52 protein-coding genes and 5 tRNA genes (1 of these 57 cut by a window edge) are annotated in these 56,989 nt (G+C 66.3%); 24 read left to right on the top strand and 33 right to left on the bottom strand.

Annotation, left to right across the window (positions count from 1 at the left end; all coding sequences use genetic code 11):
* Positions 1–37: 37 nt before the first annotated feature.
* Positions 38–111 (bottom strand) — tRNA-Asp (locus tag ACFWU5_RS24315).
* A gap of 168 nt (positions 112–279) precedes the next feature.
* Between ACFWU5_RS24315 and ACFWU5_RS24320 the strand changes: the two genes are divergently transcribed.
* The 5 genes from ACFWU5_RS24320 to ACFWU5_RS24340 are packed head-to-tail and all read left to right on the top strand — an operon-like array spanning position 280 to position 4,825.
* Positions 280–1,101, top strand: coding sequence for an SDR family oxidoreductase (locus ACFWU5_RS24320; protein WP_379269076.1), 822 nt, complete (start codon positions 280–282; stop codon positions 1,099–1,101).
* A gap of 26 nt (positions 1,102–1,127) precedes the next feature.
* Positions 1,128–2,333, top strand: a complete 1,206-nt coding sequence (locus ACFWU5_RS24325) for an acyl-CoA dehydrogenase family protein (protein WP_379269078.1) — start codon at positions 1,128–1,130, stop codon at positions 2,331–2,333.
* Position 2,334: 1 nt separating this feature from the next.
* A complete protein-coding gene (locus tag ACFWU5_RS24330) occupies positions 2,335–3,117 on the top strand; it encodes an SDR family oxidoreductase (protein ID WP_379269080.1) in 783 nt (260 codons plus the stop codon).
* Positions 3,110–4,123, top strand: a complete 1,014-nt coding sequence (locus ACFWU5_RS24335) for a phosphotransferase family protein (protein WP_379269081.1) — start codon at positions 3,110–3,112, stop codon at positions 4,121–4,123. Before ACFWU5_RS24330 ends, ACFWU5_RS24335 begins: the two co-directional genes overlap by 8 nt.
* A 21-nt stretch (positions 4,124–4,144) precedes the next feature.
* Positions 4,145–4,825 (top strand): TetR/AcrR family transcriptional regulator, encoded by a 681-nt coding sequence (locus ACFWU5_RS24340; RefSeq protein ID WP_379269082.1) that lies wholly within the window; start codon positions 4,145–4,147, stop codon positions 4,823–4,825.
* Positions 4,826–4,886: 61 nt separating this feature from the next.
* Here the strand turns inward: ACFWU5_RS24340 and ACFWU5_RS24345 are convergent.
* The 4 genes from ACFWU5_RS24345 to ACFWU5_RS24360 all read right to left on the bottom strand — a co-directional run bounded on the left by ACFWU5_RS24345 (position 4,887) and on the right by ACFWU5_RS24360 (position 5,934).
* Positions 4,887–4,960, bottom strand: a tRNA-Phe gene (locus ACFWU5_RS24345).
* A 31-nt stretch (positions 4,961–4,991) separates the two neighbouring features.
* Positions 4,992–5,065 (bottom strand) — tRNA-Asp (locus ACFWU5_RS24350).
* A 33-nt stretch (positions 5,066–5,098) separates the two neighbouring features.
* A tRNA-Glu gene (locus tag ACFWU5_RS24355) sits at positions 5,099–5,171 on the bottom strand.
* Positions 5,172–5,262: 91 nt separating this feature from the next.
* Entirely contained in the window at positions 5,263–5,934 is a 672-nt protein-coding gene (locus tag ACFWU5_RS24360; protein WP_379241250.1) for a TetR family transcriptional regulator, read from the bottom strand.
* Positions 5,935–6,567: 633 nt separating this feature from the next.
* Here ACFWU5_RS24360 and ACFWU5_RS24365 point away from each other — a divergent pair.
* A tRNA-Lys gene (locus ACFWU5_RS24365) sits at positions 6,568–6,643 on the top strand.
* A gap of 347 nt (positions 6,644–6,990) precedes the next feature.
* The gene (locus ACFWU5_RS24370; RefSeq protein ID WP_379269084.1) at positions 6,991–7,947 is read left to right on the top strand and encodes an acyl-ACP desaturase; all 957 of its coding nucleotides are present in this window, start codon (positions 6,991–6,993) and stop codon (positions 7,945–7,947) included.
* Positions 7,948–8,006: 59 nt separating this feature from the next.
* On the opposite strand, the gene ACFWU5_RS24375 is transcribed toward ACFWU5_RS24370, so the two are convergent.
* Positions 8,007–8,567, bottom strand: a complete 561-nt coding sequence (locus ACFWU5_RS24375; RefSeq protein ID WP_379269086.1) for a hypothetical protein — start codon at positions 8,565–8,567, stop codon at positions 8,007–8,009.
* Between the two features lie 192 nt (positions 8,568–8,759).
* On the opposite strand from ACFWU5_RS24375, the gene dusB reads away from it, so the two are divergent.
* The 3 genes from dusB to phoU all read left to right on the top strand — a co-directional run bounded on the left by dusB (position 8,760) and on the right by phoU (position 13,033).
* On the top strand, positions 8,760–9,923 hold the full coding sequence (dusB, locus tag ACFWU5_RS24380; protein ID WP_379269087.1) for a tRNA dihydrouridine synthase DusB: 1,164 nt from the start codon (positions 8,760–8,762) through the stop codon (positions 9,921–9,923).
* Positions 9,924–10,176: 253 nt separating this feature from the next.
* The gene (locus tag ACFWU5_RS24385; RefSeq protein ID WP_379269089.1) at positions 10,177–12,276 is read left to right on the top strand and encodes an LCP family protein; all 2,100 of its coding nucleotides are present in this window, start codon (positions 10,177–10,179) and stop codon (positions 12,274–12,276) included.
* A gap of 91 nt (positions 12,277–12,367) precedes the next feature.
* Positions 12,368–13,033 carry a phosphate signaling complex protein PhoU gene (phoU, locus tag ACFWU5_RS24390; protein ID WP_379241244.1) on the top strand — a complete coding sequence of 222 codons (666 nt, stop codon included), beginning with the start codon at positions 12,368–12,370 and terminating at the stop codon, positions 13,031–13,033.
* Between the two features lie 110 nt (positions 13,034–13,143).
* Here the strand turns inward: phoU and pstB are convergent, their stop codons facing one another.
* The 6 genes from pstB to ACFWU5_RS24420 form a co-directional block, all read right to left on the bottom strand.
* On the bottom strand, positions 13,144–13,920 hold the full coding sequence (gene pstB, locus ACFWU5_RS24395) for a phosphate ABC transporter ATP-binding protein PstB (RefSeq protein WP_056818713.1): 777 nt from the start codon (positions 13,918–13,920) through the stop codon (positions 13,144–13,146).
* Positions 13,921–13,940: 20 nt separating this feature from the next.
* The gene (gene pstA / locus ACFWU5_RS24400; RefSeq protein WP_379241243.1) at positions 13,941–14,846 is read right to left on the bottom strand and encodes a phosphate ABC transporter permease PstA; all 906 of its coding nucleotides are present in this window, start codon (positions 14,844–14,846) and stop codon (positions 13,941–13,943) included.
* Positions 14,846–15,817, bottom strand: a complete 972-nt coding sequence (pstC, locus tag ACFWU5_RS24405; protein ID WP_379269091.1) for a phosphate ABC transporter permease subunit PstC — start codon at positions 15,815–15,817, stop codon at positions 14,846–14,848. Before pstC ends, pstA begins: the two co-directional genes overlap by 1 nt.
* A gap of 92 nt (positions 15,818–15,909) precedes the next feature.
* A complete protein-coding gene (gene pstS / locus ACFWU5_RS24410; RefSeq protein WP_379269093.1) occupies positions 15,910–17,022 on the bottom strand; it encodes a phosphate ABC transporter substrate-binding protein PstS in 1,113 nt (370 codons plus the stop codon).
* Between the two features lie 317 nt (positions 17,023–17,339).
* Positions 17,340–18,248: a mycothiol synthase gene (gene mshD, locus ACFWU5_RS24415; RefSeq protein WP_379269094.1), complete on the bottom strand. Its 909-nt coding sequence runs from the start codon at positions 18,246–18,248 to the stop codon at positions 17,340–17,342.
* Between the two features lie 92 nt (positions 18,249–18,340).
* Entirely contained in the window at positions 18,341–19,102 is a 762-nt protein-coding gene (locus ACFWU5_RS24420) for a winged-helix domain-containing protein (protein WP_379241239.1), read from the bottom strand.
* 191 nt (positions 19,103–19,293) lie between these two features.
* Between ACFWU5_RS24420 and ACFWU5_RS24425 the strand changes: the two genes are divergently transcribed.
* From ACFWU5_RS24425 to ACFWU5_RS24450, 6 genes are all read left to right on the top strand, one after another.
* Positions 19,294–20,139: an LmeA family phospholipid-binding protein gene (locus ACFWU5_RS24425; protein ID WP_379269096.1), complete on the top strand. Its 846-nt coding sequence runs from the start codon at positions 19,294–19,296 to the stop codon at positions 20,137–20,139.
* Positions 20,136–20,570 carry a thioredoxin family protein gene (locus ACFWU5_RS24430; RefSeq protein ID WP_379269098.1) on the top strand — a complete coding sequence of 145 codons (435 nt, stop codon included), beginning with the start codon at positions 20,136–20,138 and terminating at the stop codon, positions 20,568–20,570. The genes ACFWU5_RS24425 and ACFWU5_RS24430 overlap by 4 nt, the downstream gene beginning before the upstream one ends.
* Before the next feature lie 275 nt (positions 20,571–20,845).
* A complete protein-coding gene (locus ACFWU5_RS24435) occupies positions 20,846–21,316 on the top strand; it encodes a DUF4395 domain-containing protein (protein WP_379269100.1) in 471 nt (156 codons plus the stop codon).
* Positions 21,317–21,346: 30 nt separating this feature from the next.
* The gene (locus tag ACFWU5_RS24440; RefSeq protein ID WP_379241235.1) at positions 21,347–22,180 is read left to right on the top strand and encodes a sulfurtransferase; all 834 of its coding nucleotides are present in this window, start codon (positions 21,347–21,349) and stop codon (positions 22,178–22,180) included.
* 5 nt (positions 22,181–22,185) lie between these two features.
* Positions 22,186–22,491 (top strand): DUF1416 domain-containing protein, encoded by a 306-nt coding sequence (locus ACFWU5_RS24445; protein WP_378910248.1) that lies wholly within the window; start codon positions 22,186–22,188, stop codon positions 22,489–22,491.
* Positions 22,492–22,671: 180 nt separating this feature from the next.
* Positions 22,672–23,364 (top strand): FABP family protein, encoded by a 693-nt coding sequence (locus tag ACFWU5_RS24450; RefSeq protein WP_379269102.1) that lies wholly within the window; start codon positions 22,672–22,674, stop codon positions 23,362–23,364.
* A 394-nt stretch (positions 23,365–23,758) separates the two neighbouring features.
* Here the strand turns inward: ACFWU5_RS24450 and ACFWU5_RS24455 are convergent, their stop codons facing one another.
* Positions 23,759–24,724, bottom strand: coding sequence for an Rpn family recombination-promoting nuclease/putative transposase (locus ACFWU5_RS24455; protein ID WP_379269104.1), 966 nt, complete (start codon positions 24,722–24,724; stop codon positions 23,759–23,761).
* 124 nt (positions 24,725–24,848) lie between these two features.
* On the opposite strand from ACFWU5_RS24455, the gene ACFWU5_RS24460 reads away from it, so the two are divergent.
* Positions 24,849–25,163: a type II toxin-antitoxin system Phd/YefM family antitoxin gene (locus tag ACFWU5_RS24460; protein ID WP_379269105.1), complete on the top strand. Its 315-nt coding sequence runs from the start codon at positions 24,849–24,851 to the stop codon at positions 25,161–25,163.
* A gap of 429 nt (positions 25,164–25,592) precedes the next feature.
* On the opposite strand, the gene ACFWU5_RS24465 is transcribed toward ACFWU5_RS24460, so the two are convergent.
* The 5 genes from ACFWU5_RS24465 to ACFWU5_RS24485 all read right to left on the bottom strand — a co-directional run bounded on the left by ACFWU5_RS24465 (position 25,593) and on the right by ACFWU5_RS24485 (position 32,690).
* Positions 25,593–27,146 carry an ATP-binding cassette domain-containing protein gene (locus ACFWU5_RS24465; RefSeq protein ID WP_379269131.1) on the bottom strand — a complete coding sequence of 518 codons (1,554 nt, stop codon included), beginning with the start codon at positions 27,144–27,146 and terminating at the stop codon, positions 25,593–25,595.
* 155 nt (positions 27,147–27,301) lie between these two features.
* On the bottom strand, positions 27,302–29,149 hold the full coding sequence (gene cydD, locus ACFWU5_RS24470; RefSeq protein ID WP_379269133.1) for a thiol reductant ABC exporter subunit CydD: 1,848 nt from the start codon (positions 29,147–29,149) through the stop codon (positions 27,302–27,304).
* A gap of 25 nt (positions 29,150–29,174) precedes the next feature.
* Positions 29,175–30,191, bottom strand: a complete 1,017-nt coding sequence (gene cydB, locus ACFWU5_RS24475) for a cytochrome d ubiquinol oxidase subunit II (protein ID WP_379269107.1) — start codon at positions 30,189–30,191, stop codon at positions 29,175–29,177.
* 9 nt (positions 30,192–30,200) lie between these two features.
* Complete coding sequence (locus ACFWU5_RS24480; protein ID WP_379269108.1) at positions 30,201–31,649, bottom strand: cytochrome ubiquinol oxidase subunit I; 1,449 nt, start codon at positions 31,647–31,649, stop codon at positions 30,201–30,203.
* 135 nt (positions 31,650–31,784) lie between these two features.
* Complete coding sequence (locus ACFWU5_RS24485; protein WP_379241226.1) at positions 31,785–32,690, bottom strand: aminodeoxychorismate lyase; 906 nt, start codon at positions 32,688–32,690, stop codon at positions 31,785–31,787.
* A 122-nt stretch (positions 32,691–32,812) separates the two neighbouring features.
* Here ACFWU5_RS24485 and ACFWU5_RS24490 point away from each other — a divergent pair, with 122 nt between their 5' ends.
* From ACFWU5_RS24490 to ACFWU5_RS24500, 3 genes are all read left to right on the top strand, one after another.
* Positions 32,813–33,919 (top strand): YgfZ/GcvT domain-containing protein, encoded by a 1,107-nt coding sequence (locus ACFWU5_RS24490; RefSeq protein WP_379269110.1) that lies wholly within the window; start codon positions 32,813–32,815, stop codon positions 33,917–33,919.
* A gap of 40 nt (positions 33,920–33,959) precedes the next feature.
* Entirely contained in the window at positions 33,960–34,910 is a 951-nt protein-coding gene (locus tag ACFWU5_RS24495) for an asparaginase (RefSeq protein WP_379241223.1), read from the top strand.
* 175 nt (positions 34,911–35,085) lie between these two features.
* Positions 35,086–35,307: a DUF3073 domain-containing protein gene (locus ACFWU5_RS24500; protein ID WP_379241222.1), complete on the top strand. Its 222-nt coding sequence runs from the start codon at positions 35,086–35,088 to the stop codon at positions 35,305–35,307.
* Positions 35,308–35,510: 203 nt separating this feature from the next.
* On the opposite strand, the gene purM is transcribed toward ACFWU5_RS24500, so the two are convergent.
* The 8 genes from purM to purF all read right to left on the bottom strand — a co-directional run bounded on the left by purM (position 35,511) and on the right by purF (position 44,490).
* The gene (purM, locus tag ACFWU5_RS24505) at positions 35,511–36,587 is read right to left on the bottom strand and encodes a phosphoribosylformylglycinamidine cyclo-ligase (protein WP_379241221.1); all 1,077 of its coding nucleotides are present in this window, start codon (positions 36,585–36,587) and stop codon (positions 35,511–35,513) included.
* Positions 36,588–36,795: 208 nt separating this feature from the next.
* Positions 36,796–37,050, bottom strand: a complete 255-nt coding sequence (locus tag ACFWU5_RS24510; protein WP_379241214.1) for a Txe/YoeB family addiction module toxin — start codon at positions 37,048–37,050, stop codon at positions 36,796–36,798.
* Positions 37,047–37,313 carry a type II toxin-antitoxin system Phd/YefM family antitoxin gene (locus tag ACFWU5_RS24515; protein WP_379241213.1) on the bottom strand — a complete coding sequence of 89 codons (267 nt, stop codon included), beginning with the start codon at positions 37,311–37,313 and terminating at the stop codon, positions 37,047–37,049. Before ACFWU5_RS24515 ends, ACFWU5_RS24510 begins: the two co-directional genes overlap by 4 nt.
* Before the next feature lie 100 nt (positions 37,314–37,413).
* Positions 37,414–39,060 (bottom strand): ABC transporter ATP-binding protein, encoded by a 1,647-nt coding sequence (locus ACFWU5_RS24520; RefSeq protein ID WP_379269111.1) that lies wholly within the window; start codon positions 39,058–39,060, stop codon positions 37,414–37,416.
* The gene (locus tag ACFWU5_RS24525) at positions 39,053–39,997 is read right to left on the bottom strand and encodes an ABC transporter permease (protein ID WP_379241211.1); all 945 of its coding nucleotides are present in this window, start codon (positions 39,995–39,997) and stop codon (positions 39,053–39,055) included. The genes ACFWU5_RS24520 and ACFWU5_RS24525 overlap by 8 nt, the downstream gene beginning before the upstream one ends.
* Complete coding sequence (locus ACFWU5_RS24530; protein ID WP_379241550.1) at positions 39,998–41,038, bottom strand: ABC transporter permease; 1,041 nt, start codon at positions 41,036–41,038, stop codon at positions 39,998–40,000. It abuts the gene before it with no gap.
* A 53-nt stretch (positions 41,039–41,091) separates the two neighbouring features.
* Positions 41,092–42,687 carry an ABC transporter substrate-binding protein gene (locus tag ACFWU5_RS24535; RefSeq protein ID WP_379269113.1) on the bottom strand — a complete coding sequence of 532 codons (1,596 nt, stop codon included), beginning with the start codon at positions 42,685–42,687 and terminating at the stop codon, positions 41,092–41,094.
* Between the two features lie 249 nt (positions 42,688–42,936).
* Positions 42,937–44,490, bottom strand: a complete 1,554-nt coding sequence (gene purF, locus ACFWU5_RS24540; RefSeq protein ID WP_379241209.1) for an amidophosphoribosyltransferase — start codon at positions 44,488–44,490, stop codon at positions 42,937–42,939.
* Positions 44,491–44,638: 148 nt separating this feature from the next.
* On the opposite strand from purF, the gene ACFWU5_RS24545 reads away from it, so the two are divergent.
* Positions 44,639–46,033: a YhgE/Pip domain-containing protein gene (locus tag ACFWU5_RS24545; RefSeq protein WP_379269115.1), complete on the top strand. Its 1,395-nt coding sequence runs from the start codon at positions 44,639–44,641 to the stop codon at positions 46,031–46,033.
* On the opposite strand, the gene ACFWU5_RS24550 is transcribed toward ACFWU5_RS24545, so the two are convergent.
* The 3 genes from ACFWU5_RS24550 to ACFWU5_RS24560 are packed head-to-tail and all read right to left on the bottom strand — an operon-like array spanning position 46,030 to position 48,790.
* The gene (locus tag ACFWU5_RS24550) at positions 46,030–46,425 is read right to left on the bottom strand and encodes a sterol carrier family protein (RefSeq protein WP_379269116.1); all 396 of its coding nucleotides are present in this window, start codon (positions 46,423–46,425) and stop codon (positions 46,030–46,032) included. The two genes, ACFWU5_RS24545 and ACFWU5_RS24550, sit on opposite strands and share 4 nt — an antisense overlap.
* A 17-nt stretch (positions 46,426–46,442) precedes the next feature.
* On the bottom strand, positions 46,443–47,066 hold the full coding sequence (locus ACFWU5_RS24555; RefSeq protein ID WP_379269118.1) for a CPBP family intramembrane glutamic endopeptidase: 624 nt from the start codon (positions 47,064–47,066) through the stop codon (positions 46,443–46,445).
* Complete coding sequence (locus ACFWU5_RS24560; RefSeq protein WP_379269119.1) at positions 47,063–48,790, bottom strand: alpha/beta hydrolase; 1,728 nt, start codon at positions 48,788–48,790, stop codon at positions 47,063–47,065. Before ACFWU5_RS24560 ends, ACFWU5_RS24555 begins: the two co-directional genes overlap by 4 nt.
* A 128-nt stretch (positions 48,791–48,918) precedes the next feature.
* On the opposite strand from ACFWU5_RS24560, the gene ACFWU5_RS24565 reads away from it, so the two are divergent.
* Positions 48,919–49,206: a YiaA/YiaB family inner membrane protein gene (locus tag ACFWU5_RS24565; protein ID WP_379241204.1), complete on the top strand. Its 288-nt coding sequence runs from the start codon at positions 48,919–48,921 to the stop codon at positions 49,204–49,206.
* 49 nt (positions 49,207–49,255) lie between these two features.
* On the opposite strand, the gene ACFWU5_RS24570 is transcribed toward ACFWU5_RS24565, so the two are convergent.
* Both ACFWU5_RS24570 and purL read right to left on the bottom strand, forming a co-directional pair.
* On the bottom strand, positions 49,256–51,040 hold the full coding sequence (locus ACFWU5_RS24570; protein WP_379269121.1) for an alpha/beta hydrolase: 1,785 nt from the start codon (positions 51,038–51,040) through the stop codon (positions 49,256–49,258).
* Between the two features lie 23 nt (positions 51,041–51,063).
* Complete coding sequence (gene purL / locus ACFWU5_RS24575) at positions 51,064–53,358, bottom strand: phosphoribosylformylglycinamidine synthase subunit PurL (protein ID WP_379269122.1); 2,295 nt, start codon at positions 53,356–53,358, stop codon at positions 51,064–51,066.
* A 107-nt stretch (positions 53,359–53,465) separates the two neighbouring features.
* Here purL and ACFWU5_RS24580 point away from each other — a divergent pair, with 107 nt between their 5' ends.
* Positions 53,466–54,755, top strand: a complete 1,290-nt coding sequence (locus ACFWU5_RS24580) for a glycosyltransferase 87 family protein (RefSeq protein WP_379269123.1) — start codon at positions 53,466–53,468, stop codon at positions 54,753–54,755.
* A gap of 85 nt (positions 54,756–54,840) precedes the next feature.
* On the opposite strand, the gene ACFWU5_RS24585 is transcribed toward ACFWU5_RS24580, so the two are convergent.
* Positions 54,841–56,127: a M18 family aminopeptidase gene (locus tag ACFWU5_RS24585; protein ID WP_379269125.1), complete on the bottom strand. Its 1,287-nt coding sequence runs from the start codon at positions 56,125–56,127 to the stop codon at positions 54,841–54,843.
* Between the two features lie 47 nt (positions 56,128–56,174).
* On the bottom strand, positions 56,175–56,612 hold the full coding sequence (locus tag ACFWU5_RS24590) for a MarR family winged helix-turn-helix transcriptional regulator (RefSeq protein WP_379241199.1): 438 nt from the start codon (positions 56,610–56,612) through the stop codon (positions 56,175–56,177).
* A 60-nt stretch (positions 56,613–56,672) separates the two neighbouring features.
* On the opposite strand from ACFWU5_RS24590, the gene ACFWU5_RS24595 reads away from it, so the two are divergent.
* A protein-coding gene (locus ACFWU5_RS24595) for a substrate-binding domain-containing protein (RefSeq protein ID WP_379269127.1) crosses the window boundary here: on the top strand, positions 56,673–56,989 show its 5' portion. The gene runs 757 nt beyond the window's last position; 317 of the gene's 1,074 nt are visible here — the first part of the coding sequence; it begins with the start codon at positions 56,673–56,675; the stop codon falls past the right edge of the window.

Consider the following 56,989-nt stretch of genomic DNA (forward strand, 5'->3'; position numbering starts at 1 on the left):
GATGTGTATAAGAGACAGGTGTGGGGGACTTGCGCAGCGACCCTGACGGGACTCGAACCCGCGACCTCCGCCGTGACAGGGCGGCGCGCTAACCAACTGCGCTACAGGGCCATGATTGCTTTCAGTACCGAGACTGTACATGGCACCTCGAGCGCCCGTCACGCCGGGTCTTCCCGACGGCGTGATTGACATTACGCCCCCTGTCACCCAAGCTGAGCAGACTTGAAGTTGACGTCAACTTCTGACAATCGCACCCTCGCGGATCGAAGGAATCACAGAGTGAATGTCGCTGGGAAGGTAGCCATCGTGACCGGTGGCGGCGCTGGAATCGGGGCCGCGTTGGCTACCGCCCTGGTCGCCGCCGGTGCGCGGGTGGTGGTGGCCGATATCGACGGCGCGGGCGCGCTGGGCGTGGCCGCGCGGATCAATGCGCAGCATCCCGACAGCGCGGTCGGAGTCGGCGCCGACGTCGCCGGGACCGCCGCGATCGAGGGTCTGATCGCCACGGCCGAGCAACACTTCGGACCGGTCGATCTGTACTTCGCCAACGCGGGCATCGTCGGCGCCCCCGGCCTCGACGTCAGCGACAGCGACTGGGACCAGGCCCTGGATGTGAACCTGCGTGCGCATATCCGCGCGGCGCAGCTGCTGGTGCCGCAGTGGGTCCAGCGCGGCGAGGGCTACTTCGTGAGCACCGCGTCAGCCGCTGGCCTGCTCACCCAAATCGGTTCCGCCACTTACTCGGTGAGCAAGCACGCCGCCGTCGGCTTCGCGGAATGGCTCAATGTCACCTACGGCGATCAGGGCGTGCGCGTGAGCTGCCTGTGCCCGATGGGTGTGAACACGAAATTGCTCTACGCCGGGCAGGAGTCCGGCGAAGCGCTGGGCGCCGCCGCCACCCGCGCGGTCACCTCCGCGGGCACTGTCCTGGAACCCGCCGAGGTCGCCGAGATCGTCCTGACAGCCGTCGAGCACGAGCAGTTCCTGATCCTGCCGCACCCGCAGGTGCTGGACATGTACCGCCACAAGGGCTCCGACTACGACCGCTGGCTCAAAGGCATGCGGCGCTACCAAGCCGCCCTGCTGGCCGACAACCACTGACAACACAGGAGTACACCGTGTTCGAAATGACCGACCGCGCGAAGAAATACCGCGAGGACCTGCTCGACTTCATGGACGAACACGTCTATCCGGCCGAGGCCGTCTACGAAGAGCAGATGCGGGAATCGGGCGACCCGCACTTCCAGCCGCCGATCATCGAAGACCTCAAAGCCGAAGCCAAGCGCCGCGGCCTGTGGAACCTTTTCCACCCGCACCCCGGCCGCGGACCCGGCCTGACCAACCTCGAGTACGCGCCGCTGGCCGAGATCATGGGCCGCAGCCACCTGGCCGCCGAAGCCTGCAACTGCAACGCCCCCGACACCGGCAACATGGAAGTGCTGGAACTGTTCGGCACCGACGAGCACAAAGAGAAGTACCTGAAGCCGCTGCTGGACGGCACCATGGCCTCGGCGTTCGCGATGACCGAACCGCGCGTGGCCAGCTCCGACGCCACCAATATCGAACTGTCGATGGTGCGCGACGGCGACGACTACATTCTCAACGGCCGAAAGTGGTTCGCCACCAACGCTTTGCACAAGAACTGTCGCGTGATGATCGTGATGGGCAAGACCGATCCCACCGCCGCGACGCACCGTCAGCAGTCGATGATGGTGGTCCCGATCGACGCGCCCGGCGTCACCATCCTGCGCGGGCTGCCGGTGTTCGGCTACCAGGAACGCGAAGGGCACGCCGAAATCGACTTCGCCGATGTGCGGGTGCCCGCCAAGGACGTGCTGTCGGGTGAGGGTGAGGGGTTCGCGATCAGTCAGGCGCGCCTCGGGCCCGGCCGGATCCACCACTGCATGCGCAGCATCGGGATGGCCGAGCGCGCACTGGAATTGATGTGCAAGCGCGCGCAGTCGCGGGTCACGTTCGGTAAGCCCGTGTCGGAGAACGCCAACATCCAGGACTGGATCGCGGAGTCGCGCATCGACATCGAAATGGTCCGGCTGCTCACCCTCAAGGCCGCGTACCTGATGGACACCGTGGGCAACAAGGCCGCGCGCACCGAGATCGCCGCGATCAAGGTGGCCGCGCCCAATATCGCGTTGAAGATCATCGACCGGGCCATCCAGGTGCACGGCGCGGGCGGCGTGACCGGTGATTTCCCGCTGGCCGAAGCCTGGGCCAAGCTGCGCACACTGCGCCTGGCCGACGGCCCCGACGAGGTGCACAAGCGCGCCATCGCCCGCCAGGAACTGAACAAGTACCGCATCAAGGAGAGCAACTGACATGACCGGACTGGATCTGACCGGCCGCACCGCCATCGTCACCGGCGCCTCGCGCGGGATCGGCCTCGCCGTCGCGCAGGCCATCGCGGCCGCGGGTGGCAACGTCGTCTTGACCTCGCGCACACAGGAATCCGCTGACGCCGCCGCCGCGCTGGTGGGTGGTACCGCCATCGGCGTCGCCGCGCACGCGGTGGACGAGGAAGCCGCACAGCGCTGCGTGGACCTGACTCTCGAGCGCTTCGGCAGCATCGACATCCTGGTCAACAACGCCGGCACCAACCCCGCCTTCGGGCCCGTGATCGACCAGGATCACGGCCGCTTCGCCAAGATCTTCGACGTGAACGTGTGGGCGCCGGTGCTGTGGACCTCGCTGGTGCACCGGGCGTGGATGGGCGAGCACGGCGGCTCGGTGGTCAACACCGCGTCGATCGGCGGACTCGGACACGAGGCCAATATCGGGCTGTACAACGCGTCCAAGGCGGCCATCATCCACCTCACCAAGCAGATGGCACTGGAGCTCTCGCCGAAGGTGCGCGTGAACGCGGTCGCGCCCGGTGTCGTGCGCACCAAACTGGCCGAGGCACTGTGGAAGAACCATGAGGCCGCCGTGGCCGGGGCCAACGCGCTGGGCCGGATCGGCGAACCCGACGACATCGCCGCCGCCGTAGCGTTTCTGGTGTCCGACGCGGCCAGCTGGGTCACGGGTGAAGTCATGGTGATCGACGGCGGGCAGCGACTGGGCTACGCGCCGATGTTCCAGCGGGGAGCAGCACTCGGTGTCTGACACGCTCGCCATCGACCCGACCGCGGTGACCGACTGGTTCGGCACCCTCGGCATCGAACACACCACGCCGCTGCGCTTCGACCGCATCGGCCTCGGTCAATCCAATCTTACGTACCTCGTGCGCGATGCCGACGACCGGCGCTGGGTGTTGCGCCGACCGCCGCTGGGCCACCTGTTGGCCTCGGCGCACGACGTGGTGCGCGAGGCCAGGATCATGGCCGCGTTGGCCGACACCGACGTGCCCGCGCCGGGCATCCTCGGGGTCAGCCACGAGCCGCCGATGGTGCTCATGGAGTTCATCGACGGGCAGGTGCTGGACACCATGCCGATCGCGGAATCGCTGACCCCGCAACGTCGTACGGCCATCGGCGAATCGTTGATCAGCACGTTGGCGAAGATTCACGCCGTGGATCTGGACGCGGTGGGCCTGACCGATCTGGCCAGTCACAAGCCGTATGCGCAACGTCAGCTCAAGCGCTGGGGCGGACAGTGGGAACTGTCCAAGACCCGCGAACTGCCGGCGCTGGACGACCTCACCCGCAGGCTCGTCGCGGCCATGCCGGAACAGCGCGAGCTGACCCTGGTGCACGGCGACTTCCACCTGCGCAACGTCATCACCTCGCACGACACCGGCGAAGTTGTCGGCGCGCTGGACTGGGAGCTGTCCACCCTGGGCGACCCGCTGGCCGATATGGGCAGCATGCTCGCCTACTGGGTCGAACCCGGCGAGGACATCGGCGGCGACTTCCCCGCCTCGGCACTGGACGGTTTCCCGCGTCGCGCGGAACTGGCGAAGCTGTATCTCGAGCAGACCGGACGTGACGCGCAGGCGCTGCGGTACTGGCATGTGCTGGGGCTGTGGAAGGTCGCGATCATCGCCGAGGGCGTGCTGCGCCGGGCCATGGACACCCCGGAGAACAAGGCCGCGGCGGGCACTCCGACCGTCGAGCGGATCGACTCCGTCGTGGCGCTTGCGGTGCGTATCGCCGACGACGCGGGTATCTGAGGCCGGTATATAACTACAGCTATGGAACGACACGCGGAAAACGACGGCGAGGGCGCGCCGCCTTCGATGGCGCGCACCTCGTTGCTGCGTGAACTGCCCGCCACCCAGCGCGGCCTGCGGACGCGGGCCGCGCTGATCGCGGCCGGGCGCACCGTGTTCGAACGGATGGGGTACCTCGACACCCGGCTGATCGACATCACCCAGGAAGCCAACTGCTCGTCGGGCACGTTCTACACGTACTTCGCGGGCAAGGAAGAGATCTTCGCGGCGATCCTCGAGCACGCCCAGGAAGACATGATGCACCCCGGGATGCCGCATGTGACCGGCGACGACGACCCCGCGGCGATCATCGAAGCGGCCAATCTCGCCTACTTCCAGGCGTACGCGCGCAACGCGAAACTGATGGCCTTGCTCGAGCAGGTGTCCCACATCGATCCCGAGTTCGGGAAGCTGCGGCAGAAGCGCGCCGACGCGTTCATCGGCCGCAACGCGCGCGGCATCGCGGACCTGCAGCGGCGTGGGCTGGCCGATGCCGATCTGGACCCGTTGCTGACCTCGCGGGCGCTGTCGGGGATGGTCAGCCGGATGGCGTTCAACTACTTCGTCGCCGATGACGGCCGGGTGGACGGCAAGGAATTGCCGATGGAAGAAGTTGTCCGCACCGTGTCACGCCTGTGGGCGAACGCGCTGCGCATGCCCTGAAACCGGATGCCGTGAAACACAAGAAACCCCTACACCAGAATCTGGTGCAGGGGTTGACGTGTGGCCAGAGCCGGGATCGAACCGGCGACCTACCGCTTTTCAGGCGGTCGCTCGTACCAACTGAGCTACCTGGCCGGGAAGTACCGGATTGCTCTGGTACCACTTGCGACCCTGACGGGACTCGAACCCGCGACCTCCGCCGTGACAGGGCGGCGCGCTAACCAACTGCGCTACAGGGCCATGCTTTTGTACCTCTGTACAGTCCGAAGACTGTACCCCCTACGGGATTCGAACCCGCGCTACCGCCTTGAAAGGGCGGCGTCCTAGGCCGCTAGACGAAGGGGGCTCGTTCCGAATTTCTTCGGGGCGGCTTCAACGTTTCCGTTGGGAGCTCGCATAGCTTATGACAGGTCCACACAGAGTTCCAAATCGGCTGGTCAAGCGCTCAAACCGAGGTCTTCCAGGCGTGCTTGTTCGCGCCAGCCCTCGGTCCGGAAGTTCTGGATCCACACCGGGGTGGCCATGGCCTCCACGATAACCTCCAGCACCTCGGCGAACCGGGCACGCAGATCGGCGGCGGAACCGTTGGCGATCGGGTCGACCAGGTAGCGCTGCCCCGCCAACGCCGCGGACAGCGTGCGGGTGAAGCGGTCGGGGTCGGCGTCGGGGCGCAGCTGGCCGTCGGTGATGGCCCGCACCGCGAGCACCCGGGTGGCCCGGCCGACGATGCGACCGCCGCCGTTGCCGGTGTCGCGATGGAAGTCGGGCTCGATCACCAGGCGGTACTCGGCCTGCACGATGGTGTCGTGCTCGAGGCGCAGCGCGATCTCGTCGACCATGCCGTGCAGCACGTCCAACGGGCCCAGGTCAGCGCGTGCGAGCCAGCGCTCGGCACAGACCCGGTAGCGGTCGACGGCGGTCTCCAACACCGCGCGCGCCAGATCTTCCTTCGAGTCGAAGTGGAAGTACATCGCCCCCTTGGTGGCCCGTGAACCCTCCAGAATGCGGTTCAGCGAGGCCGCGGCGTAGCCGCTCTTGCCGAACTCGACGGCCGCGGATTTGATGATCGCCGCGCGCGTGCGGCGCGCCCGCTCTTGCTGACGTGCCATGCTCGAAACGCCTCCGAACCTTCTCGTCGCCGACGATCAATACCGACCGTCGGCGCGAATTGTGGTTTCTACCCCTTTGCCGAGAGTTCGCGCACCCATCGCGAACAACCCGGCACTGCGTACCTTCGGTGAATTCTCTCCACGCCTGCACCGACACCGGGACCACGGAAAACGCAGCACCGGTGATTGTTTCGATATTCACCAGGCAATCACCGTACCCGCATTCACTGGGCGACATGCGGCGAATGGAGCACCTATCCGAACATCCGGTCCGGTTATCCGGATCGGCAAATGCGGTGCAACCGGAATGCTTGCGTTCGCTACGAATTCCACACGCGCGCAGCACGGTTGACCGTCGCGCACCGTGGACGGAGTCCGCCCGCCGGCCACCCGCTTCGGACCGCTGCACCGGTGTCGCACCCCCACTGTTCGAAAGATGTTGCGATACAACAGTATTCGACTGCGATCCGCAAGCTCGACCGCGAACGACGCTGAGCACCAGGCGTTTACCGTCGCATCGTCGCGGCCGCACGCCCCGTTACCGACCACCACCAGCGGCGATCGGCCGCCGCCACCCGGGGAGGGGGCCGCTATTGGGTGTCGGGGCACAGTGTCCGCTAGACTCCGCTGCGCGCCCCTTTAGCTCAGTTGGTAGAGCTGGTGACTTTTAATCACTAGGTCGTAGGTTCGAGTCCTACAGGGGGCACCACAAGCTCGACCGTGACCACCGTCACGACAGCGACATCCACGCGGCGCGGCAGGCCCCGGCGACACCGCCGCGGGCGGCGCGTACAGCGGCAACGACCCCTCCGAGCAGCCGCTACGAACTGTTCATCTACCAGCAGCTAACGCCGACAGCCCCACGGCGATACTCCCTATGTTGCGAGCGAAACGCCTAGACTCGTCAGCACAACCATCGGTCCTACTGATCAGTAGTGACGTAGCTCAACATCGATGGAAAATCGCTCTGTTGCGTTTCGCATCACACCTACGGTGCCGTAAGGTATGGCCGCATCGCGACGTTCGACCGCAAGCACGACAGCGAAGGGTTTTTACATGGCAAGGGATCTGACTCAACTCGAACTGCTCACGGAGTTGGAATCGGTTGCCGAAGAAAACGTCAACCGGCACATGTCGCTGGCCAAAGAGTGGCATCCGCACGACTACGTCCCGTGGGACGAGGGCCGCAACTTCGCCGCCATGGGCGGCATCGACTGGGATCCTGAGCAGTCCAAGCTCAGCGAGGTCGCCAAGGCGGCCATGATCACCAACCTGCTCACCGAGGACAACCTCCCGTCCTACCACCGTGAGATCGCCGAGAACTTCTCGCAGGACGGCGCCTGGGGCACCTGGGTCGGTCGCTGGACCGCCGAGGAGAACCGCCACGGCATCGTGATGCGCGACTACCTCGTGGTCACCCGCGGCGTGGACCCGGTCGCCCTCGAAGAGGCGCGCATGATCCACATGACCAACGGCTTCGCCTCCCCCGCCGAGGTCGACGCCGGGTTCCTGCACTCGGTCGCCTACGTGACCTTCCAGGAACTGGCCACTCGCGTGAGCCACCGCAACACCGGCAAGGTGTGCGACGACCCGATCGCGGACCGCATGCTGCAGCGCGTGGCCGCCGACGAGAACCTGCACATGATCTTCTACCGCAACCTCTGTGGCGCGGCGCTGGATCTGTCGCCCGACCAGGCGATCGAAGCGATCTCGTTGATCGTGGAGAACTTCCAGATGCCCGGCGCGGGCATGCCGAACTTCCGTCGCAACGGCGTGTTGATGGCCAAGCACGGCATCTACGACCTGCGTCAGCACCTGGAAGAGGTCGTGCAGCCGGTGCTGAAGAAGTGGAACATCTTCGAGCGCACCGACTTCACCGCCCGCGGCGAGGCCACTCGTGAGCGGCTGGCCGGCTTCCTGGAGAAGCTGGGCGAGGACGTGCTCAAGTTCGAGGAGCAGCGCGACAAGATGCTGGCCCGCGAAGCCAAGCGTCGCGAAATGGCAAGCGTCTAAAGGTCTTTCCACGAAAAAGCCGCCCACCGTTCGCAGGTGGGCGGCTTTTTCGTTGGTTACTACTTGAGCGGGAGGGTGCCGTCGGCGCTGCCCACGTCGGCGATCTGCCAGTTCTTGCCGCTGTCGACGGTGATGTTGTAGGTCACCGTGTTGCGCAGGCCGTCGGGGTTCTGGGCGTTGGTGGTGCTCACGTCGACGAACGCGGCGACCTTGTAGACGCCGTCTTCGTGCGACAGGACCTTCGCGGTGATCGGGGTCGCGCTCGAGGTCCACTTCAGCGGGACGATGATCTGCTCGAGCTTGGCGCCGGTGGCGTCGAACTTGGCCGACAGTTCCGGCGAGGTGCCCGCCTTGAGCTTGCCGACCCAGGCGTTGACGTCGGTGTAGTTCAGGCTGGCCGAGCCCACCGAGTAGTCCAGCGCGATCTGTTCGGCCTTCGCGTTGTCGGCGGCTTGGTCCTGCATGTCGGAGACCTCCGAACGCGCCGAGCCGAGCAGCACGCCGAGCACCACCGCGACGATGGCCAGCACGGCGATCGCGGCACCGCCGACCAGCGAGGAAACGCGCACGGCGACGGTGCCCTTCGCGGGGGTTTTCGTCAGGTCGGGGGCGTCTGCCATGGTCTTCTCCGATTACGTGGGAACAGCGCATCGCCGGAGGCGGCGAGGCCAGCGAGGTCAAGGCTACTGAGTTCGCGGGCGATACCCGTACTCGTAGTAACAGGTAAAAGCGGCGCGAAGGCCGTGATGGCGGTCATGACCCGGGCAAAGGCATCGGTGCGCGAGATCGATCACATCGGGGCAGATGAGAGAATGGCAGACGTGACTACGACGATGCCCAAGGCGCCTACGGGCTTGCGGATCGGGCCCTTTCCGGTCGATCCGCCGGTGGTGCTCGCGCCGATGGCGGGCATCACCAACCGTGCCTTCCGACGACTGTGCCGCGAATTCGGCAGCCCGACCTCGATCTACGTGTGCGAGATGATCACCGCCCGCGCGGTGGTCGAGCGCAACGAGAAGACGCTGCACATGATGTCGTTCGACGCCGACGAGCATCCGCGGTCGATGCAGCTGTACGGCGTGGACCCCAAGACGCTGGGCGAGGCCGTACGGATCATCGTGGGCGAGGGCTGGGCCGATCACATCGACCTCAACCTCGGCTGCCCGGTGCGCAAGGTGACCAAGCTCGGCGGCGGTTCCGCGCTGCCCTACAAGCGCAGGCTGTTCGCCAATATCGTGCGCGAGATGGTGGCCGCGGCCGAACCGGCGGGCGTTCCGGTGACCTTCAAATTCCGCATCGGCATCGACGACGAGCACCACACGTACCTCGACACCGGCCGCATCGCCGAAGCCGAGGGCGCGGCCGCCGTGGCACTGCACGCGCGCACCGCCGCGCAGCTGTACTCGGGTGCGGCGGACTGGTCGGCGATCTCTCGCTTGAAGGAAGCCGTCACCTCGATCCCGGTGTTGGGCAACGGCGACATCTTCACCGCCGACGACGCCTTGAAGATGATGAACGAAACCGGTTGCGATGGTGTGGTCGTCGGCCGCGGCTGCCTCGGACGGCCCTGGCTGTTCGCCGAACTCAGCGCGGCCTTACGCGGCGAACCGATCCCCGAGGGGCCCACCCTGGGCCGCGTCGGCGAGATCCTGGTGCGCCACGCCACCCTGCTCACCGAGCACGACGGTGAGGACAAGGCCATGCGCGATATTCGCAAGCACATGGCCTGGTACCTGATGGGCTTCCCGGTCGGCTCGCAGCTGCGGCGCAGCTTCGCCACGGTGTCGCGGCTGTCGCAAATCGAGGAATTGGTCGGCCAACTCGACCCGACCGTGCCGTTCCCCACCGACGCGCTGGGGCCGCGCGGACGGCAGGGTTCGCCGCAGACCAAGGTCACGCTGCCCGACGGCTGGCTCGACGATCCCGAGGACGACACCGTCCCCTCCGCGGCCGATGTGATGCACAGCGGCGGCTGAGAAGGCATAACGGCGGCTGATCGCGAGTCGACATCAATTCGTAAGCCGACGCTGTTTTGCCCGTCGGCGAGCCCTCGACCAGGCCTTTCCTTAGCCGATCGAAGGTTCGAATCCAGATAGTCCGCGATTCCCCAGTGCACTGGAGTGGCCACTCGTGGCGGAATCGTTATCATTGCGGGATCGCTCGACTCCGGTTCGATCGGGGCCGGGCGATACGCGCAGGCTGCGCCAGATAGAGAAGTGAGGTTCGTTGGTGGGTGACGATCGGCGCGGGCGCACGCCCCGGCCCGGGAATCGTGCCCCCTGGGAGCGGTACTCGACGGGCGAGCCCACAGAACAACCGGACACCGGCGCACGCCGTTCCCGGCACGCGGACGCGACCCCCGAACCCGGCTCGGCACCGCTGACGGTGGCCGACCTGGTCAACCGGGTCGACAGCGAACGCACCAAGCGCAGCAGACGCGCCCCCGACACCACCGCCGACCCTCGTGCGGGCCGCCGGGCCCCCGAAGCCGCCGACCCGAGCTCACGAGCAGGCCGCCGCGCCCGCGAACAGGCACCGCGCCCCACCCCGCGTTCGGACATCGGCCCCCGCACCGACGGCTCCCCCGTCGTCGACGACATCGCGGGCGTCGCACCGCATCGCGCGGAATCGCCCGCCGACCGCACCGCGACCACCGCGCTGCCCGCGCAGGCCAACGCACCGAAACGCCCCCCGGCCCCCGCGCGCCGCACCGCCGACGCCCTCGATCCGCCCACCGACATCCTGCCCGCGGTCACCGCCGCCGCACCCACCCGCGCCAAGTCCGCCGCGCCGCACCGTTCCGAGCCGCGACCGGGCACCGGCGGTCGACGCACCAAGCAGGCCAGAATGGCGGGCCGCGTCACGCTGACCTTCATCGCCGTGCTGACCCTGGTCATCACCGGCGGCGGCTGGAGTTACCTGCAGGCCACCGGCAACAGCTTCACCCAGGTCGACGCACTGGGCGGCGGCGCCACCGGCGACGTCCTCGACGGCGACATGCAGTTGGGCGACGAGAACTACCTCATCGTGGGCACCGACACCAGAGCGGGCGTCAACGCCGACATGGGCGCGGGCGACGCCAAGGACACCGAAGGCGCGCGCGCCGACACCGCGATGCTGGTACACATCCCCAAGAATCGTTCGCGCGTGGTGGTCGTGTCGTTCCCGCGCGACCTCGACGTCACCCGGCCGGTCTGCGCGGGCTGGGACAACGAGAAAGCCGCCTACACCGATCAGAAGTTCCCCTCGGCCATGGGCGACAAGCTCAATGCCGTCTACGCGTTGGGCGGGCCGAAATGCCTGGTCGACGTGGTGCGCAAGATGTCGGGCCTGACCATCGGCCACTTCATCGGCATCGACTTCGCCGGCTTCGAAGCCATGGTCGACGAGATCGGCGGCGTCGAGGTGTGCTCGACCAAACCGATCATCGACGGTGTGCTCGGCCCGGTGCTGGAAAGCTCGGGCAAGCAGCGCGTCAACGGCGAGACCGCGCTGAACTATGTGCGCGCGCGCCACGTGGCCGGTGAGGAACGCAGCGACTACGACCGGATCAACCGGCAGCAGCGGTTCCTCGCGTCACTGTTGCGCGGAGCGTTGTCGAGCAAGGTGCTGTTCGATCCGGGCAAGCTCAACGGCTTCATCCAGGCGTTCACCGCCCACACCTTCGTGGACAAGGTCACCCCGCAGGACCTGCTGCTGCTGGGCCGATCGCTGCAGAAGATGGACGCGGGCGCGGTGACCTTCCTGACCATCCCGACCGCGGGCACCACCAACTACGGCAACGAGATCCCGCGCACCGCCGACATCAACGCGATCTTCCGCGCGGTCATCGACGACCAGCCGCTGCCCGGCGAGACCAAGGCGCCCGAAGTCGAGAGCTCCGCGCCCTCGCCCGCACCGACCGCGCCCACGCAGTACGCGGTCGCACCGGGCACGATGTCGCTGCTGGTGTCCAACGGTTCGGGCACGGTCGGCCTGGCCAAGACCGTGGCTTCCAAGCTCAGCTACCAGGGCTTCGGGATCTACAACACCGGCAACTACTCCGGCGGCACCACCCCGACCTCCACGATCCGCTTCGCCCCCGGCCTGGAAGCCGAGGCCGCCACCGTGGCCAGCACCATCCCTGGTGCCGTGCTGGAACAGACCAACGAGCTGGGCAGCATCATCGAAGTGGTGGTCGGTTCCGATTTCGGTGGCACCGTGCGCACGGTGACACCGGTGGGCTCGCAGCTGCCGAACGTGCCGATGGGCCAGCCGCACAGCGCGGGTCCGATCGCGCTGCCGTCGGACCTCGAGCACATGAACGCCGCCGACGACACCTGCAAGTAAGCCCACACCGCTGACCTGCCACGACACTGCCACACGGCATTAACCCTGTGTTGGGTGACAGGTATGCCCGTACCCACTAGGGTCAGCAATTATGCGTGTCATCTACAACGAGCAAATGGCCGACCTCGCCAACCTCCTCGGCGAGATGGCCGGTCTCGCTGGCCAGGCCATGGAGCAGGCCACTCAATCACTGCTGCAGGCCGATCTGGGCCTGGCCGAGCAGGTCATCGGCGAGCAGGATCGGATCTCGGTGATGATCAGCGAGGCCGAGGAGAAGGCCTTCGCGCTGCTGGCCCTGCAGGCACCCGTCGCGGGCGACCTGCGACAGGTCGTGAGCGCCATCCAGATCGTCGCCGACGTCAACCGGATGGGTGCGCTGGCGCTGCACGTGGCCAAGGTGACGCGTCGCCGCCACCCCAACCACGCGCTGCCCGAGTCGGTCAACGGCTACTTCGCCGAGATGGGCCGCATCGCGGTCAACATGGGCGCGGGCGCCAAAGAGGTACTCGAGACCCGCGACCCCGAGCGCGCCGCCCAGCTCAACCAGGACGACGAGGCGATGGACGACCTCCACCGCCACCTGTTCACCCTGCTGATGGACCGTGACTGGACCTACGGCGTCGGCCCGGCCGTGGACGTGACCCTGCTCGGCCGCTACTACGAGCGCTTCGCCGACCACGCCGTGGAGATCGGCCGCCGCGTGATCTTCCTCGTCACCGGCGTCCTGCCCGCCGACGAGGACCTCGAAACCAGCTGACAGACAACGACTTTGCCCCCGCCCTCTGTGCGGGGGCTTTTTCGTGCCGCCAACGAGAAAAGCCCCCGCACTCCTTTCGAGAAGGAGGCGAGGGCTTTCCGCGATAGCTCTTACCCGAAGCGGCCCGAGATGTAGTCCTCGGTGGCGCGCTGGGTGGGGTTGGAGAAGATCTTCTCGGTGTCGTCGATCTCGATCAGACGGCCGGGCTTGCCCTGCGCCTCGAGGTTGAAGAAACCGGTCTGGTCACTCACACGCGCGGCCTGCTGCATGTTGTGGGTGACGATGACGATCGTGAACTCTTTCTTGAGCTCGGTGATCAGGTCCTCGATCGCCAGCGTGGAGATCGGGTCCAGGGCCGAACACGGCTCGTCCATCAGCAGCACGTCGGGCGAGACCGCGATCGCGCGGGCGATGCACAGACGCTGCTGCTGACCACCCGAGAGACTGCCACCGGGCTTGTCGAGACGGTCCTTGACCTCGTTCCAGAGGTTGGCGCCCTTGAGGGAGCGCTCGGCGACCTCGTCGAGTTCCTTCTTGTTGCGCACACCCTGCAGCTTCAGCCCGGCCACCACATTGTCGCGAATGGACATGGTGGGGAACGGGTTCGGGCGCTGGAACACCATGCCGATGGTGCGACGCACGCCGACCGGGTCGATCGAGGAGCTGTAGATGTCCTCGCCGTCCAGCAGCACCGCACCTTCGACGCGGGCGTTGGGAGTCACCTCGTGCATGCGGTTCAGCGAGCGCAGCACGGTGGACTTGCCACAGCCGGAGGGTCCGATGAAGGCGGTGACGCTGCGCGGCAGCACGGTCAGTTCCACATTCGCCACGGCGTGGAAGCTGCCGTAATAGATGTTGAGATCTTTGACGTCGATCCGCTTGGCCATGAGGAGTATTCCGTTCGCTTCTATCGGTTCCGGGTGAGCAGCTTGTTGACGCCGGCGGCAGCCAGGTACAGCGCCGCGATCATCAGGATCAGCGTGAGCGCCGCACCCCAGACACGTTCGCGGCCCGCGGCCTCCGGGTTGGCCAGCTCTTGGTAGATCAACAGCGGCAGCGAAGCCATATTGCCGTCGAAGATGTTCTGGTTGATCGACTTGGAGTAGCCGACCAGCACGAGCACCGGCGCGGTCTCACCCATCACGCGGGCGACCGACAGCAGAATGCCGGAGATCATGCCGGGCGCGGCGGTGGGGATGACGATCCGCAGGATGGTCTTCCACTTCGGCACACCCAGCGCGTACGACGCCTCACGCAACTCGTCGGGCACGAGCTTGAGCATTTCCTCGGTGCTGCGCACGACCACCGGCAGCATCAGCAGCACCAGCGCCAGGGAGACGGCGAAGGAGCTCTGCGGCATGCCCAGCGTGGCGATCCACAGGGCGAAGATGAACAGCGCGGCCACGATCGAGGGGACACCGGCGAGGATGTCGACCATGAAGGTGGTGACCTTGGCCAGGCGTCCGCGACCGTATTCGACCAGGTAGACCGCGCCCATGATGCCCAGCGGCACCGCGATGACGGAGGCGACCAGCGCCTGCACGATCGTGCCGTAGATGGCGTGGTAGACACCGCCGCCGGTCTGCTCGGGCAGGATGCCCTTCTGCGAGTTGAACCACCAGTCCGAGCTGATGATCGCGGTGAAACCCTTGCTCACGACCAGCCCGAGCACCCACACCAGGGGGATCAGCGCGATGAGGAAGCACAGGGTCACCAGGCCGGTGGCGATGTTGTTCTTGATCCGCCTGCCGGTACTCACGTGCCGGAAGGTCGGAGCCTTGAGCGGCTTGTCCAGGGTCGTCGTGGTGGTCATCAGCCGTTCACCTTTCCACCGGAGGCCAGGCGGGCCAGCGCGTTGACCACGAAGGTCAGCGCGAACAGAACGAAACCGGCGGCGATGTAGGCACCGGTGGGCAGCGGTGAACTGAACTCCGAAGCCGCCGAGGCGATCTTGGAGGCGAAGGTGTAGCCGCCGTCGAACAGCGACCAGTTACCCGCGTTGCTGGCGGTACGCAACACGACAAGCACGGCGATCGTCTCACCGAGCGCACGGCCCAGACCCAGCATGGAACCGGCGATCACACCACTGCGGCCGTACGGCAGCACAGTCATCCGCACGACTTCCCACTTCGTGGCGCCCAGCGCCTGCGCGGCCTCGATGTGCGCGCGGGGGGTGAGCGCGAAGACCTCGCGGGCCACCGAGGTGATGATCGGCAGGATCATCACCGCGAGCACGACACCGGCGGTGAAGATGGTGCCGCCACCGGCGATCGAGACGTTGCCGTCGGCAAACAGGAAGAACCAGCCCAGGTTGCTGTTGAGGAATTCCTGCACCGGCGCGATCTGCGGCGCCAGCACCAAAAAGCCCCACAGACCGAACACGATGGACGGCACCGCGGCGAGCAAGTCGATCAACATCGTGAACGGCTTGCCCAGCCGCGACGGCGCGTAGTGCGTGAGGAACAGCGCGATGCCGACGCCGATCGGCACCGCGACGATCAGTGCGAACACCGAGCTCAAGACCGTGACCATGAACAGGTCGCGGATACCGAAACGGAGATTGTTGGCATCGCCGGTCGAGAACTCGGTGCTGGTGAAGAAGTTGGCGTTGTCGGCCATGAGCGAGGGGACCGCGCGGATCAGCAGGAACAGCGCGATCAACGCGATCGACGCGACGATCGTCGCGCCTGCCGCGGTGGCCATCCATCGGAAGATCGTCTCGGCGTTCAAGCGTCCGGGACGATCCCCGTCGGGGGCCTTGTCGAATGTCGGTTCGGTCGGCATATTCGCAGTATCTCCGGCCGCCCGTGGGCTCGTCGAATTCGACGAGCCCACCGCGGTCACCTCAGGGTTCATGGTCATGGCCAATCAAGCGATCAGGAGATGGCGTTGATCGCGGTGGTGAGCTTGGTCTTGAACGCGTCGGGCAGCGGCACGTAGCCGGCCTCGGTCAGACCGTTCTGGCCGTTGGTGACGGCCGAGGTCAGGAACGCCTTGACAGCCTTGCCGGTCTCGGCATCGGCGTACTTGGAGCACACGACCTCGTAGGTGGCCATGACGATCGGGTACGAACCGGCGACGGTCGGCTTGTAGAACGAGCTGGTGTCCAGGATCAGGTCGTTGCCCTCACCCTTGACCTTCACGCCGTCGATGGCCTTGGCCGCGGTCTCGGCCGACAGCTTGACCGGGTCCTTGCTCGCGGAGGTGATGATCTGCGAGATGGACAGGTTCTGCGCCTTGGCGAAGGACCACTCGTTGTAGGTGATCGAGTTCTTGGTGCTCTTGATCGCGGCCGAGGTGCCCTCGTTGCCCTTGGCGCCTTCGCCGACGCCACCGTTGAAGGTCTTGCCGCCGCCCTTGCCCCACGCGCCGTCCGAGGCCGCGTCGAGGTAGAGCTGGAAGTTGTCGGTGGTGCCCGACTCGTCGGAGCGGAAGATCACGGCGATCTTCTCGGCAGGCAGCTTGGCGTTCGGGTTCAGCGCCTTGATCTCCGGGGCATCCCAGGTGGCGACGGAGCCGTTGAACACCTTGGCCGCGGTCGGGCCGTCGAGCACGAGGTCGGACACGCCGTCCACGTTGTAGGTGATCGCGATCGGACCGAAGACGGTCGGCAGGTTCCACGCCGGGCTGGCGCAACGCTCGGCCGCCTTGGCCGGCTCTTCCTTCTTCGAGCTCAGCGCCGAGTCGGAGCCACCGAAGTCGGTCTGGCCGCCGATGAACTCGTTGACGCCCGCGCCCGAGCCGGACGAGGTGTAGTTGAGGGTGAAGCCGTCGCAGTTGGCCTCGTAGGCGGCGACGAAACGCTCCATGGCGTTCTTCTGCGACGAGGCACCCGACGCCTTGAGCGCCTTCTTGCCACCGCAGGCAACGCTGGTGTTGGCGGCGTTGCTCGCATCGCCGGTGCTGTTCTCGTCACTGCCACAGGCGGCCAGGGTCATCGCGCCCGCGGCGAGAACGCCGACCAGGGCACTGGTGCGCTTGAAGTTCACTTTTCCTCCGACAATGCTGGGGTGTCTCACTCGGTCCCTCACCGGCCCGAGTGAGGCTGGGTAGTACTCGCAGTTCCGATGGAACGCGCGCACCAGGCGACGACTGTGCCGCCCAGAAGTAACCTAAGGTCGTCCGGTTGACAGTTGGCCCGACGTGGGTTAACGGAGAATGAACACGTCGGCGCAAACCGGGCGCAGGGTGTGACGTTAGCCCCAGTTTTACCGGCCCGTACCCGGTCATCCTCGCAATATTCTCCTGACGCACCAGAATTCATCTGGCATGTGAGGTGCCTCGCATCAGGGCAGTGCGCACGTGATCAGGGCAGTGCGTACGCCACATCGATATGTGAAGGCGCGAAGCCGAGCTTGGTGTAGGTGTGCACGGCGGCGGTGTTGTCGGCCTCGGTGTAGAGCAGGACTTCCGTCGAGCCGGTGGCCTTGAGGTGGCGCAGACCGGCCAGGGTGAGCAGTCGGCCCAGGCCCCGACCCTGTGCGGACGGGTCGATACCGACCACGTACACCTCGCCTGCCGGGGCGGCGTCGGGGTGCTGTTTGGTCCAGTGGAAGCCGAGCAGGCGGGACGGATCGGCGACGTCGAAGGCCAGGAAAAGGCCTGCCGGTTCGAACCAGGATTCCGCGCGTCGGGCGGCGATATCGCGTGCGGTCCAACCGCCCTGTTCGGGATGCCAGGCGAACGCGGCGTTGTTCACGCGCAGGATCTCGAGGTCGTCGATGGGGCCAGCGTACGTGCGCACGATGAGGTTTTCGGGCAGCTCGAGTTCCGGTAGCTGCGGTGTTGCCAGCGATCGACGCATCTGCCACAGTTCGCGGGCCGTACTCAGCCCGAGATCGGTTGCCAGCTTCTTCGCGGCGGGCAGGTCACCGTGTGCCCAGACTCGCGCACCCGACCCACCCTCGGTCAAAGCCGCGCGGACCAGGTCGGTACCGATGCCGGTGCGGCGCGCGGTCGGATCGACGGCTACTTCGGCCATCGCGGAGTGATTGTCATGTGCGGCAACGAGATTGGCGTAGCCGACGAGTTCGCCCGCGCGTTCGGCGAGCAGATGCCTGGTCGAGGAATCCGCGTCGGCCAGCGACAACACCGCCTGCTCGGACACCGCCGCGACGCCGTCCTCGACCTTCGCGCGCTCGAGCAGCGCGCGCACTCGACTCGCCGTCGCGGGTTCGATCTGCTCGGTCCAGGTCAGAGTTGCCTGCTGCGGCATCGCGTCCTCCTCGATAGCGGTAGTAACTACCGCACGGTCCCCCCGGAGGCTACTCGGCCGCGCGCCACCACGCTGTGGCCCCGGCTGGAGGGCTACTGCGCGGAGCCGTTGACCGGGGCGTACGACTCGTCGCCGTCGAGATCCTCGTCGACGAAGGTCACCGGCGCGGCCTCGCCCTTGGGGGCACGGGCCGGGCGCACGGCCTTGTAGCCGACATTGCGCACGGTGCCGATCAGCGACTCGTACTCGGTGCCCAGCTTGGCGCGCAGGCGTCGCACATGCACGTCGACGGTGCGGGTGCCGCCGAAGAAGTCGTACCCCCACACCTCCTGCAGCAGCTGCGCGCGGGTGAAGACCCGGCCCGCGTGCTGCGCGAGGTACTTGAGCAGCTCGAATTCCTTGTAGGTGAGGTCGAGCGGGCGACCACGCAGTCGCGCGGTGTAGGTGCCCTCGTCGATCACCAGCTCACCCAGGGTGATCTTGCCGGTGTTCTCCGGGCTCGCGACGCCACCGTTGCGTCCGACCAGCAGCCGCAGCCGCGCGTCGAGTTCGGCGGGGCCGGTGCCGGGCAGCAGGATGTCGTCCAGGCCCCAATCGGCGTTGACGGCCACCAGACCACCCTCGGTGAGCACCGCGACCACCGGCACCGAGGATCCGGTGCTGCCGAGCAGTCGACACAGACCGCGCGCACCGGCGAGGTCGATCCTGGCGTCGACCAGCGCGACGTCGGCGCTGCTCGCTTCCAGCAGAGACGACACCTCGGTCGGCGCGGGCCGGACGTTGTGCGCCAGCAGCGACAACGACGGCAGCACCGCGTCGGGGTTGGGGTCGGAAGTCAACAGGAGCAGCTCCATGGGGCTCTCCTCCTATTCTCGTTGCTTCGCGGCCGACAGCTGCCGCGCAGCTACGTCGCCGAAACACAGGTCAATTCAGCAGCAACATTAGCCCCTATACGGCCACGACCTCGCAACACGGCGTCGCTTTTGTGACATTCTCGGTCGCTCCCGATGTCTCGAGGGCGGTGCCAGCCGCTAGTCTGCCTCTTATGCGCAAGCTGATCATCGGGCTTCTCTGCCTGGCCGGTTCGGCGGTGGTCATCGATTTCGGCACCGCCGCCTACACCGAGTACCACGTCTCCCGTCAACTGCGGGCAGGCGCGGATCTGTCCGCCGATCCCGAGGTCACGTTCCACGGCTTCCCGTTCGCCGTCCAGGCGATGAACAACCGCTTCGACGACGTGACGATCCGCGCGCGCGGCGTGCGCCCCGACATCCCCGGCGAGATCGGCATCGAAGCCGAACTCCAAGGGCTGCATGCCCCTACGAGCCGACTGCTGGACGGCGCGGCCCGCAATGTGCAGGTCGATCGCATCGACGCGAAGATGCACATCGAGCCCACCGAGCTCGGCAAACTGTTCGGCATTCCCGACCTGCAGGTGCACACCCGGCCCGCCGACAAGTCCGACGGCACCGGCGGTTCCGGCGGTTCGGGCATGACCACCGCGGGCGGCCTGGTGCTCACCGGCACGCTGTCCACCGCGCCCAACGGTCGCGTCCTGAGCGCGAACGTGGTCCCCACCGGCAACAGCACCAAGGTGCCCGTGCAGGTGCAGGCCGATCTGTTCCTCGTCGGCGATCAGGTCCGCATCCAGGCCACCGGCTTCTACCGCGACAAGAGCAGCGGCCCGACCGACACCACCGCCGCGACCAAGTCCGAGATCTCCGACGAAGATCGCGCCGCGGTGCTCGAGCGGTTCAGCCGTACCATCGATACCAAGGAGTTGCCGTTCGGTGTCGCACCGTCGGAGGTGTCGGCGCTGGGCGGTCAGATCGTCGTCGAAGGTGTGGGCCGCAACGTCACCATCGACCTGGACAGATTGCAGCATCCGTGATCGAGATCGTCATCCTCGCCGTCGTCCTCGCGACCGCCGTCGCGTTGGGCTTGTTCCTGTCCCGCAGGCAGGGCCAGGTCCGCCCCGCCACGCTCGACCCGGACACCGGGCAGCGCACCCGCCTGCTCGACGCGGCCGGTGTGACCGGCGCGGCCCCCGCGGTCCTGCACTTCTCCGCCGACTGGTGCGGGCCGTGTGATGCCGTCCGACGCGTGGTCGCGTCCGTCACCGACGAGCTGTCCGATTCCCCGAACGCCCCGCGCGATATCGAGATCGACATCGACGCCGATCCAGCGCTGGCCCGCGAACTCAACGTGCTCTCGCTGCCGACGACCTTCGTCTTCGACGCCGAAGGAAAAGAACGTTTCCGCATCTCAGGCGTGCCGAAGGCGGGCGATCTGCGCACCGCCCTCGAACCCCTGACAGTGTGATCCAGCCCCCTATCCAGGGGCCCCGAGACATTCCCCGGGAAGACCGGGTAAACTATCCAACGTGCAAACCGACCACGAGCTGATGCTCACCCGACGCCGCACAGTTGACCTGTGTCGCCTCGGTGGTTGTTGCTGCCTGTGCTGCTGATCGGTCGGCTTTTTCTCTCCCGAGATTTCTGACGTCGACCTGTGCCCGCCGTGCGAGTGATCTTCACGATCCCCCGGCGAACAGGCAGATCCCCCTTGACTCAGCTTCAAGCGCAGGAGTTCGCACAATGACCCCTTCCGATTCCCCACCTCGCGTCGATGTCCGCGGGCCACGTTTCGTGGCCTGGGTGACCACCGCCGTGCTGGTGCTCGTCCTGCTCGTCGCCACCGTGTCGACCACCGCCGCCGCCGTCCTGATCGGCGCGCAGGCCGTGGTTTTCGCGATCGGCGCAGCTGCGGGCCCCGCAAAGGGCCCCTACGGCCGGATCTACGCCGCGTTCATCGCGCCGCGTAACGGCCCCACCACCGAGACCGAGCCCGTCCCGCCGCTGCGTTTCGCGCAGGCGCTGGGCTTCGCGTTCGCCGGTGTCTCCCTGCTGGGCTTCGCGCTCGGCTCCTCGATCGTCGGCGCGGTGTTCGCCGGCTTCGCCCTGTTCGCGGCGTTCTTGAACGCGGCGTTCGGGGTCTGCCTGGGCTGCCAGATCTACCCGTTGGTCGCCCGCTTCCGCCGGACCACCCCCACCCCGGCACCGAACTGACTCCCCTGCACGTCTTCTGAAAGGAACAACATGGCTCGCTCCGATGTCCTGGTCTCCGTTGACTGGGCCGAAGAGAACCTCAACGCCCCCGGCATCGTCTTCGTCGAGGTCGACGAGGACACCTCCGCCTACGAAGGTGGCCACATCGAAGGCGCCATCCGCCTCGACTGGAAGGCCGACCTGCAGGATCAGGTCAACCGCGACTTCGTGAACCAGGAGCAGTTCTCCGACCTGCTGTCGGCTCGCGGCATCAGCAACGACGACACCGTCGTGCTGTACGGCGGCAACAACAACTGGTTCGCCGCGTACGCGTACTGGTACTTCAAGCTGTACGGCCACAACGACGTCAAGCTGCTCGACGGCGGTCGCAAGAAGTGGGAGCTCGACGGTCGTCCGCTCTCGCGTGACGCGGTCTCGCGCCCGGCCACCCAGTACAAGGCCGCCGCTCCCGACCTGAGCATCCGCGCGTTCCGTGACGAGGTCATCGCGGCCATCGGCACCAAGAACCTGGTCGACGTGCGCAGCCCCGACGAGTTCTCGGGCAAGATCCTCGCGCCCGCGCACCTGCCGCAGGAGCAGAGCCAGCGTCCCGGCCACATCCCGTCGGCGATCAACGTGCCGTGGAGCAAGGCTGCCAACGAAGACGGCACCTTCCGCAGCGACGCCGACCTGGCCGAGCTGTACAAGGCCGCGGGCCTGGACGGCGAGAAGGAAACCATCGCCTACTGCCGCATCGGCGAGCGTTCCTCGCACACCTGGTTCGTGCTGCAGGAGCTGCTGGGCCACCAGAACGTCAAGAACTACGACGGCAGCTGGACCGAATACGGTTCCCTCGTCGGAGCACCTATCGAGTTGGGAGCGTAATCAATATGTGTGCAGCACCTACCCAGGGTCAGGCCATCCCCGCCGGCGTCGACGTGGAGAAGGAAACGGTCATCTCCGGCCGTGTCCTGAGCACCGACGGCCAGCCCGTCGGCGGCGCGTTCGTGCGTCTGCTGGACGGCAACGGTGATTTCACCGCCGAGGTCGTCGCCTCCGGCACCGGCGATTTCCGTTTCTTCGCCGCACCGGGTTCGTGGACCCTGCGCGCGCTGAGCTCGTCGGGCAACGGCTCCGCCGAGATCAGCCCCGAAGGCGCGGGCATCCACTCCGTCGACGTAGCCGTCGCGAAGTAAAGAAGCTCACAACGGCCCTGGTAGTTCCTGTGCGGGAACTGCCGGGGCCGTTTTCGTATCTTGCCGCCGGAGTCGCTAGACTTCGGTTGTGGTCCTCTTCTTCGAAGTACTCCTGGTGGCCGTGTCGATTCTCATCGGCTGGTTCGGCCTTTACGTCTTCTACCGCTTGTTCACCGAGTCATGAGCGGGCTCGCTAGCGAGGGTTCCGATCCGGCCGAGCAAGCGAGTACTGAATCAGCCGCGGCGCAACGTCGCAGCGGTGACGAGGCCGTAGAAGTAGCCGCGGAACGCGCGAAAGCCACTGGCGCCCGAAACATTTCGGTGCTGCCAGACCTTCCGCTGCCCGAAGACACGGCGAACCTGCGCCAAGGCCCCGACCTCAACCACGCCATGCTGGCCCTGATCCCCCTGGTGGGCGTGTGGCGCGGCGAAGGCGAAGGCCACCACCCCACCGAGGGCGGCTACGCCTTCGGCCAGCAGATCATCGTCTCCCACGACGGCGGCGAATACCTGACCTGGCAATCCCAAACCTGGAAACTCGACAGCGAAGGCGCCTACGAGGGCCCCGACCTGCGCGAAAGCGGTTTCTGGCGGGTCGCCGGTGAGAGCTCCGAAAACGAAATGATCGAACTGTTGCTCACCCACAGCAACGGCGTCATCGAGCTCTACTACGGCAAGGCCCGCAACCAGTCGTCCTGGGAGCTGGCCACCGACGTCTCCATCCGCACCCAGTCCGGCGCGGTAGTAGGCGGCGCGAAACGCCTCTACGGCATCGTCGACAACGGCGACCTGGCCTACGTAGAAGAACGAGTAGACCCCGACGGCGACCTCGTCCCCCGCCTGTCCGCGCGCCTGCAGCGCTACGTCGGCTGAGAATCTTCCCCCGGCCCGCCCAGATCCCTGGGCGGGCCGTTCTCTTCCGGAAATGGTGCGACCCCCGAGCCATTCCGTCTGGACGACGAACCCGGTTGGATCATCCGGGGGCTCGGGGGTCGGGTGACTGCTTGGGATTCACTCTCAGCTCCGCTGGGGGCATCCCGCAGTGAAGCTGCTAGCGAGCAGCCACCTCACGCATCCGTTGAACATACATTCCTCAGACCACCTCCTCTCTTGTGTACTGAAGAATCTATCCCCCACCGCCACACCCCGCAATTGATTTAATCGCGGCGCTGACCTGCGAATTCATCCTTGCGTCGCCGAGGCACCCGACCTCGAGGAGCGACTCGCGCTTCGCGGGGGCCGGGGATGTCGGCACGGAGCGAGCAGGCTACGCGAACACTTCCGCCAAGGAGTCAGCGGTCAGCACGCGCCTGGCCCACAAATGAAGTTCGTCAGCATCGGCCACCTGAACCCGCTGCGCGACCGCGCTCGGCAACGGACCGAACTTGGCAGTCAGCATCTCGACCAGCATTTCGACGCGGCCTTCCGCGCGCCCACGCGCTTCCAGCCGTTCCGCTGTAGTCATCACAACTTCCTTCGCTCGAGGACCGAGTCGATCGGTCAAGGGCTGCAGATCAGTGACGCCCACATCGCCGACGATGAACAGATACGTCACCAAAATGTCGAACTCGCGGACACCCGAAGGCCCATCCAGCAGCGCCCGTAGCTCGTCAACCACCTCCATGATATCCGAGCCGAGGTGGGGATTACCTGGTCCGATCTTGTGCATGATCAACATCAGCTGCGCCGCCGGGGTCAACTCGCGCGCACGCAAGGCCGCGACATCCAGCGGGGCGACGTCATCGAGAAGGAACTCGAACCGTGGCAGGTACCGGTAGAGCGGGTCACGGGTGACGTCATCGAGGTCGATCAGATCGCTGAGCTGGGTGGGAGCGGTCCAGCGCAGACCGGTGTGGGTGCTGTGCACCACCAGCGGAAGAACGAATGGCAGCACCTCCGGCTTGGGATGCTCGTCCAGGTGCCGCCGCCAAATATTGACCACGTAACCGAGCATCCGGAATGCCATCAGCTGGTCACTGCACGACTGGTGCTCGATCAAAATGTAGATGTAGGCGCCTCGGCCGTCGATCGTGGTCCGGTAGAGAACGTCGCTGTACAGCGAGCGAAGATCCTCGGTGATGAAACTGCCCGGCACCAGCACCATCCCGTCGAGATCGATGCGAGCGGCGAGTTCCGCATCGATGTTGACCCGGATCTCACTGGCCGCGTCGGCCGCACGACTGAGGACCTGACGCGCGTAGGCATCGTGCGGATTCGACGGCTTCCTTGTCATAGCGAAAAGCTACCGCCTGGGTCCGACACGGCGCCAATCAGATCATGTTGCGCGACAACGATGCTCAACTCCGCACCGAGCTTTCAGCCTTGCCAGACATGACACCAGCGGCCATCCTCGAAGCATGACCAGGACGATCACCCAGACCCAACTCTGCACCGGCACTGCAGCAGTGTTGGACGCGCTCGAAGTGGGGGAGAACTTCATCATCACCAGAAACGGGAATTCCGTGGGCGAGTTGCGGCCGGTCCCGGTGCCGCGGCATGTGCTGACATCCGACCTCCAGGCACGGCTCGCACGCTTCGCAGGGGTCGAAGATGCGGCCACGGAGCGCGCCGAGATCGACGCAGTATTCGGCGAGGACCGAGTCGATCGTCGCGTCGGAACTTTGGATCTGCCGGCACGAGACGAATCTGAGGCCGATCCGGTAGCCACGTAGGGCGATCCCAATTCTCGGAGACGCCGCGCCCCCTTCTCCACGTGGTCAGTTGGAGGGGTGACCGCTCGAGGCCATTAGGCGACTCCAGGTTCTCTTCCACCAAGTATGTGTGCGAGGCATTAAAAGCAGCGGAGAGGACAGCACCATAATGGCTAGGAGTACGTAAACGTACGTCTCTGCGAGCACAGGTGGCGCAATGGCGAGTGCGCATGCGAGAACCACCAGAGTGAGTAGCACGAAGATGGGCCAGCGATCCTGGTTCCAGGCCTCGAATGCACCCACCGCAGACCCGCTGCCGATAAGAAGGACCAGGAGAAATAGCGGGAGACTCCACCGTTTATTCGATACACCCATCCAGCTATCGAATCTTCTGGATTCCGTCACGCATACTCCGATCAACAACTCAGGTTGTCGAGGACCGCGGGCTGTCTATGTTGCTGATTCCGGTGGGTCGACGGTGATGATCGTATCGGCGTGGTGGGTGGTGGGGAGTTGGTGGGTGACGACTACGACTGTGCGGTTGGGGGCGACCAGGCCGCTGTTGGGGTCGAGGAGGTTACGTAGGAGTTGGTCGCCTTCGGTGGCGGATAGGTGTTCGGTTGGTTCGTCCAGGAGGAGGGTTTGGGCTGGGGAGAGGAGGGCTCGGGCTAGGAGGAGGCGGCGGCGTTGGCCGCCGGAGACTGCGGCGGCGCCTGCGGTGAGGGGGGTGTGGATGCCGTTGGGGAGGGAGGTGAGCCAGGGGGTGAGACCTACTGTGTCCAGGGCGTTTTCGGCTTCTTCGGGGGTGAGGTCGCCGCGGGCTACTCGGAGGTTTTCCAGGATGGAGGTGCCGAAGAGGTGGGCGTCTTCGGCGAAGAAGGTGACCCCTTCGCGTGGAGTGTCGAACAAGCCCGCCCATCCCATCAGCAGCGTTGTTTTGCCTGCGCCGCTGGGGCCGACTACGGCGATTCGGCGACCCGCAGGCATTGCGATCGTGGCCGGGCTGTTGACGGGTGGGGATGAATTCGTCGAGATGCCGCGGAGGCGGTGCAGGGCTGCGCGGGACGTGGTGAGGGTGGTTGCGGCGGCGGGGAGCGCGGCGACGGCTTCGAAGGCGGAGAGGGGGACCAGGACCAGGATGGTGAGGGCCATGGGGGTCATGCCGCCGGGGAGTCCGCCGGTGGGGCCGTAGGCGGCGAGGCCGACCAGTAGGGCGCCGAATGCGCTGATGCCGATCGAGAGGGGGGTGGCTGCGGCTGCCCATGCGCTTCGGGAGGCGGCGGAGTCTTCGGAGACAACGGCTCGGTGAGATGCCTTGTCTGCCACTGAAATTGCCGCGTCAAGGCGCCCTGCGACGCGCAGTTCAGCTGCGTGGTCGAGAACGGTCAATGCCTCGGCGGTGAACTCGGCTCGGTCGGCGCGCACGGCCCGTTCTGCTTCCTGGGCGGCGACCGCCGACAACCACGGCGCGAGGATCCCTGAAACACCCAGCGCCACAGCCAAAATCACTGCCGCCAACGGCGAGATGAACGCGATCAACCCCACCGCGGCAAACGACAGCACCACTGCCACCGCGACCGGCACCAGCACCCGGACGACAACCGCCCCGAGGTCGTCGATATCGGCACCGATCCGGACGAGCACGTCCCCGCGCCGCAGTTCGCGATCCGTACTCTGCTCTTCACTGCGCCGGCGATCCCGCCACCACCACACATCGGACTGCGCCAACGTCCGATACACCGAGGTCCGAGCGGTCGTCATCGCCCGCAACGCCACATCGTGCGTGGCCAGGCGTTCCAGGTACCGACACAACCCGCGCGAGATACCCAACGCCCGCACCGCGACCACCGCGACACTCAGGTCGAGGACTGGCGGCATCTGCCAAGCCCGTGCGATCAACCACGCGGCGAGCGCGGCCAACCCGAGCCCACTGCCCAATGCGGCCACACCCCACGCGATCGCGATCGCGACCCGCCCCGGGGACAATTCCAGCAGCCGCCACATCTCGCGCAGATCCCGAACAACACCGCCCTCCGATTTCCCCCCGCGCGAACCCGCGACGGCATCTACTCGATCCTCGCCGCGGGTCGCGTACTTCTTCGTCCGAGCATCGCGAATGGTGCCCGCACCACCGGATCGTTCCTGCTTACGCGTGGAAATCACGAGACCCGCACCTCCTGGCCGGTTCGGTCGGACGTTGCAACGCCGGCGACCACCTCGACGACCACATCTGCCGCCGCGAGAACTGTCGGTCGGTGGGCGATGACGACAACCGTCGCACCGCGATCGGCGAGTGTGCGCAAGGTATCCAGCACACGTCGCTCACTGTCGGGATCAAGGTGAGCGGTGGGTTCGTCCAAGAGCAGGATGGGCCGATCGGCGGCGAGGACGCGAGTCAATGCGAGGCGTTGGCGTTGACCGAGGGACAAGCCCGTGCCGTTCTGTCCGACGACCGTGTCCCAGCCGTCGGGGAGTTCGGCCAGCACTTCATCGAATCCTGTTGCCGCACTGATCCGTTGCAAATCTACCGCACTGTCGGACCGCGCGCCGAGCAACTCGATGTTCTCGCGCAAGGTTCCGGGAACGAGCACCGGCCGCTGCGGCAACCACGCGATCCGACTCCACCAACTGTCCGGATCGAGCTCGCGAACATCGGTGCCGTCTACAAGAACAGCGCCTTCATCGGGCGAAATCAACCCGAGAATCGCCTGGAAGGCAGTCGATTTCCCGCATCCATTGGGCCCGGTCAGGGCAGTCACGACACCTGGCGCGAGTTCGGCAGTCAACTGGTCGGGCGCGGTCCCTGATCTGGCATCAACAGTCAACCCGCGCAGCACAATTCGCGCCACGCCTACCTCAGCGGTAGCACGGGATTCGCCGATGCCCACCACCGTCGATTCAGCATCGGGAAGCGCACGTTCCGCTGCGTCGGACTGCCGGTCCGCCGCACCGGACCCCCGATCCACCCCCTCCCCCGGCTCCAACACAGCAAACGCCCGCTGCGCCGCAGCCATCCCATCCTGCGCCGCATGAAACTTCTCCCCCACCACCCGCAACGGCCAATACACCTCGGGCGCCAAAATCAATGCCACCATCCCGCTGTACAACGCCATCTCCCCGAACACCAACCGCAACCCGATGGCCACCGCGATGATCGCAACACTCAGCGTCGCAAGACTTTCCAACACCATCGACGAAAGAAACGCCATCCGCAGCGCACGCATGGTCCGCTCCCGCAGCGAATCCCCCAGCGCCTGCACCTGTTTCACCATCGAAGGCCCCTCGGCCCCCTCGCGCCCGAGCGCACGCAGCGTCGGCATCCCCGCGAAAAGATCCAAGATCTGATCGGACAACCGAGTGGTCGCCGCGAGCGTGGCCTCGGCCCGCCCTTGCGTGAGCAGCCCGATCAGAATCATGAAGACAGGAATCAACGGCACGGTGATCACCGCGATCAGCGCGGACGTCGGATCGTGAAACGCGATGACTATCAACACAACCGGTGGCACCAAACAGGCCAACAACAGCGCGGGCAGGTACCCCGTGAACCACCCGCGCAACCCACTGAGCCCATTACCGACAACCACCGCGATCTCGGTCCGCCGCGCATCCAACTCCCGAGGAGGCAGCAACGCCCCGGCCCGCAACACCGCAGTCTCGAGCTCAGCGACCACCGCAGCCCCGGCCCGATGCGCCAACCGCGCCTGCCACCAACTAGCCAATCCCCGCACCGCGACAGCGACAGCAATCGCCACCAATTCACCTGTCCACGAACCGAACTCACGCCTGCTCGGATCAGTGATGACCCCCGCCAACACCCGCCCCAACATGATCGCCATCACCACGATCGTCCCCGTGATCACCATCGCCAACGCGACCGCGACCACCAGATGCGGCCGAGCCGACTGCGCATATCGCCACAGCCGAGGATCAACGGGCCCCTTCCGTCGACGAGTCGCTACCTCGTCGACGGGCACCGACCGTTCGTCTTGCGACAAGCTCTCCGACACCACAGCGTCCGACCTTTCGCGAGCACTAGACAGGCAAACCCACCGGCGGCGGAATCTGTTCGACTCGAATTCGCTGCCGGAAAACCCAATAGGTCCATCCCTGATAAATCAGTACTACCGGCGTAGCGAGCACCGCCGCCCAGCTCATCACCTTCAACGTATACGCCGTCGATGACGCGTTGTAGATGGTCAGGTCGTAGAGCGGGTCGATCGTCGACGGCATGACATTCGGGAACATCGACCCCACGATCAACACGGTCGCGGAAACAACAGTAAGGGTCGTTCCGACAAAGGCCCATCCATCACGCCCGGCCGTATTCGCCACGCCCGCGAGCACGAGCCCGAGCACCGCGGTCGCCACCATGATCCAAGTCCAGGAGGCCCCATAGGCGAGCTGCGTCCACAGCCCGAACCCGCCGACCACCATCGCGGTAGGAATCAGCAGTAACCTGGCCAGCCGCACAGCGTCCGTTCGAACGTCGCCCGCGGTTTTGAGCACCAGGAAAACCGCACCGTGCAGCGCGAACAGAGTCGCCGTCGCCAACCCACCGAGCAGTGCGTACGGGCTGAGCAACTCCCACACCGACCCCACCACCTGCCTGTCCGCGTTCAACGGCACCCCGCGCACCAGATTCGCGAACACCCATCCCCAGGCCAGCGCCGGAATCCACGACCCGATCCCGATCCCGACATCGCACCAGGCCCGCCACTTCGGATCGTTGATCTTGCCCCGGTATTCGATCGCGCACACCCGCAGGATCAGCGCGACCAGCAGCAGCAACAACGCCAGGTAGAACCCGGAGAACATGCTGGCGTACCACTCGGGAAACGCCGCGAACAGCGCCCCACCCGCGGTGATCAGCCAGACCTCGTTACCGTCCCACACGGGCCCGATCGTGTTGAGCACCACCCGCCGCCGCGTGTCGGACCGCCGACCGAGAATCGGCATCAACATTCCGACCCCGAAGTCGAACCCCTCGAGCACGAAGTAGCCGGTGAACAGCACCCCGATCAGGACGAACCAGAACTGTTGCAGACCCATCGTCGGCTCCTAGTACGCGAAGGAAAGCTGGTCGTTGTCGGGCCGGTCCGTGGCCTGCTTCGGCGTGTCCGGGCCTGCTTCGACGTACCGCCGCATCAGGTAGAACCACACCATCGCCAGCGCGCCGTACAGCACCGTGAACACCACCAGCGAGAACACCACGGTCCCGACGGAATGCCCGGATACCGCCTGCTGCACCGTCATCCGAATGTTCGGGTCGCCGGTCGGGTTGGGCACCACCGCCCACGGCTGACGCCCCATCTCGGTGAACACCCACCCCGCGGCGTTGGCCAGGAACGGCGTGGGAATGGCGAGCAGGCTCAACCACCCGAACCACCGCTGATCAGGGACTCGGCCGCCGCGGGTGAGCCAGAATCCGGCCAGGAGCAGCAGCACCGACCCGCCGGCCAGGCCGATCATGGCGCGGAACGACCAGTAGGTGACGAACAGATTCGGCCGATAATCACCGGGCCCATAGGCGACGTTGTAGGTCTTCTGCAGGTCGACGACACCATCCAAGGTCACCCCGGTGAACTCACCTTTGGACAGATACGGCAGCACATACGGCACTTCCAGTACGTGCACGACACTGTCGCAATTGTTGTGCGTGCCGACGGTGAGAATGGAGAAGTCGGGGTCAGTTGCGGTGTGGCACAACGATTCCGCCGAAGCCATCTTCATCGGCTGCTGCTCGAACATCAGCTTGCCTTGAATATCGCCGGTGAGAATCAACGCGGCCCCGGACAGCGCGACCACTACCAGTGACGCCCGTCCCACCGGCCGCCACATCGTTTGCGCCTCAGCAAGTTTAACCGAATCACCACTGCGCGCATTACGCACCATCCACCAGCCGGCAATACCGGCCACGAAGGTTCCCGCAGTCAGAAACGCACCCGCCACCACGTGCGGAAAAGCCGCCAACGCAGTGTTATTGGTCAACAGCGCCCAAATACTTTCCAGCTCAGCACGTTTGGTTTCCGGATTGTACCGAGCCCCCACCGGATGCTGCATGAACGAATTGGCGGCGACGATGAAGAACGCTGAAGCGTTGACCCCGATCGCCACGATCCAGATGGTCGCCAGGTGCACCAGCCGAGGCAGTCGAGTCCACCCGAAGATCCACAGTCCGATGAACGTGGACTCCATGAAGAACGCGATCAGCGCCTCCAAAGCCAGTGGCGCACCGAACACATCGCCGATGAAACGCGAGTACTCGCTCCAGTTCATCCCGAACTGGAATTCCTGCACGATGCCCGTGGCCACGCCGAGGGCGAAGTTGATCAGGAACAGCTTGCCGAAGAATTTGGTCAGGCGGTACCAGCGTTCGTTGCCCGTGATCACCCAGGCGGTCTGCATCATCGCGATCAGCGGCGCGAGGCCGATGGTCAGCGGGACGAACAGAAAGTGGTAGACGGTCGTGATCCCGAACTGCCACCGGGAGACATCCAGGGTGTCCATCCGACCTCCACCGATCTACTACGACGACTTGTAGTAGATCGTACGCCCGCAACCACCCGCATCAAGGGTGACAACCGCCACGGTGCGCGAAAAGCCTTACCGCAGGGGCGCGCCCACCCGCGCCCCACGCAACGGTCACCAGTCTCCGATGGTCCCCGGCCGTTCGATCCCCAGGTCGACCAGGTCGATGATCTCCTGCGCGTTGTCGGGCGCCGACAGGCGAATGCCGTCGAGCTGGTTCACCCGTGCGGCCAGGGTCACACTCGACAGCAGCCAGATGCTGTCACAGTCGAAAAGGTCTGCGGTGAACAGTGTTTGGTACTTGCACTCCCACCCCGCCTTCTCGGCCACATTGAACAGCGCCCGCTGGGTGACACCGGGCAGCACACCGCTTTTCTGCGGCACGGTGATCAGTTCCTTGCCGCGCGCGATCACCACCGACGAGCGCGGGCCTTCCAGCACCTTGTGTTCGGTGCTGTGGAAGATCACGTCGTCGGCGCCCATCCGCCGCGCGAACCGCAGCGCCGCCATATTGGTGGCGTACGACAGCGTTTTCGCGCCCAGCAGCTGCCACGGCGCGGCCTGCGCGAGGTCGACGGAGATGCCGCGCGCCAGCGACATCACCTTCACGCCCTCGGCCCGCACCGTCGCCACGCGCGCGGGCACCGGGGAGACGAGCACATACGCGGTGGGCTGCGGATCCTCGGGCGCGAGCTCCGAGCGCGGCGCGTCGAATTCGGAGTCGCGGCCGCGCGTGTAGATCAACCGCAACATGCCTTCGGATTCCGAACCCCATTCCTTCACAGCCAATTCCACCGCGGAGCGCCAGCGCGACAGGCCCGGCTCCGGCAGTTCCAGTGCCTGCGCCGAGCGACGCAGTCTGGCCAGGTGGAATTCCAGCGCGGTTGCTACTCCGCCGCGCACCAAAATCGTTTCGAATACTCCATCGCCGCGCAGTGCGCCGATGTCGTCGGCATACAGTGACGGCACGTTCGCGTCGGCGACCGTCCCGTCGAGTGTCACAAGAACCCGTTCTCCCATGCGCGAAGCGTAGGCGTTATCGGTCCGTGACGTGTACCGCTGCTAAGAATCCGGCTCGCGACGCGCGGCGGTCGGCGGCCCGCGTGCGGCGCGTGTCGGCCAACGCGCCTACAGTGGGTGTCGTGTCACAGGTCGTCGCCCCCAGTCCTGTTCTTCATACTCCGGGTGCCGTCGCGGGTGCTCCCGATACGCCGGACGCCGCTGTCGCCTGGCATTACGGCGATCCGTTCGGTGAGCAGAAGGCCGCCGCGCAGCGAGTCGCGGTCGTGGATCGCTCCCACCGCAGCCTCGCGACGATCACCGGCGCCGAACGCCTGAGCTGGTTGCACACCATCACCAGCCAGCACATCGCCGCGCTGCCCGACGCGCACAGCGCCGAAACCCTCGACCTCGATCTCAACGGCCGTGTCCTGAACCATTTCGTGCTCACCGACCTCGACGGCACCCTGTGGCTGGACACCGAAGCCGACCGCGGCCCCGCCCTGCTGTCGTTTCTGCAGAAGATGGTGTTCTGGGCCGACGCGAAACCCGTAGCCGCCCCCGATCACGCCGTGCTGAGCCTGCTGGGCCCACAAGTGGACACGCTGCTGCCCGCCCTCGGTCTCGACGGCCTGCCCGAGACCTACGGCGCCGTCGCGCTTCCCGGCGGCGGCTTCCTGCGCCGGATGCCCGGCGACTCCTTCGACCTCATCGTCCCCCGCACCGACCTGTCGTCCTGGTGGACCAAGCTGACCCAGGCCGGCGCCGAACCCGCAGGCATGTGGGCCTACGACGCGCTGCGAGTGGCCGCGGTGAAACCCCGAATCGGCATCGACACCGACGAACGCACCATCCCGCACGAGGCCCGCTGGATCGGCGGCATCGACGAGCACGGCGCGGTACACCTGAACAAGGGTTGCTACCGCGGCCAGGAAACCGTCGCCCGCGTCCACAACCTCGGCAAACCCCCACGCAACCTCGTGCTCCTGCACCTGGACGGCTCCGCCGACGAACGCCCCACCACCGGCGACGACGTCACCGCGGGCGGCCGCACCGTCGGCCGCCTCGGCACCGTCATCGACCACTACGAACTCGGCCCGATCGCCCTGGCCCTGGTCAAACGTTCGGTCCCCGCGGGCACCGAACTGGTAGTCGGCAGCATGGCCGCCGCCATCGACCCCGACTCGGTCCCCGCCGACGACGTCGAGCAGGCAGGCCGCGCCGCCGTCAACCGGCTGCGCGGGCGATGAACCCCGGCACGAATCGCCTGGAAGGCATGGAGGTCGCAGCGTGAGCGTCGAACTGGTCGAAGTTGTTCGGTCCGGTTTTCGGGAGTGTGTGCATCGCGGTTCCGTGGTCGTTCTCGACGCCCTCGGCACCCCTACCGTCGAGCTCGGTGAGGTGCACGGGCCGATCTTCCCGCGGTCGACGAACAAGCCGATGCAGGCACTGGCCTTGTTGCGCAACGGTTTCGATCCCGTCGATGACGACGAACTCGCCATCGCGACCGCGTCGCACTTCGGCGAGCCGGACCACATCGCGTTGGTTCGCCGGCTGCTGGAGCGCTACGGGTTCACCGACGACGATCTGGCCTGTCCGCCGGATCTGCCGTTCGAGGAGAACGCCCGTGCCGCGGCGATCAGCGGGGACGGCGCGAGTCGCGTGTACATGAACTGTTCGGGCAAGCACGCCGCGATGTTGGCGACCTGTGTGATCAACGACTGGCCGCGCACCGGGTATCTCGACCTCGACCACCCGTTGCAGCAGGCGGTGTTGGCCACGATCGCCGATTTCACCGACGAACCCGAGACCGATCTCGGCATCGACGGGTGTGGGCTGCCGATCGTGCCGGTGTCGCTGATCAACCTCGCGCGGGCCTTCGCCGGGTTCACCACGGCCGAGCCGGGGACCGCGCCGCGCCGGATCGCCGACGCGGTTCGAAGCAATCCGCGAGTGATTTCCGGCACGAGCGGACCGGATCTGCTGGCGATGTCGACGACCCCCGGATTGTTCTGCAAGATCGGCGCCGACGGCGTGCACGCGGGTGCGCTGCCCGACGGCAGAGCCTTCGCGTACAAGATTTCCGACGGTCACGATCGGGCCCGGATGCCGCTGACGCTGGCGATTCTGCGCGAACTGGGCGTGGAATGGTCCGACGAGCACACCGCGCTCGCGGCCACCGCGGTGTTGGGCGGCGATGCCAGAGTCGGGGTCATCCGCGCGATTCCGGGGGTCTTCTGAGACCGGCCGGTCTGGGCGAAGTCGGGGCAAACCGGGGCGCTTCGACAGGTCTTCACCCACTCCTGGGAGCGCGACGGTCTGACACACGCTAAAGTGTCTGTCAGGAAGAGTATTAATTCGAACGGGGCCGCCAACAAACCCCAGGCCGCCCCGCAGTGACGCGAGGGGGTCAGCCATGGGCCGTGGCCGGGCTAAGGCAAAGCAGACCAAAGTCGCACGTGAGCTCAAGTACAGCTCCGCGCCGACCGACTTCGCGAGCCTTCAGCGCGAGCTGTCGGATAGCGATGCTTCGCCCTACTCCGCACCAAGGAGTAGTGCAGTGCTATCCGAGGAGCCGGAGGAGTCGCCGTCCCGATGGGACGACGATGACGACGGCTACGACAGCTGGCGCCGCTGAAGTTGCAGCTATTGCGGTGAATACCTGAATACGCGACGAGCGTCCTGTGCACACACAGGACGCTCGTCGTGTTGGTCGCCTCGAAGCCCCGACCACTCCGAGCCGACCCATCTTGGGGTAGCCGTTGCGGGGTGGCTACAAACCCCGGAAACACGTGAGCCGGGCCGCAGACTGTCTGCGGCCCGGCTCAGTGCTGTGAAAGATCAGAACCTGGGGTGGTCGCCCAGCAGCACCGCACGCGGCGCTTCCACGTCGGCGGCCTTCTTGACCTGTCCCAGCGTCCAGCAGTCGATGTGGCGGGCGGTGAGCACCGCCAGCGCACGGTCGGCATCCTCGGGCGCCACGATCGCGACCATGCCGACGCCCATGTTGAACGTCTTCTCCATCTCGATGCGCTCGACACGTCCGCGCTGCGCGATCATCTTGAACACCGGTGCCGGGTTCCAGGTGCCGCGGTCCAGCTCGGCCACCAGGCCCGCGGGCAGCACGCGCGCGAGGTTGGCGGCCAGGCCACCACCGGTGACGTGCGAGAACGTGCGCACATCGGTTTCGGCGATCAGCGCGAGGCAGTCCTTGGCGTAGATGCGGGTCGGCTCGAGCAGTTCCTCGCCCAGCGTGCGGCCGAACTCCTCGACGTGCCCGGTCAGCGACATCCGGTCGATGTCCAGCAGCACCTTGCGGGCGAGGCTGTAACCGTTGGAGTGCAGACCCGACGAGCCCATCGCGATGACCACGTCACCGGGGCGAACCCGGTCGGGGCCCAGCACCGAGTCGGCTTCGACGACGCCGACACCGGTGGCGGACAGGTCGTAATCATCGGGATCCATCAGGCCCGGGTGCTCGGCGGTCTCGCCACCCAGCAGCGCGCAGCCGGCCTTGATGCAACCCTCGGCGATGCCGGAGACGATCTCGGCGACCTTCTCCGGGATGACCTTGCCGATGGCGATGTAGTCCTGCAGGAACAGCGGCTCGGCGCCACACACCACCAGGTCGTCCACGACCATGGCGACCAGGTCCAGGCCGACGGTGTCGTGCTTGTCCAGTGCCTGAGCGATGGCGATCTTGGTGCCCACACCGTCGGTGGAGGCGGCCAGCAACGGTTCCCGGTACCCGCCCTTGAGCGCGAACATCCCGGCGAACCCGCCGATGCCGCCCTGCACCTCGGGTCGGCTGGCCTTCCTGGCCAATGGTCCGAACAATTCGACGGCGCGGTCACCGGCTTCGATGCTCACGCCCGCCGCAGCGTAGGAAGCGCCTGCACCAGCGTTTTGTTCAGTCATTGTAGGGGAAAGCTCCAAACCGAATCGGCGGATAGATGCCCTATAACTCTAGGCCATCGACCCGGACGCCTTGCCTGCACGGCCCGCTCATCCGATTTCGACGTCGGGGAGGAGCCAGAACACCTCAGCTACCCAGACACCGGTCCCGACGGTGGATGACGGAGCTTGCCCGTCGCCGAAGGGTGCAGGCCCCGACCTCCGCAGACGATCAATAGTGGTAGCGGGCCTGGGCGACGAGGAGGTCGTTGCCCTGGATCGCGTAGACCAAACGATGCTCGTCATTGATGCGCCGAGACCAGTAGCCCGACTTGTCGCCCCTCAGCGGTTCGGGCTTGCCGATTCCAGCGAAGGGATCGCGTTCGATCTCATCGATCAGGCGCATGATCCGCAGGGCGAGTTTCCGATCAGTGTCGATCCAGTGCGTCAGATCCTCCAACGCGGCCTTCGCGAAAATGACCCTCACTCGAGTTCCTCCGCGACCTTCCGCACGTCGACCTCGACCACGTCACCGGTCTCCAACTGGGCGATGCCCATGGCCAACCGGGCGGCATTCGCAGGGGATCGCAGAAGGTAGAGCGTCTCCCGCAGCGAGTTGTACTCGTCCTCGGAAATCAGGACGGCGTTGCCTTTGCGGCTGGTGATGTGGACCGCGATCGCATCGTCGTTGACCTGCTCGATCAGTGGGAACAGGTTGCTTCGCGCTTCACTGGCGGACATGCTGGTCATCGAGATCGGTCCTCTCCCAAGAGTCCCCTCAATGGTACCGCATTGTGGTACGACTCCCCCGCCCGAAAGCTGGAACTTCGAGCGGGCAGGGGAGCCGGTCCTACTCGATGCCGACACCCCCGAGCCGGCGCCGTCGCTGTTCGACTGGGTCGGGGACCGGGACGGCGGCGACGAGGCGGCGGGTGTACTCGTGTTGGGGGTTGCGCAGGATCTGTTCGTTGGTGCCTTCTTCGACGCAGGTGCCGTCGCGCAGGACCATGATGCGGTCCGCGAGTTGGTCGACTACGGCGAGGTCGTGGCTGATGAACAGGCAGGCCCAGCCGCAGGAGCGCTGGAGTTCGGCGAACAGTTCCAGGACCGCTGCCTGCACCGAGACGTCGAGGGCGCTGGTCGGTTCGTCGGCTACGAGCAGGTCCGGGTCGAGCACGAGTGCCCTGGCCAGGCTGGCCCGCTGACGTTGTCCGCCCGACAGTTCGTGCGGGTAGCGATTCTCGGTGCCCGCGGGCAGTTGCACGTCGTCGAGCATGTGCCGCACGCGCGCGCGAATGCTCGCCTTGTCGCCGATGCCGTGCACGACCAGTGGTTCGGCCACGCACTCACCGACCGTCAGGCGCGGGTTCAGCGAGCCCGCGGGGTCCTGGAACACGAACCCGAACCGTCGCCGGATCGGCCGCAGCTTGCGCTGGGACAGATCCGCGATGTCCTGCCCGCGAATCAGCACGTGCCCTTCGGTGGGCCGTTGCAGCGCGGCCACACAGCGTCCGATGGTCGACTTGCCCGACCCCGACTCGCCGACCAGGCCGAGGGTCTCCCCCGGCCGGATCTGCAGGCTGACGCCGTCGACCGCACGGAACGCGGGCCGCCCGAACGGACCGGGGAACGTGACGACCAGATCCTTCACGTCGAGTACCGGCTCGACAGTCCGGTCGATCACGGGCCGCTCGATGGTCGCCGCGCCGAGGTGTGGAACCGCATCGAGCAGGGCTTTGGTGTAGTCGGCCTTGGGGTTGGCGAACAGCTCGTGCACCGGCGCCTGCTCGACCACCTCGCCCTCGCGCATCACCACGACACGATCGGCGAGATCGGCCACCACACCCATGTTGTGCGTGATCAACACGATCGCGCTGCCGAGCCGGTCCCGCAGATCCCGCAGCAACTCCAGGATCTCGGCCTGCACGGTCACGTCGAGCGCGGTGGTCGGCTCGTCGGCGATGATCACCTTCGGCTCGCACGAGATGGCGATCGCGATCATCACGCGCTGCTTCTGCCCACCCGACAGTTGGTGCGGGTAGTAGTCCACGCGATGCTCCGGATCGGGCAGCCCGACCGAGCGCAGCAGTTCGATTGCCTTGGCCTTGGCGGCTTTTCGGCTCATGTCGCTGTGCGCGCGCAGGGCTTCACAGATCTGGAACCCGACGGTGAACAACGGGTCCAGCGCCCGCGCGGGCTCCTGGAACACCATCGACACCGCCCCGCCGCGCAGGGCGGTGAGCTGCCGTTCGGTCATGGACGTGACCGGCCGGTCGCCGATGGTGACCAGCCCGCGCACCGACGCGGAATGCGGAAGCAGTCCGATCGCGGTGCGCGAGCTCACCGATTTGCCCGACCCTGACTCGCCGACGATGGCGAGCACCTCGCCGGGGAACACCTCGTAGGACACATTGCGCACCGCGTGCACGGGTCCGGCGTCGGTCGAGAAGGTCACCGACAAGCCCGAAACCGCCAGTGCGGCAGTGGTTTCACTCATCGACCGTCTCCTTCGAAGTGACCGCGCGGCGGGTGCGCAGCATCGGATTGAGCGTCTCGTCCAGGCTCTCGCCGACCAGCGTCATCCCGAGCACGACCAACACGATCGCGGTGCCGGGGAAGATCGAGGTCCACCACAGCCCGTTGGACACGTCGTTGAGCGCCTTGTTCAGGTCGTAACCCCACTCGGCGGCCTGGGTCGGCTCGATGCCGAACCCGAGGAAACCCAGCGCGGCCAGCGTGAGAATGGCGTCGGCGGCGTTGATGGTGACGATCACCGGCAGCGAACCGGTGACGTTGGACAGGATGTGCCGGAACATGATTCGCGTGGTCGACGCCCCGGTGACCCGCGCGGCGTCGACGTACGGTTCGGTCTTCACCGCGACCGTCGCGTTGCGCACCACCCGAAAGTATTGCGGCACATACACAACGGTGATCGCGATCGCCGCCGACAACATGCCGCCCAGACTGCTCGACGTGCCACCGGCCACCACGATCGACACCACGATGGCCAGCAGCAGCGACGGGAACGCGTAGATGGCGTCCATGATCAGCACCAGGATCTTGTCGACCCAGCGCCCCACATACCCCGACAGCAGACCCAACGGCACCCCGATCAGCAGCGACAACGTCACCGCGATCGCGATCACCAGCAGCGCGGTGCGCGCACCGAACAGCACTCGCGACAGCACGTCCTCGCTGCGCACCGAGGTACCGAACCAGTGGTCGGCCGAGGGCGGTTGCTGTGGCAGGAATGCCACACCGTCAGCGGAGTTCTGAGCCAAACCGTAGGGCGCCAGCAGCGGCGCGAAGGCCGCCACGAACACGAACACCCCGACCAGCACCAGCCCGGTGATCAACGTAGCCCGTTGCAGCCCACCGGTTTTCGACAGCAGTTCGGCGCCGGGCAGACGCCGGCGTTTCACAGCGGTGGTCATCTAGAACCTCACCCTCGGGTCGATCAGCGCGACAATGGCGTCCACGACGAAGCTCATCACCGCGACGATCAGCGCGATGAACGCCACGATGCCCTGCACCGCGATGAAGTCACGCGCCCGCAGATACTCGGCGAGCTGATAGCCCAAGCCCTTCCATTCGAACGTGGTCTCGGTGAGTACCGCACCGCCCAGCATCATCGCGATGCACATGCCCATGACCGTGATGATCGGGATCAGTGCGTTGCGCACCGCGTGCCGACCGGTGACCACGCGCGAGGACAACCCGCGCGCCCGTGCCGCTTCCACGAAATCGCTGCGCAGCGTTTGGATCAGGTTCACGCGAACCAGACGCAGGAAGATGCCCGCGGTCAACAGACCCAGTGCCACCGCGGGCAGTACCGCGTGCTCGAGCACGTCGAGCACGTACGACGGCTCGCCGTACAGGATCGAGTCGATGATCAGGATGTTGGTCTTGGGCGAAACATGTTGCAGCGCAAGCTCTACATCGGTGCTGGCACGCCCGCCGACCGGGAACCAACCCAGCCATACCGAGAACACCAGCTTGAGCAGCATGCCGACGAAGAACACCGGCGCCGCGTAGGCCAGCACCGCGGAGAACCGCAGGAACGCGTCCGCGGCCGTATCCCGGTGCGTCGCAGCGTATCTGCCCAAGGGAACACCCACCGCGAACGCCACGACCAGACCCCAGAACACGAGCTCGAACGTCGCGGCACCGTAGGTGATCACCACATCGGAGATCGCCTCGTTGTCCTGTGTTCGTCCGAAATCACCGCGCAGGAATCCGGTCAGGTACTCCCAATATTGGGTCAGGATAGGCCGATTCAGCCCGGCCGCTTCCTTGCGTTCGAAGATCTGCTCCTGGGTCAACCGGCCACCCATGGCCGCGCTGATCGGGTCACCGATCACCCGCATCAGGAAGAACACCACCGTCACCAGCAACCACGCGGTCGGCAGAATCAGCAACAGCCGAATCAGCAGGTACCGCAGCAAAGCCACCTGGCGGGAACCCCCGCCGCGCATCCACCCGAAACGCTGCGCCCGAGTCGGTGACTCGGGCGCAGCAGCAACGTCACTCACTTGCTCAGGACCGTGAACCGGAACTTGAAGGAGCCGTCGAGGGTCTGATCGACACCGGACACGCCCGGCTTCGACACCGCGACCTGCTTACCCGACAGCAGCGGCAGGGTCGGCAGGAAGTTCTGCGCCAGATCGGTCTGGATCTTCTTCAGCAGCTCCGCGCGCTTGGTCGGATCGGACTCGGTGGTCTCGGCGGTCAACTGGGCGTTGATGCCGGGGTTCTCGAAGTGCGACTGCAGGAAGTTGTTCGGGCCGAAGAACGGCGTCAGGTAGTTGTCGGCGTCCGGGAAGTCCGGGAACCAGCCGAACTGGTACATCGGGTAACTGTCGGAGGCGCGCTCCTTCTGGTAGGTCACCCACTCGGTGGACTGCAGGTTCACCTTGAACAGGCCCGAGGCCTCGAGCTGCGACTTGACCGCGGCGTACTCCTCCGAGGAGCTGGAGCCGTAGTGGTCGGGGTTGTACTGCAGGTTCAGCGTCACCGGGGCGGCGACGCCCGCGTCGGCCAGGAACTTCGCGGCCGCGGCCTTGTCGGGCTTGGCGCCGTAGAGGTCCTTGAGCGGCTCGGCCGCACCGGCCATGCCCTGCGGCACGTACCCGTAGGCGGGCTGGTAGGTGCCCTTGTAGACACCGGCGGCCAGCGCCTCACGGTCGATCGACGACGCGAAGGCCTTGCGCACGGCCAGCTTCTGCTCGGGGGTGTTGCCCGGCATGGTGTTCATGTTGAACACCACGTAGCGCAGCTCGCCGCCGGGGCCGTCGGTGACCTTCACCTTCGAGTCCGCGCGCAGCGAGTCGATGTCGGTGGGGGTGAACGAGCGGTAGCCGACGTCGATGGCGCCGTTCTGCAGGTCCAGCTTCAGGTTGTCGGAGGTGGCGTAGTACTTGGTCGACACCGTGGTGTTCTTCGGCGTGCCGAGAATGCCCTGGTAGTCGGGGTTGGCCTTGTACTCGACCAGCTTGTTCTTGTCGTAGCTCGAGATCGTGTACGGGCCCGCGTAACCCTTGGCCTTCACGACCTCTTCGTCGGTGGCGACCTTGTCGGCGGGCAGCGACTTCTCGTCCACGATCGGCCCGGCCTGCGTGGGCAGGATGGTCGGGAAGGTCTGATCGTTGGCAACCTTGAGCGTGAACGCGACGGTGAGATCGTCGATCTTGTCGGTCTTCTCGAGGTTGCCCAGCAGCGAAGCCGGACCGTGCGCGTCGTTGATCTTCAGCATCCGGTCGAACGAGAACTTCACGCTGGTGGCGGTGAGCGGGTTGCCGTTGGCGAACTTCAGGCCCGGCTTGATCTTGCAGGTGTAGACCGTGGGGCTGGTGAACTCGCACTTCTCCGCCGCGTCGGGCTTGGGCGTGGTGTCGCCGGGCGCGAAATTGAGCAGGTACGAGTAGATCTGGTTTTCCACCAGCAGCGACCCGTTGTCGTAGGCCGCGGCCGGGTCGAGCGAGAAGATCTTGTCGGTGGTGCCCACGACCAGGCCCGCACCGGAGCCCGCTTCATCGGTGCGGCCGGAGCCACAGCCGGCCAGCGCGGCCACGACGAGCGCGGCGGCACCCACCGCACCCACTTGTTTCGCACGATTATTCAACATCAGGTCCCATTCTCGAACGCTGCGCTGCCGCCGAACCCGGGTTTCGAGAGCGGCGGCAGCGCGTTTGAGCTAGCGATATAACGGGGGACCGTACATTGCGACGATTACCGGCCAGTTTCAAATGCGCCGAAATATTGCCGCTATGTTATGAACTAATCTTACGTAATTCGAGGGCACCGGAATTTTGTCCGTACAGCACACAAAAGGGGCCGACCAGGTTTATCCTGGCCGACCCCTCATGTGTGAAAACTATGGACGACTCAGCGCGTCGACGTTCACGTTCTCGCCCAGCAGCGTCGCCTCCGGCTTGCCCGACAGCATCCCCTCGAGCACGTTCTTGCCGATCGCGGCCTCGGTGGGCAGCTCGATCGGGTACTCGCCGGTGAAGCAGGCGGTGCACAGTCGCGACGCAGGCTGTTCGGTGGCGGCGATCATGCCCTCGGTGGACACGTAACCGAGGGTGTCGGCGCCGATCGAACGGCGCACGGTCTCGATCATGTCGGCGTAACTGTCGTCGGCGCCGGTGCCGTTGGCGATCAGCTCCGCGCGCGAGGCGAAGTCGATGCCGTAGAAGCAGGGCCACTTCACCGGCGGCGACGCGATCCGCACGTGGATCTCGAGCGCACCGGCCTCGCGCAGCATGCGGATGAGCGCGCGCTGGGTGTTGCCGCGCACGATCGAGTCGTCGACCACGATCAGCCGCTTGCCGCGGATGACTTCTTTCAACGGGTTGAGCTTGAGCCGGATACCCAGCTGACGGATCGTCTGACTGGGCTGGATGAAGGTGCGGCCCACATAGGCGTTCTTCATCAGACCCTGGCCGTACGGAATGCCCGAACCCTGCGCGTAACCGACCGCGGCGGGCGTACCCGACTCGGGCACCGGGATCACCAGGTCGGCGTCGACCGGGTGCTCCTTGGCCAGCTTGCGGCCGATCTCCACGCGAGTGGAGTGCACCGAACGCCCGGCGATCGTGGTGTCGGGACGCGCCAGGTACACGTACTCGAACACGCAACCCTTGGGCTCGGGATTGGCGAAGCGCATCGAGCGCACGCCGTCGGAGTCGATGGCCAGCAGTTCGCCCGGCTCGATCTCGCGCACGAACGCGGCACCGACGATGTCCAGCGCGGCGGTTTCCGAAGCCACGACCCAGCCACGATCCAGCCTGCCCAGTACCAGCGGGCGCACACCGTGCGGGTCACGCGCGGCGTACAGGGTGTGCTCGTCCATGAAGGTGAGGCAGAACGCGCCACGCAACTGCGGCAGCAGTTCCATCGCGGCGGCTTCGATGCTGGAGTCCGCCGAGGCGTGCGCCAGCAGCGCGGTGACGATGTCGGAGTCGGAGGTGGCACCGGTCATCTGCGGGCGGCCGTCGACCACCCCGGCGCCGATCAGGCCCAGTTCGCGTGCGCGACCGGCCAATTCGGCGGTGTTGACCAGGTTGCCGTTGTGGCCCAGTGCCAGGCCGGAACCCACGGAGGTGGTGCGGAAGATCGGCTGCGCGTTCTCCCAGGTGACCCCACCGGTGGTGGAGTAGCGGCAGTGTCCCACGGCGATGTGGCCCGGCATGGCGGCCAGGGTCTGCTCGTCGAAGACCTGCGAAACCAGGCCGAGATCCTTGAAGACCAGGATTTGGGAGCCATCGGAAACGGCGATGCCCGCCGCTTCCTGCCCGCGATGCTGCAGGGCGTACAGGCCGTAGTAGGTGAGCTTGGCCACGTCCTCATCGGGAGCCCAGACGCCGAAAACGCCACACTCCTCGCGAGGCTCGTGTTCGAGTTCGTCGGGCGCTTGGTTGGCCACTGTTTTTCGCTCCCTGTTCGGGCGGGCTGGGGGCAATGATCAGTCTACGGGTCACCTCCGACAGGTAGTACCTCCGCTGGGCATCCCGGCGGGTGACACCTGCTTTTTGGTCGCCGAAATGTTGCCCGGCACTGCTACCGTCCCGGGTGTGACCACGGACGACAGTGCGAACGATCAGCCCGGTTCGGCACCCGATCCCGCCGGTGCGAAAGCGGTGAAACCGCCCCGGCGGCGCGGCAGCAAAGCGCGCCCGGCAACCCGGAACCTGCAGCGTGGCGACCTGATTCGGATGGTGCTGAAGCCCACGATCGTGCTCGCGATCCTCACCGCGCTGCTGGGTGTGATGTACCTGGACTACGTGGCCGACCCCGAGGGCAACCTGCACGACTTCCCGATCGCGCTGGTCAACCTCGACGTGGGCGATGTCACCGGCACGGGCGAGAAGGTCGACTTCGGTAAGCAGGTCACCGAGGGCCTGGTGAACAACGTGCCCGCGGACAAGGTCGACCTGCGGGTCGTGGGCATCACCGAGTCCGAGCTGTTGATGCGCAACGGCGATGTGTACGGCGCGATCATCATCCCCGGCGACTTCAGCAAACGGCTGAGCATCCTGGGCGCGGGTTCGATCGTGCCGGGCGAAATGGAACGTCCGGTGATCACCTTGCAGACCAACCCGCGGCTGGGCGCTTTCGGCACCCAGATCACCAAGCAGGTCGGCCAGCAGGCACTGGCCGAGGTCGACAAGCAGGTCGGCGGCCAGCTGACCGACCAGGTGAAGAAAGCCCTGGCCGGCACTCCGGAAGGCGCCCCCGCACCGCAGGTCTCCGGCGCGGCCATGCTGACCTTGCAGGACCCGATCAATATCATCGAACAGGAATTCCGCCCACTACCCGCAGGCAGCGGCGAAGGGCTCACAGCCTTCTTCTACGCGCTGTTGCTGCTGCTGGCGGGCATGATCGGCGCGATGGTCGTGCACACCATGACCGACGCGGGCCTGGGTTTCGTGCCCAACGAGTACGGCCCCTTCTACATCCACCATGAGCCCGTGAAGATCTCGCGCCTGGGCACCCTGGTGGTCAAATGGGGAATCATGACCGTGGTTTCGCTGGTGGTGTCGCTGGTTTACGTCGTGACGGCCGAGATCCTGGGCATGGCCATCAGCAACCATTTCGGCCTCTACCTGTTCTCGGTGCTGTGCATGCTCGCCTGCGGCTGGACCGGCCTGACCATGCTCGCCGTGTTCGGCACCCCCGGCCTGCTGATCAACATGATCCTGTTCGTCATCCTGGGCCTACCGTCCTCCGGCGGCACCGTCCCCATCGAAGCCGCCCCCAAATACCTGGCCTGGCTGGCCGAATTCGAACCCATGCACCAGGTCTACCTGGGCGTCCGCTCGATCCTCTACTTCGACTCCAACTACGACGCAGGCCTGGGCCGAGGCACCTTCATGGCCTTCCTCGGCATAGCCATCGCGGTCGTCCTGGGCGTAGCCGTCACCACCTTCTACGACAAAAAGGGCCTCCACCGCGAAAACCTGCTCTAACTGTTCGCCGCCAACGGCACAATCGGCAGCCACTGCGCGATCTCCCCCGCCCTGGTCCCCGACGCACTGACCGCACCCGCCCTAACCGCGTCCTCGAACTCGAGCAGCCCGGTGGCCAGCAACAACCAGGTCCGCGCGTCGGTCTCGACCACGTTCGGTGGATTCCCCCGGGTATGCCGAGGCCCCTCGATGCACTGCACCGCCGCGAACGGCGGCACCCGAACCTCCACCGAATGCCCCGGCGCACCAGCCGCCAACGCCCGCACCGTCCCCTTCACCGCCGCGCCGATCTCCGCCCGCCCCGGCTTCTCCACCCCCGAGTCCCGCAACCACTCCCCCACCCCCAACACAGCCGCCCGCACTTGCGCGGGATCCACCTTCTGTTGCGCCATTCCCCCAAGTTACCGAGCTACTTCCTGAACTGCTCGATCCGTCGGGCGGCGAGGGGGGTCAGGGCTGCGCCGGTGTTGAGGGCCAGGTGGAGGAGGGCGGGGGCGGTGGCGCTGTTCGAGCGGCGGCGGAGTTCGGTGAAGAGCAGGCCGGCGAGGGTGGTGGCCAGGATGGTTGCCGGTATCGAATCGTTTGCGGTTCTTGCGGGGTGGATGTGCCAGAGGCCGAAGTCGAGGGGGCTCAGGGCGGGGGTGCCCAGCGATCGGGTGAGGAGGGGGTCGAGGGTTCCTCGGAAGATTGCTTCTTCGGCTAGGACGGTGCCTAGGGGGATGTGTACGGCTGTCCACTCGAGGGTGGAGGTTTCTGGGGTGCGGGCCTCGATTTCGAGGGGGATTCGGCGCAGTGATGGGATCGATAGGGCGATGGCGTAGCCGGTGAGGACTATGGCTGCGCCGGCTGCGCCCCAGCGGAATCCACTGGCGGACAACCAGTTCGGCGTTCCTTGGAAGGCTTTCGTGTAGCCGGTTGCGAAGGCGATGTTCGCTGCGGTGCGGCCGCGCAGTGGAAGGTCGAGGGCGGGCAGTACGCGGTTGTTCCAGAGCAGCGGAAGTGTCAGTGCGGCAATTGTTTTGAATCGGCTCACTTCACCTCCCGCTCATAGTCCTCCGCGAATTCCAGTGCGGCCCGGATCTTTTCGACAACCTCACCACTCACCTCGGGCGCCCCGACCGCCAACCACCCGTCCAGCACCAACGACCCGTATCGATGCCCATGCCCGTCGACCACCCCTTGCGCATTGGTCAGATCGGCCGTGACCTGCCAGAACGTCACGAACGGCGCCCACCGCATCTGCGTGGAAACGTCGGACCCGCGCGGCTCACTCAACCAATCCGGGCGCGTGAAGATCAGGTCCGCCGACCACCACACGATGGGGTCGGACGGGTGTTGCAGGTACGCGATGCGCGGCTCACGCCAGGGCTCGAAGCCCTCGAAATCCGTTGCCTCGTCGGCGAATCGGACCACGAGTCCGTCCGCGTACACCGGCTCCACCTCGGGCGAGCCGGGATCGCGCCGTTCCACGAACTGCCGCCACAACCGGTTCGAATTGGGCGGCCCCACCCACAGCGCCCCATCGACCTTCTCCCGCAGCTCCGCCAACCCGTCGAAGGCCTCCTCCGACCCTTGCGACCCGAGACTCTCCCCGTAGACGAACAGCTTCGGCCGCTGCCCCTCCGGCTGGGCCGACCACCGCGTGTACACCGCGTCGAACAACTCCCGGCTGGCCGCGGCCGCCTTCTCCCGGTCGGACATGAACGACAGCACGCTGGGCAGATACGAGAACTGGGTGGCCACGATGGCGGTGTCACCGCCGTACAGATACTCGACAGCCCCGGCTGCCATCCCGTTGACCCACCCGGTTCCAGTAGTGGTGACAACGACCATCGCCGCACGTTCGAAGGCTTTGGTCCGCTCCAACTCGGCCACCGCCAGCTGCGCCGCAGTCTGTTCGCCCTTGACCGATTCCAACCCCACATACGCCCGAATCGGTTCGCGCGCAGGCTTTCCCGTCACCCCGGCGATCCCCGAGGCACTGGGACCGTTGGCGACGAACCACCGCCCTTCGAACCCCAACGTCTCCCACGGCGCGAACGACCCCGCACTCCCCGACCGCTCGGGCGCCACCGGCTGCACCGCGAACGACGTCGTCCGGTCGTTGCGCACACTGAACGCCGAGTTCGCCACCGCGAAGAACGCCCGCGACGCCACCCCGTTGAAAATCGTCACCGACAGCACGACCAGCACCAGCAACCCGGCCGCCGGCGCCACCTCACGCGGCACCCGCACCCACCGATTGAGCTGCCGAGCCAACACCAAAACGATGACCCGCACGGTCCGATACGCGGCCACCACCGCCACCCCGACAGCCACGCTGAGCAGCCCGGTTCGCAGATACGCGGGCGTGGTCGTGCCCGCCATCCCCATCAGCGAGGTGATCTCGCGCTGCCACCGCGCCGACTGCACCAACATCCCCGCCGCGAACACCGCACACCCCACCAGCACGGTCGCCTTGATCGCGTACCGCAGCCGATCGGAAGGGCTGGGAATCGGCAGCCGCGCACGCACCCACCGCCGGAACACCCACTCCAGCACACACCCGAGGCCGTACCCGATCGCCGCGTTGATCCCGCTGATCAGCCCCTGGAAAAGCCAGTCGCGCGGCACCAGCGACGGCGTCACCGACAGCCCGAAGAACAGGGTCGCCAGCACCAGTCCCGGATAGTTCAGATCGACGACGTCCTCCACGCGGCGCGCGATCACGCCGCCGCGCGCACGCAGCGTCGCCACCGTCGATGCGCGTTCGGTCACCGCCTCAGTATGGCGGCCGGGTCTGACAAACACCGGATTTGCGCATGCCGATCGGACCACAAACTACGTACCGCACTCGAGTAGTTGTACGCGCGATCGCGAAGCCGCAGATCAGCACACTGATACCCATGAGCACAAACCACAAGCCGAAGAACACCTCGGCCTACATGGCCCAGGCCGCGATCGCGTTCGGCGTCAGCCTGTTCGGGACCGGTGCCGGTATCGCCTACCTGCCGTTGGACGGCTGGCAGCGCGCGTTCCTGGCGATGTCGGGACTGTTCCTGGTGACCAGCTGCTTCACCCTGGCCAAGGTCGTGCGCGACCAGCAGGAGACCCAGTCGCTGCTGAGCCGGGTCGACGAGGCGCGGCTGGAACAGCTGATCGCCGAACACAATCCGTTCAAATCGGTGTCGTAACCGACATCGGGGCAGCGCTGATCGAGGGGTTCGGCGCTGCCCCGGTTCGTCACTTCAACCGGTGTTCGCGCGCCATCGACGCGTCGAGGTACGCCCGAATCCGCTGCGCCAATTCCGGTGTGTAGTCAGGTGGTTCGGCCACCGCGGCCCACGCGTCGGGCACCAGGTTCCCGTAGTTGTGACCGTGCCCGTCCGAAACCGACTGTGCGCGAGGCAGATCCGCCGCCACCTGCCAGAACGTGACGATCGGATACCACGACATCGCCGGCGACACATCCGGTCCGCGCTTCTCGCGCAACCAATCCGGCCTGCCGAACAGCAGATCCGGCGACCACCACACCACCGGATCCGACGCGTGCTGCAGATAGACGATGCGCGGGTCGTTCCACACCGGGGTCGGCTTCGCGAGCTGGTCGGCGCTGGCGGCGAAACGCACCGACATGCCGTCGGCGTAGATCGGGGTGATCTCCTCGGTGCCGGGGTCGCGCCTGCTCACGAACTCCGACCACAGCCGATTCGAATTCGGCGGCCCCACCCAGAGCACGCCGTCGGTGCGATTGCGAATATCGGCAAGGCCCGAGAACGCACCCTCTGAACCCTGCGAACCCAGACTTTCGCCGTAGACCAGCAGCTTGGGGCGAGCGTCCTCGGGCAGCGCCGACCAGCGGTCGTACACCTTGTCGAACAGCATCCGCCCCATGGTCATCGACTTGTCGCGGTCCGACAGGAACGACAGTGCGCTGGGCAGATACGAGTACTGCGTGGCCACCAGCGCGGTGTCCCCACCGAACATCAACTCGACCGATTCGGCACTGGTCGTGTCGACCCAGCCCGTGCCCGTGGTGCCGATCACCACGAGGACTTCGCGTTCGAAAGCCTTGGTGCGCTCCAGTTCCGCGATCGCCACGTCGGTCTGCGCCTCGAACCCGTCACCCGATTCCAACCCGGCGTAGACCCGAATCGGTTCGCGCGCAGGCTTTCCCGTCACCTGGCTGATGGCCAGCGCAGTCGGTGCGTTCGACACGAACCACCGGCCTTCCGAACCCAGGGTGTCCCATTTCGCCAAAGACTCAGGGCTACCGGAACGTTCGGGCAGTACCGGCTGCACCGCATTGGGCGACGTGTGGCTGTTACGCGCGCTGAACGCTGAATTGGCTACGGCGAAAAAGCCTTTCGCCAACACACCGTTGAACAGCATCGCCGCGACCACTACCACGATGAGCAACCCGAGCGGCCGTGCGATCGCCGTCGGAATCCGCACCCACTGGTTCAACCCCCGCGTCACCGCGCGCACCAACCGGACCACCAGGCGCGAGATCCAGATCAGAATCCCGACCACCACCGCGCCCAGCAGCACCGTGCGCGGATAGCCCGCGTCCGAGACCGGCGCCATCCCCATCAGGTCGGTGATCTGCCGCTGCCACTTCGACGACTGGATGCTCATCAGCACCGCGAAGATCAGGCACGCCACCACGATCGCGCCCTTCACCGCCACCAGCGCCCAGCTCGGCCGCTTCGCCCATGCCGCGGTCACCTGCTCGGGCCACTTGATGCGGGGAACCGCCCATTTGCGCCAGGCCCAGGCCAGCGCGCAGCCGATGCCGTAGCCGATGGTCGCGTTGATCCCGCTGATCAGTCCCTGGAAGAACCAGTCACGCGGCAGCAGCGACGGTGTCAGCGACAGCCCGAAGAACATCGCGGAAACGATGAGGCCCACGTAATTGGGATGAAAAAACCTCTCCACCAGGTGAATTCCCCGGACGAAGAGGTTCTCGCGCACAGGCTCGTCGTGCGCTTCGGGCCGAGAAGTCGAGCTCGTATCCTCAGTGGTCAAGCTCGACTCCTCGTCCGATCACATCACGCGGTATGCGCTCCGAACAGCTTAGGCAGCGTGCCCTCGAACGCCTCACGCAATTCCGCGAGTGTCACCGAGAACTGCCCCTGCACCTCGACCGAATCCGAACCCTGATCCACCACGCCGATGCGCACCCACGGCAGCTGCCGCGCGTCACACATCTTGGTGAAGCGGGTCTCCTCCGAACGCGGCACCGCGACGAGCACGCGCCCGGCCGACTCGGAGAACAGCTGCACGAACGGGTCGGAATCTTCGGGAAGCACGATGCGGCAACCGGTTTCGCCTGCCAGCGCGGCTTCGACGACGGTCTGCGCCAGACCACCCTCGGACAGGTCGTGCGCGGCGGAGATCATGCCGTCCCGCGAACCCGAGGTGAGCACGTCCGACAGCAGCTGCTCGCGGGCGAAGTCGACCTTGGGCGGCACGCCACCGAGGTGATCGTGCACGACCTGCGACCAGATCGAACCGTCCAGCTCGTCGTGGGTGTCGCCGAGCAGGATCAGCGACTCGCCCGGCTCGAGGCCCAGGCCCGTGGGGATGCGGCGGTGCACATCGTCGATCACACCGAGCACGGCGACCACCGGCGTCGGCAGGATCGCGTCCTTGCCGGTCTGGTTGTAGAAGCTCACATTGCCGCCGGTGACCGGAATGCCAAGCGTCGCACAGCCATCCGCGAGACCGCGCACGGCCTGCTGGAACTGCCACATCACGCCCGGGTCCTCCGGCGAACCGAAGTTGAGGCAGTTGGACACGGCCTTGGGAGTGGCGCCGGTGGTGGCGACATTGCGGAAGGCCTCGGCCAGCGCCAGCTGCGCGCCGGTGTACGGGTCGAGCTTGGTGTAGCGGCCCGAAGCGTCGGTGGCCAGGGCGATGCCGCGGCCCGTGGCCTCGTCGACCCGGACAACGCCTGCGTCGGCGTGCTCGGCCAGCACGGTGTTGCCGCGCACGTAGCGGTCGTACTGCTCGGTGATCCAGCGGCGGCTGCACAGCTGCGGGCTGGCGATCATCGTGAGCAGGGTTTCGCGCAGCTCGTCGCCGGTCTGCGGGCGGGCGAGCGCGGCGGTGGTGTCGGCGATCAGCGCGTCCTGGGTGTCGGGACGCTGCACGGGCCGCTCGTAGACCGGGCCCTCGTGCGCGACGGTGCGCGGGGGCACGTCCACCACGGTCTCGCCGTGCCAGGTGATCACGAGGTGGTCGCCGTCGGTGACCTCACCGATGTCGGTGGCCAGCACGTCGTGCTTGCGGCACACGGCCATGAACGCTTCCACGTTCTCGGGCGTGACCACCGCGCACATGCGCTCCTGCGATTCGCTGGACAGGATCTCCGCGGGGGTCATGTGGGCGGCGCGCAGCGGGACCTTGGTCAGGTCGATGTGCATACCGCCGTCACCGGCAGCCGCGAGTTCGGAAGTGGCGCAGGACAATCCGGCACCGCCGAGGTCCTGGATGCCCACGACCAGCCCGGCCGCGTACAGGTCCAGACAGCACTCGATGAGCACCTTCTCGGTGAACGGATCGCCCACCTGCACCGCGGGCAGCTTCTTGCGGCCCGAGCCCGACTCGTCGCCGGAGAAGGAATCCGAGGCCAGCACGGACACGCCGCCGATGCCGTCCAGGCCGGTGCGCGCACCGAACAGGATGATCCGGTTGCCCTCACCCGACGCGAACGCCAGGTGCAGGTCTTCCACCCGCATCGCGCCCGCGCACAGCGCGTTCACCAGCGGGTTGCCCTGGTAGGAGGCGTCGAACACGGTCTCGCCGCCGACATTGGGCAGGCCCAGCGAGTTGCCGTAACCGCCCACGCCACGCACCACACCGTCGACAACGCGACGAGTATCAGGAGCATCAGCCGCACCGAAACGCAGCTGGTCCATCACCGCGATCGGGCGCGCGCCCATGGCCATGATGTCGCGCACGATCCCGCCGACGCCGGTGGCCGCACCCTGGTAGGGCTCCACATACGACGGGTGGTTGTGCGATTCGACCTTGAAGGTGACGGCCCAGCCGTCGCCGATGTCGACCACGCCGGCGTTCTCGCCGATCCCGGCCAGCATGGAGGCCTTCATCTCGTCGGTGGTGGTTTCACCGAAGTAGCGAAGGTGCACCTTGGAGGACTTGTACGAGCAGTGCTCGCTCCACATCACCGAGTACATCGCCAGCTCGGCATCGGTGGGCCGACGGCCGAGAATCTCCTTGATGCGGGCGTACTCGTCGTCTTTGAGACCGAGTTCCTTGTACGGCTGCGGAGCATCCGGGGTGGCTGCGGCGGTGGCGACGGTGTCGACCTGCAAAGTCACGGGAGACCAGGGTCCTTTCGGCCGGGGGGATCGTCTGCTCGAGAGTCTATATAGCGGCCCGATCACACTTGCGCTTCGGCTGGGTCTGCACCCGCTAGTCTGGCGCCGTGAACGAATGTCAGGGGGTTGCCGGGCAGGTCGAGTCACCTGTTCCGGCAGATAACGGGGGGTCTAGTTCGGTACCGGATCACCCCCCGCCGCTCGACCGTCAGCGGCGCTGGTTGGCCGCGGCGATCGGCCTGTTCGCGGTGTCGGCGGCGATCGCGCTGATGGCGAACTGGTGGGACGGGTACATCGATCTGCAGGTCTACCGCACCGGGGCGCGGGTGTGGCTGGACGGCGGCGACCTGTACGGGCCGATGCCGCCGGTCCAGGGGATGGGCCTGCCGTTCACCTACCCGCCGCTGGCCGCGATGTTCTTCGTGCCGCTGGCCTTGATGCCACTGGGGTTGGCCGAGGTCGTGGTGCTGGTGACCTCGCTGCTGAGCTTGGGCATCGCGCTGTGGTTGGTGCTGGTGCGGGTGCGCCCGGAGCTCGACCGGATCGCGGTACTGACCGTGGTGATCGCCGGGCTGGGCCTGGCACAGTTCCTCGAACCCGTTCGGCAGTCGGTCAACTTCGGCCAGGTCAATCTGATCCTGTTGGCGGCGGTGCTGGTCGACGTGCTGATGCGCAAGCCGGTGCTGCCGCGCGGGATGCTGATCGGCATCACGGTGTCGATCAAGCTGATCCCGGCCGGTTATCTGCTGTATTTCCTGCTGCGCAAGGACTGGAAGGCCGCGGCCACGATGGTCGCCTCGGCGGCGGGCGCGGTGGGCGTCGGCTTCCTGCTGTTTCCGAAGGATTCGGTCGAATACTGGTTCCACACGGTCGCCGACACCGGCCGCATCGGCACCCCGTTCTTCGCGGGCAACCAGTCGATCAAAGGCACGCTGTTCCGCCTCGGCCTGGACGAATCGCTGGCCACCGGCCTGTGGCTCGGTCTGTCCGCGCTGACCATCGCGCTGGCCGCGATCTGGATGTACCGCCTGATCGGCGCCGGTCACGACGTGGCCGCCATCTTGGTGAATGCCGCTGCGCTGCTGCTGGTTTCGCCGGTGTCGTGGTCGCATCACTGGGTGTGGGTGGCGCCCGCGCTGGTCGTGGCGGTGAGCCTGGCCGACCGCCGCCGCTCCCCCGCCTTCACCACGGTGGTCGCGCTGTTCACGGTGATGTTCATCATCGGCCCGCAATGGCTGCTGCCGCATTCCAAGGACCAGGAACTGGCCTGGGCGTGGTGGCAGCAGATCATCGGCAGCAGTTACGTGTGGACCACGTTCGCGGTGATCGTCTTCGCGGTGATCACCTACCGACCCAGCCGAAATCCGGCCGTAGCAACAGCGCTCACGCAGCCGTAGCTGATGGTCACCTGATCACCAGGCTCTCAGGGATTTTCGCACTCGGGCGATGTTTGCGTGAGAGCCTGGTGATCGCCCGTCCAGGTCAGGCTTCGGGGGTCAAGAAGGCCGCGAGGGCGGAGGCGTAGGCGGGGACGTCGGCCGCGCCCATGAGTTCGCGGCAGGAGTGCATCGCCAGTTGGGGGGCGCCGACGTCGACGGTCGACATGCCGGTGCGGGCCGCGGTCATCGGGCCGATGGTCGAGCCGCACGGCAGGTCGGCGCGGTGCACGTAGCGCTGCAAGGGCACGTCGGCCTGCGCGCACGCCAGCGCGAACGCACCGGCACCCGCCGCGTCGGTGGCGTAGCGCAGGTTCTGGTTCACCTTGAGTACCGGCCCGCCACCGACCTGGATGCGATGCGCGGGCTCGTGCCGATCCGGGTAGTTCGGATGCGTGGCATGCGCCATATCGCCCGAGGCGACCACCGAACCGGCAAGCGCCGCAAGGTAATCCGCGCGTCCACCACCGCGGGCCAACACGATCCGCTCCAACACCGCGGGCAGCAGATCCGACTGCGCACCGCGATCGGACTGACTGCCGACCTCTTCGTGGTCGAACATCACCAGCACCGCCGTCGCCGCTCCCGGCTCGTCGGCGGCGGCCAGAAACGCCTGCAACCCGGCATAACAGGTGCCCTGGTTGTCCAGCCGCGGCGCGCTCACCAGATCCAGATCCCGGCCCACGATCGTGCTCGGTGCGAGGTCGTGGGTCATCAGTTCCCAGCCCAGCACGTCGGCGCCGTTCACCCCGGCCCGCTCGGCGACGAAGTCCAGGAACGGCGCGGGACCGTCACCGATGCCCCAGATCGCGTTCACGTGCCGTTGCGGGTCGAGGGTGACCCCGCGTCGGTCCTCGGACAGGTGGATCGCCAACTGCGGCACCCGCAGGATCGGCTCGTCGATACGCACCAGCACGTCACGCATCCGCGCACCCTCGCGCACACTCAACCGCCCCGAAAGCCCCAGCTCCCGGTCCAGCCACGAGTTCAGCCAGGCGCCGCCGTACGGTTCCAGCCCGACCAGCTGCCACCCGGCCGAGGCCAGGTCGGGGTGCTGTTTCACCCGCAGATTGGGGCTGTCGGTATGCGCGCCGACCACCCGGAACGGCGCTGCGGGCACCGCGTCGTAGTCGGCCCACGCGATCAGCGAACCACCGCGCACCACATAGTGTTTGCCGCCCGCGTCATCCCACGCCGACGCCTCGGTCAACGGCGTGAACCCGTTGCCGTCCAGCTCGGCGGCCACCGTCGCGCACACATGAAACGGCGATGGCGAGGCATCGATGAAGGCGCACAATCCACTGGCCGTGGCCGCTGTCAGAGAAACGGGCATTCTGCGATCCTAGGCACGATGCCGCGCTCGGGCATCGGACTGTCGGGTCAGTCGTCGAGTTCGGCGACGACCGACAGCGCCGCCATCAGTTCGCCATACCGGCGAACACCCAGGCGGGTGCGCAGTTGTTCCTCGGCGAGTTTTTCCTGCGCGCGGATCTTGGCGGCCAGTTTCGCGCCGAGGCTGCTCAGCCCGATCAGGATCCGGCGGCGGTCGTCGGTGGCCGCGACGCGGAAGATCAGCCCGCGTTCGGCGAGGTAGTCCGCGTGCCGGGTGGCCGAGGACGGGGCAAGGCGCGCCGCGGCGGCCAGCTCCGACATCGTCATCCCGCTGTCGGTGGACAGCTGCGCCAGCATCGCCCAGTGGTCGGCGGTGAGATTGTCAGCCGTCAGCGCCGATTCCAGTCGACTCACCCAGTTGCGCTCCGCGGAGCGCAAGGCACCGTGCAGCGTGGAATACCCACATATGATGGACACTGATCGCATTCCCACCTGCCGAGAAATTCATTCGAACAATCCTGTTCGCACAAGGCGATAGAGTACAGAATGCCCAGTTTCGGCCAGAGCCGGGATGAAACGATCGAGATTGTGTCGATCGTGCCCACACAGGGCCCTGGCGGCATCATCGCCCCCTCGTGCACCGCCGCCATTTCGCTGGCCGTCGACGAAATCAATAGCGGCACAGGAATTCTCGGCCGCGAAATTCGACTCACCACTCTCGACGGCGGGCGTGAACCGCACGAGGTGGCCACCGAAGTAGAGGCCTTTCTCGCCACCGGAATGGTCGGCGCGATCACCGGCTGGCACACCTCGGCCGTGCGTCGCGCGGTGGCCGAGGTGGTGGACGCGCGGGTGCCGTATCT

This window comes from Nocardia sp. NPDC058640, from assembly GCF_042716995.1.
Taxonomy (GTDB): Bacteria; Actinomycetota; Actinomycetes; order Mycobacteriales; family Mycobacteriaceae; genus Nocardia.

Excerpts from the sequence above, each read along its gene's own strand:
- ACFWU5_RS24340 (WP_379269082.1), top strand. The coding sequence starts at position 4,145 with ATGGAACGACACGCGGAAAACGACGGCGAGGGCGCGCCGCCTTCGATG.
- ACFWU5_RS24455 (WP_379269104.1), bottom strand. The coding sequence starts at position 24,724 with ATGACAAGGAAGCCGTCGAATCCGCACGATGCCTACGCGCGTCAGGTC.
- ACFWU5_RS24590 (WP_379241199.1), bottom strand. The coding sequence starts at position 56,612 with ATGCGATCAGTGTCCATCATATGTGGGTATTCCACGCTGCACGGTGCC.
- ACFWU5_RS24480 (WP_379269108.1), bottom strand. The coding sequence starts at position 31,649 with ATGGACACCCTGGATGTCTCCCGGTGGCAGTTCGGGATCACGACCGTC.
- ACFWU5_RS24450 (WP_379269102.1), top strand. The coding sequence starts at position 22,672 with ATGAGCGGGCTCGCTAGCGAGGGTTCCGATCCGGCCGAGCAAGCGAGT.
- ACFWU5_RS24460 (WP_379269105.1), top strand. The coding sequence starts at position 24,849 with ATGACCAGGACGATCACCCAGACCCAACTCTGCACCGGCACTGCAGCA.
- ACFWU5_RS24550 (WP_379269116.1), bottom strand. The coding sequence starts at position 46,425 with ATGGCGCAACAGAAGGTGGATCCCGCGCAAGTGCGGGCGGCTGTGTTG.
- ACFWU5_RS24530 (WP_379241550.1), bottom strand. The coding sequence starts at position 41,038 with ATGCGCGGCGGGGGTTCCCGCCAGGTGGCTTTGCTGCGGTACCTGCTG.
- ACFWU5_RS24515 (WP_379241213.1), bottom strand. The coding sequence starts at position 37,313 with ATGACCAGCATGTCCGCCAGTGAAGCGCGAAGCAACCTGTTCCCACTG.
- ACFWU5_RS24425 (WP_379269096.1), top strand. The coding sequence starts at position 19,294 with ATGCGCAAGCTGATCATCGGGCTTCTCTGCCTGGCCGGTTCGGCGGTG.
- pstA (WP_379241243.1), bottom strand. The coding sequence starts at position 14,846 with ATGACCACCACGACGACCCTGGACAAGCCGCTCAAGGCTCCGACCTTC.
- ACFWU5_RS24520 (WP_379269111.1), bottom strand. The coding sequence starts at position 39,060 with ATGAGTGAAACCACTGCCGCACTGGCGGTTTCGGGCTTGTCGGTGACC.
- ACFWU5_RS24525 (WP_379241211.1), bottom strand. The coding sequence starts at position 39,997 with ATGACCACCGCTGTGAAACGCCGGCGTCTGCCCGGCGCCGAACTGCTG.
- ACFWU5_RS24465 (WP_379269131.1), bottom strand. The coding sequence starts at position 27,146 with ATGTGGCGGCTGCTGGAATTGTCCCCGGGGCGGGTCGCGATCGCGATC.
- ACFWU5_RS24360 (WP_379241250.1), bottom strand. The coding sequence starts at position 5,934 with ATGGCACGTCAGCAAGAGCGGGCGCGCCGCACGCGCGCGGCGATCATC.
- ACFWU5_RS24500 (WP_379241222.1), top strand. The coding sequence starts at position 35,086 with ATGGGCCGTGGCCGGGCTAAGGCAAAGCAGACCAAAGTCGCACGTGAG.
- ACFWU5_RS24370 (WP_379269084.1), top strand. The coding sequence starts at position 6,991 with ATGGCAAGGGATCTGACTCAACTCGAACTGCTCACGGAGTTGGAATCG.
- ACFWU5_RS24375 (WP_379269086.1), bottom strand. The coding sequence starts at position 8,567 with ATGGCAGACGCCCCCGACCTGACGAAAACCCCCGCGAAGGGCACCGTC.
- pstB (WP_056818713.1), bottom strand. The coding sequence starts at position 13,920 with ATGGCCAAGCGGATCGACGTCAAAGATCTCAACATCTATTACGGCAGC.
- ACFWU5_RS24440 (WP_379241235.1), top strand. The coding sequence starts at position 21,347 with ATGGCTCGCTCCGATGTCCTGGTCTCCGTTGACTGGGCCGAAGAGAAC.
- mshD (WP_379269094.1), bottom strand. The coding sequence starts at position 18,248 with ATGCCGCAGCAGGCAACTCTGACCTGGACCGAGCAGATCGAACCCGCG.
- pstC (WP_379269091.1), bottom strand. The coding sequence starts at position 15,817 with ATGCCGACCGAACCGACATTCGACAAGGCCCCCGACGGGGATCGTCCC.
- ACFWU5_RS24420 (WP_379241239.1), bottom strand. The coding sequence starts at position 19,102 with ATGGAGCTGCTCCTGTTGACTTCCGACCCCAACCCCGACGCGGTGCTG.
- purM (WP_379241221.1), bottom strand. The coding sequence starts at position 36,587 with ATGACTGAACAAAACGCTGGTGCAGGCGCTTCCTACGCTGCGGCGGGC.
- ACFWU5_RS24445 (WP_378910248.1), top strand. The coding sequence starts at position 22,186 with ATGTGTGCAGCACCTACCCAGGGTCAGGCCATCCCCGCCGGCGTCGAC.
- phoU (WP_379241244.1), top strand. The coding sequence starts at position 12,368 with ATGCGTGTCATCTACAACGAGCAAATGGCCGACCTCGCCAACCTCCTC.
- ACFWU5_RS24330 (WP_379269080.1), top strand. The coding sequence starts at position 2,335 with ATGACCGGACTGGATCTGACCGGCCGCACCGCCATCGTCACCGGCGCC.
- ACFWU5_RS24565 (WP_379241204.1), top strand. The coding sequence starts at position 48,919 with ATGAGCACAAACCACAAGCCGAAGAACACCTCGGCCTACATGGCCCAG.
- ACFWU5_RS24435 (WP_379269100.1), top strand. The coding sequence starts at position 20,846 with ATGACCCCTTCCGATTCCCCACCTCGCGTCGATGTCCGCGGGCCACGT.
- ACFWU5_RS24535 (WP_379269113.1), bottom strand. The coding sequence starts at position 42,687 with ATGTTGAATAATCGTGCGAAACAAGTGGGTGCGGTGGGTGCCGCCGCG.
- ACFWU5_RS24585 (WP_379269125.1), bottom strand. The coding sequence starts at position 56,127 with ATGCCCGTTTCTCTGACAGCGGCCACGGCCAGTGGATTGTGCGCCTTC.
- dusB (WP_379269087.1), top strand. The coding sequence starts at position 8,760 with ATGGCAGACGTGACTACGACGATGCCCAAGGCGCCTACGGGCTTGCGG.
- ACFWU5_RS24485 (WP_379241226.1), bottom strand. The coding sequence starts at position 32,690 with ATGGGAGAACGGGTTCTTGTGACACTCGACGGGACGGTCGCCGACGCG.
- ACFWU5_RS24325 (WP_379269078.1), top strand. The coding sequence starts at position 1,128 with ATGACCGACCGCGCGAAGAAATACCGCGAGGACCTGCTCGACTTCATG.
- cydB (WP_379269107.1), bottom strand. The coding sequence starts at position 30,191 with ATGGGTCTGCAACAGTTCTGGTTCGTCCTGATCGGGGTGCTGTTCACC.